This window comes from Streptococcus cameli, assembly GCF_053207365.1.
Genome location: NZ_JBRUIM010000001.1, coordinates 401561 through 459231, shown reverse-complemented (window position 1 = coordinate 459231; position 57671 = coordinate 401561). Strand labels below are relative to the sequence as shown.

Annotated in this window: 60 protein-coding genes (1 of these 60 cut by a window edge); 9 read left to right on the top strand and 51 right to left on the bottom strand. The window is 42.7% G+C overall.

The features are described 5' to 3' along the window. Nucleotides 1-31: 31 nt before the first annotated feature. From ACVR1I_RS02355 to ACVR1I_RS02330, 6 genes are all read right to left on the bottom strand, one after another. The gene (locus tag ACVR1I_RS02355) at nucleotides 32-1507 is read right to left on the bottom strand and encodes an ABC transporter substrate-binding protein (protein ID WP_447442442.1); all 1476 of its coding nucleotides are present in this window, start codon (nucleotides 1505-1507) and stop codon (nucleotides 32-34) included. A 137-nt stretch (nucleotides 1508-1644) separates the two neighbouring features. Then, nucleotides 1645-2562, bottom strand: a complete 918-nt coding sequence (locus ACVR1I_RS02350; protein WP_447442441.1) for a carbohydrate ABC transporter permease — start codon at nucleotides 2560-2562, stop codon at nucleotides 1645-1647. A 9-nt stretch (nucleotides 2563-2571) separates the two neighbouring features. Next, nucleotides 2572-3498, bottom strand: coding sequence for an ABC transporter permease (locus tag ACVR1I_RS02345; RefSeq protein ID WP_447442440.1), 927 nt, complete (start codon nucleotides 3496-3498; stop codon nucleotides 2572-2574). A gap of 169 nt (nucleotides 3499-3667) precedes the next feature. Next, nucleotides 3668-4525, bottom strand: coding sequence for an ROK family protein (locus tag ACVR1I_RS02340; RefSeq protein WP_447442439.1), 858 nt, complete (start codon nucleotides 4523-4525; stop codon nucleotides 3668-3670). Between the two features lie 3 nt (nucleotides 4526-4528). Beyond that, nucleotides 4529-7168: an alpha-mannosidase gene (locus ACVR1I_RS02335; protein ID WP_447442438.1), complete on the bottom strand. Its 2640-nt coding sequence runs from the start codon at nucleotides 7166-7168 to the stop codon at nucleotides 4529-4531. After that, a complete protein-coding gene (locus ACVR1I_RS02330; protein WP_447442437.1) occupies nucleotides 7169-8455 on the bottom strand; it encodes a glycoside hydrolase family 125 protein in 1287 nt (428 codons plus the stop codon). A 148-nt stretch (nucleotides 8456-8603) separates the two neighbouring features. On the opposite strand from ACVR1I_RS02330, the gene ACVR1I_RS02325 reads away from it, so the two are divergent. Genes ACVR1I_RS02325 through ACVR1I_RS02315 form a run of 3 tightly spaced genes read left to right on the top strand, consistent with a single transcriptional unit; the run spans nucleotide 8604 to nucleotide 13267 of the window. Next, entirely contained in the window at nucleotides 8604-10781 is a 2178-nt protein-coding gene (locus tag ACVR1I_RS02325; RefSeq protein WP_447442995.1) for a GH92 family glycosyl hydrolase, read from the top strand. A gap of 12 nt (nucleotides 10782-10793) precedes the next feature. After that, on the top strand, nucleotides 10794-12170 hold the full coding sequence (gene gmuD, locus ACVR1I_RS02320; protein ID WP_447442436.1) for a 6-phospho-beta-glucosidase GmuD: 1377 nt from the start codon (nucleotides 10794-10796) through the stop codon (nucleotides 12168-12170). 11 nt (nucleotides 12171-12181) lie between these two features. Continuing rightward, nucleotides 12182-13267 carry a DUF871 domain-containing protein gene (locus tag ACVR1I_RS02315; RefSeq protein ID WP_447442435.1) on the top strand — a complete coding sequence of 362 codons (1086 nt, stop codon included), beginning with the start codon at nucleotides 12182-12184 and terminating at the stop codon, nucleotides 13265-13267. 84 nt (nucleotides 13268-13351) lie between these two features. Here ACVR1I_RS02315 and ACVR1I_RS02310 read toward each other — a convergent pair whose 3' ends face one another. Continuing rightward, entirely contained in the window at nucleotides 13352-13819 is a 468-nt protein-coding gene (locus ACVR1I_RS02310) for a deoxycytidylate deaminase (protein WP_447442994.1), read from the bottom strand. Nucleotides 13820-13986: 167 nt separating this feature from the next. Between ACVR1I_RS02310 and ypfJ the strand changes: the two genes are divergently transcribed. Beyond that, complete coding sequence (ypfJ, locus tag ACVR1I_RS02305; protein WP_447442434.1) at nucleotides 13987-14901, top strand: KPN_02809 family neutral zinc metallopeptidase; 915 nt, start codon at nucleotides 13987-13989, stop codon at nucleotides 14899-14901. A gap of 39 nt (nucleotides 14902-14940) precedes the next feature. Here ypfJ and ACVR1I_RS02300 read toward each other — a convergent pair whose 3' ends face one another. Then, complete coding sequence (locus ACVR1I_RS02300; protein ID WP_447442433.1) at nucleotides 14941-15972, bottom strand: M42 family metallopeptidase; 1032 nt, start codon at nucleotides 15970-15972, stop codon at nucleotides 14941-14943. A gap of 73 nt (nucleotides 15973-16045) precedes the next feature. On the opposite strand from ACVR1I_RS02300, the gene birA reads away from it, so the two are divergent. After that, nucleotides 16046-16981, top strand: coding sequence for a bifunctional biotin--[acetyl-CoA-carboxylase] ligase/biotin operon repressor BirA (birA, locus tag ACVR1I_RS02295; protein WP_447442432.1), 936 nt, complete (start codon nucleotides 16046-16048; stop codon nucleotides 16979-16981). On the opposite strand, the gene ACVR1I_RS02290 is transcribed toward birA, so the two are convergent. The 9 genes from ACVR1I_RS02290 to udk all read right to left on the bottom strand — a co-directional run bounded on the left by ACVR1I_RS02290 (nucleotide 16962) and on the right by udk (nucleotide 25183). Then, a complete protein-coding gene (locus ACVR1I_RS02290) occupies nucleotides 16962-17156 on the bottom strand; it encodes a DUF3272 family protein (protein ID WP_447442431.1) in 195 nt (64 codons plus the stop codon). The two genes, birA and ACVR1I_RS02290, sit on opposite strands and share 20 nt — an antisense overlap. Nucleotides 17157-17213: 57 nt before the next feature. After that, complete coding sequence (gene dnaX / locus ACVR1I_RS02285) at nucleotides 17214-18881, bottom strand: DNA polymerase III subunit gamma/tau (RefSeq protein WP_447442430.1); 1668 nt, start codon at nucleotides 18879-18881, stop codon at nucleotides 17214-17216. Continuing rightward, on the bottom strand, nucleotides 18881-19378 hold the full coding sequence (gene msrC, locus ACVR1I_RS02280; protein WP_447442429.1) for a free L-methionine (R)-S-oxide reductase MsrC: 498 nt from the start codon (nucleotides 19376-19378) through the stop codon (nucleotides 18881-18883). The genes dnaX and msrC overlap by 1 nt, the downstream gene beginning before the upstream one ends. A 64-nt stretch (nucleotides 19379-19442) precedes the next feature. Then, nucleotides 19443-20045, bottom strand: coding sequence for a 3-isopropylmalate dehydratase small subunit (gene leuD / locus ACVR1I_RS02275; RefSeq protein ID WP_447442428.1), 603 nt, complete (start codon nucleotides 20043-20045; stop codon nucleotides 19443-19445). 10 nt (nucleotides 20046-20055) lie between these two features. Then, the gene (gene leuC, locus ACVR1I_RS02270) at nucleotides 20056-21438 is read right to left on the bottom strand and encodes a 3-isopropylmalate dehydratase large subunit (protein WP_447442427.1); all 1383 of its coding nucleotides are present in this window, start codon (nucleotides 21436-21438) and stop codon (nucleotides 20056-20058) included. Further along, nucleotides 21435-21710 (bottom strand): DUF1294 domain-containing protein, encoded by a 276-nt coding sequence (locus ACVR1I_RS02265; protein ID WP_447442426.1) that lies wholly within the window; start codon nucleotides 21708-21710, stop codon nucleotides 21435-21437. Before ACVR1I_RS02265 ends, leuC begins: the two co-directional genes overlap by 4 nt. Then, nucleotides 21707-22744, bottom strand: coding sequence for a 3-isopropylmalate dehydrogenase (leuB, locus tag ACVR1I_RS02260; protein ID WP_447442425.1), 1038 nt, complete (start codon nucleotides 22742-22744; stop codon nucleotides 21707-21709). The genes ACVR1I_RS02265 and leuB overlap by 4 nt, the downstream gene beginning before the upstream one ends. Nucleotides 22745-22755: 11 nt before the next feature. Continuing rightward, a complete protein-coding gene (locus tag ACVR1I_RS02255; protein WP_447442424.1) occupies nucleotides 22756-24282 on the bottom strand; it encodes a 2-isopropylmalate synthase in 1527 nt (508 codons plus the stop codon). Nucleotides 24283-24553: 271 nt separating this feature from the next. After that, entirely contained in the window at nucleotides 24554-25183 is a 630-nt protein-coding gene (gene udk, locus ACVR1I_RS02250; RefSeq protein WP_447442423.1) for a uridine kinase, read from the bottom strand. A gap of 103 nt (nucleotides 25184-25286) precedes the next feature. On the opposite strand from udk, the gene ACVR1I_RS02245 reads away from it, so the two are divergent. Further along, nucleotides 25287-26369, top strand: coding sequence for a DEAD/DEAH box helicase (locus tag ACVR1I_RS02245; protein WP_447442422.1), 1083 nt, complete (start codon nucleotides 25287-25289; stop codon nucleotides 26367-26369). A gap of 32 nt (nucleotides 26370-26401) precedes the next feature. Here ACVR1I_RS02245 and ACVR1I_RS02240 read toward each other — a convergent pair whose 3' ends face one another. From ACVR1I_RS02240 to ACVR1I_RS02230, 3 genes are all read right to left on the bottom strand, one after another. Next, complete coding sequence (locus ACVR1I_RS02240) at nucleotides 26402-27793, bottom strand: polysaccharide deacetylase family protein (protein WP_447442421.1); 1392 nt, start codon at nucleotides 27791-27793, stop codon at nucleotides 26402-26404. 107 nt (nucleotides 27794-27900) lie between these two features. Further along, nucleotides 27901-28284 carry a lactoylglutathione lyase gene (gloA, locus tag ACVR1I_RS02235; protein ID WP_447442420.1) on the bottom strand — a complete coding sequence of 128 codons (384 nt, stop codon included), beginning with the start codon at nucleotides 28282-28284 and terminating at the stop codon, nucleotides 27901-27903. A gap of 131 nt (nucleotides 28285-28415) precedes the next feature. After that, a complete protein-coding gene (locus tag ACVR1I_RS02230; RefSeq protein WP_447442419.1) occupies nucleotides 28416-29111 on the bottom strand; it encodes a phosphoglycerate mutase in 696 nt (231 codons plus the stop codon). Nucleotides 29112-29331: 220 nt separating this feature from the next. Here ACVR1I_RS02230 and ACVR1I_RS02225 point away from each other — a divergent pair, with 220 nt between their 5' ends. From ACVR1I_RS02225 to ACVR1I_RS02215, 3 genes are read left to right on the top strand one after another with little or no spacing between them, the layout of a single operon-like run. Next, complete coding sequence (locus tag ACVR1I_RS02225) at nucleotides 29332-30516, top strand: acetyl-CoA C-acetyltransferase (protein ID WP_447442418.1); 1185 nt, start codon at nucleotides 29332-29334, stop codon at nucleotides 30514-30516. Between the two features lie 3 nt (nucleotides 30517-30519). Then, nucleotides 30520-31680: a hydroxymethylglutaryl-CoA synthase gene (locus ACVR1I_RS02220; RefSeq protein ID WP_447442417.1), complete on the top strand. Its 1161-nt coding sequence runs from the start codon at nucleotides 30520-30522 to the stop codon at nucleotides 31678-31680. 60 nt (nucleotides 31681-31740) lie between these two features. Next, nucleotides 31741-33018, top strand: coding sequence for a hydroxymethylglutaryl-CoA reductase, degradative (locus ACVR1I_RS02215; RefSeq protein WP_447442416.1), 1278 nt, complete (start codon nucleotides 31741-31743; stop codon nucleotides 33016-33018). Here the strand turns inward: ACVR1I_RS02215 and ACVR1I_RS02210 are convergent. The 31 genes from ACVR1I_RS02210 to era form a co-directional block, all read right to left on the bottom strand. After that, nucleotides 33015-33494 carry a GNAT family N-acetyltransferase gene (locus ACVR1I_RS02210; RefSeq protein ID WP_447442415.1) on the bottom strand — a complete coding sequence of 160 codons (480 nt, stop codon included), beginning with the start codon at nucleotides 33492-33494 and terminating at the stop codon, nucleotides 33015-33017. The two genes, ACVR1I_RS02215 and ACVR1I_RS02210, sit on opposite strands and share 4 nt — an antisense overlap. Nucleotides 33495-33708: 214 nt before the next feature. Continuing rightward, nucleotides 33709-34008, bottom strand: a complete 300-nt coding sequence (locus tag ACVR1I_RS02205; protein ID WP_447442414.1) for a DUF202 domain-containing protein — start codon at nucleotides 34006-34008, stop codon at nucleotides 33709-33711. A gap of 11 nt (nucleotides 34009-34019) precedes the next feature. Further along, nucleotides 34020-34856 (bottom strand): PTS system mannose/fructose/sorbose family transporter subunit IID, encoded by an 837-nt coding sequence (locus ACVR1I_RS02200; protein ID WP_447442413.1) that lies wholly within the window; start codon nucleotides 34854-34856, stop codon nucleotides 34020-34022. A 1-nt stretch (nucleotide 34857) separates the two neighbouring features. Next, entirely contained in the window at nucleotides 34858-35706 is an 849-nt protein-coding gene (locus ACVR1I_RS02195) for a PTS mannose/fructose/sorbose/N-acetylgalactosamine transporter subunit IIC (protein WP_447442412.1), read from the bottom strand. Nucleotides 35707-35728: 22 nt separating this feature from the next. Further along, nucleotides 35729-36223, bottom strand: coding sequence for a PTS sugar transporter subunit IIB (locus ACVR1I_RS02190; protein WP_447442411.1), 495 nt, complete (start codon nucleotides 36221-36223; stop codon nucleotides 35729-35731). Nucleotides 36224-36235: 12 nt separating this feature from the next. After that, nucleotides 36236-36673: a PTS sugar transporter subunit IIA gene (locus tag ACVR1I_RS02185; protein ID WP_447442410.1), complete on the bottom strand. Its 438-nt coding sequence runs from the start codon at nucleotides 36671-36673 to the stop codon at nucleotides 36236-36238. Between the two features lie 129 nt (nucleotides 36674-36802). Beyond that, the gene (locus ACVR1I_RS02180) at nucleotides 36803-38086 is read right to left on the bottom strand and encodes an ABC transporter substrate-binding protein (protein ID WP_447442409.1); all 1284 of its coding nucleotides are present in this window, start codon (nucleotides 38084-38086) and stop codon (nucleotides 36803-36805) included. A 19-nt stretch (nucleotides 38087-38105) separates the two neighbouring features. Continuing rightward, nucleotides 38106-38780 (bottom strand): response regulator transcription factor, encoded by a 675-nt coding sequence (locus ACVR1I_RS02175; RefSeq protein WP_447442408.1) that lies wholly within the window; start codon nucleotides 38778-38780, stop codon nucleotides 38106-38108. Continuing rightward, on the bottom strand, nucleotides 38773-40092 hold the full coding sequence (locus tag ACVR1I_RS02170; RefSeq protein WP_447442407.1) for a sensor histidine kinase: 1320 nt from the start codon (nucleotides 40090-40092) through the stop codon (nucleotides 38773-38775). The genes ACVR1I_RS02175 and ACVR1I_RS02170 overlap by 8 nt, the downstream gene beginning before the upstream one ends. Continuing rightward, nucleotides 40092-41054 carry a substrate-binding domain-containing protein gene (locus tag ACVR1I_RS02165; RefSeq protein ID WP_447442406.1) on the bottom strand — a complete coding sequence of 321 codons (963 nt, stop codon included), beginning with the start codon at nucleotides 41052-41054 and terminating at the stop codon, nucleotides 40092-40094. Before ACVR1I_RS02165 ends, ACVR1I_RS02170 begins: the two co-directional genes overlap by 1 nt. Further along, nucleotides 41044-41853: a Cof-type HAD-IIB family hydrolase gene (locus tag ACVR1I_RS02160; RefSeq protein ID WP_447442405.1), complete on the bottom strand. Its 810-nt coding sequence runs from the start codon at nucleotides 41851-41853 to the stop codon at nucleotides 41044-41046. The genes ACVR1I_RS02165 and ACVR1I_RS02160 overlap by 11 nt, the downstream gene beginning before the upstream one ends. Nucleotides 41854-41994: 141 nt before the next feature. Then, nucleotides 41995-42618 (bottom strand): DUF4230 domain-containing protein, encoded by a 624-nt coding sequence (locus tag ACVR1I_RS02155; protein ID WP_447442404.1) that lies wholly within the window; start codon nucleotides 42616-42618, stop codon nucleotides 41995-41997. 198 nt (nucleotides 42619-42816) lie between these two features. After that, entirely contained in the window at nucleotides 42817-43680 is an 864-nt protein-coding gene (tehB, locus tag ACVR1I_RS02150; protein WP_447442403.1) for an SAM-dependent methyltransferase TehB, read from the bottom strand. A gap of 10 nt (nucleotides 43681-43690) precedes the next feature. Beyond that, on the bottom strand, nucleotides 43691-44158 hold the full coding sequence (smpB, locus tag ACVR1I_RS02145) for an SsrA-binding protein SmpB (RefSeq protein WP_447442402.1): 468 nt from the start codon (nucleotides 44156-44158) through the stop codon (nucleotides 43691-43693). Next, on the bottom strand, nucleotides 44121-46442 hold the full coding sequence (gene rnr, locus ACVR1I_RS02140; protein ID WP_447442401.1) for a ribonuclease R: 2322 nt from the start codon (nucleotides 46440-46442) through the stop codon (nucleotides 44121-44123). Before rnr ends, smpB begins: the two co-directional genes overlap by 38 nt. A gap of 66 nt (nucleotides 46443-46508) precedes the next feature. Continuing rightward, nucleotides 46509-46742, bottom strand: a complete 234-nt coding sequence (gene secG / locus ACVR1I_RS02135) for a preprotein translocase subunit SecG (protein WP_447442400.1) — start codon at nucleotides 46740-46742, stop codon at nucleotides 46509-46511. Nucleotides 46743-46788: 46 nt separating this feature from the next. After that, entirely contained in the window at nucleotides 46789-46938 is a 150-nt protein-coding gene (gene rpmG / locus ACVR1I_RS02130) for a 50S ribosomal protein L33 (protein ID WP_082326175.1), read from the bottom strand. Then, entirely contained in the window at nucleotides 46935-48173 is a 1239-nt protein-coding gene (locus tag ACVR1I_RS02125; protein ID WP_447442399.1) for a multidrug efflux MFS transporter, read from the bottom strand. The genes rpmG and ACVR1I_RS02125 overlap by 4 nt, the downstream gene beginning before the upstream one ends. A 47-nt stretch (nucleotides 48174-48220) precedes the next feature. Continuing rightward, nucleotides 48221-48805, bottom strand: a complete 585-nt coding sequence (gene coaE, locus ACVR1I_RS02120; RefSeq protein ID WP_447442398.1) for a dephospho-CoA kinase — start codon at nucleotides 48803-48805, stop codon at nucleotides 48221-48223. Then, nucleotides 48802-49623: a DNA-formamidopyrimidine glycosylase gene (mutM, locus tag ACVR1I_RS02115; RefSeq protein WP_447442397.1), complete on the bottom strand. Its 822-nt coding sequence runs from the start codon at nucleotides 49621-49623 to the stop codon at nucleotides 48802-48804. Before mutM ends, coaE begins: the two co-directional genes overlap by 4 nt. A 23-nt stretch (nucleotides 49624-49646) precedes the next feature. After that, nucleotides 49647-50081, bottom strand: coding sequence for a GNAT family N-acetyltransferase (locus tag ACVR1I_RS02110; protein WP_447442396.1), 435 nt, complete (start codon nucleotides 50079-50081; stop codon nucleotides 49647-49649). 8 nt (nucleotides 50082-50089) lie between these two features. After that, nucleotides 50090-50563: an 8-oxo-dGTP diphosphatase gene (locus ACVR1I_RS02105; RefSeq protein WP_447442395.1), complete on the bottom strand. Its 474-nt coding sequence runs from the start codon at nucleotides 50561-50563 to the stop codon at nucleotides 50090-50092. Between the two features lie 136 nt (nucleotides 50564-50699). Beyond that, nucleotides 50700-50855 carry a hypothetical protein gene (locus ACVR1I_RS02100; protein ID WP_447442394.1) on the bottom strand — a complete coding sequence of 52 codons (156 nt, stop codon included), beginning with the start codon at nucleotides 50853-50855 and terminating at the stop codon, nucleotides 50700-50702. 163 nt (nucleotides 50856-51018) lie between these two features. Then, nucleotides 51019-51654 (bottom strand): recombinase zinc ribbon domain-containing protein, encoded by a 636-nt coding sequence (locus ACVR1I_RS02095; RefSeq protein ID WP_447442393.1) that lies wholly within the window; start codon nucleotides 51652-51654, stop codon nucleotides 51019-51021. A gap of 243 nt (nucleotides 51655-51897) precedes the next feature. Beyond that, the gene (locus tag ACVR1I_RS02090) at nucleotides 51898-53289 is read right to left on the bottom strand and encodes an ATP-binding cassette domain-containing protein (protein ID WP_447442392.1); all 1392 of its coding nucleotides are present in this window, start codon (nucleotides 53287-53289) and stop codon (nucleotides 51898-51900) included. Nucleotides 53290-53457: 168 nt separating this feature from the next. Then, entirely contained in the window at nucleotides 53458-53913 is a 456-nt protein-coding gene (locus tag ACVR1I_RS02085; RefSeq protein ID WP_447442391.1) for a hypothetical protein, read from the bottom strand. Nucleotides 53914-53970: 57 nt separating this feature from the next. Further along, nucleotides 53971-54135 (bottom strand): hypothetical protein, encoded by a 165-nt coding sequence (locus tag ACVR1I_RS02080; protein ID WP_447442390.1) that lies wholly within the window; start codon nucleotides 54133-54135, stop codon nucleotides 53971-53973. Between the two features lie 29 nt (nucleotides 54136-54164). After that, complete coding sequence (locus ACVR1I_RS02075; RefSeq protein ID WP_447442389.1) at nucleotides 54165-54641, bottom strand: NUDIX hydrolase; 477 nt, start codon at nucleotides 54639-54641, stop codon at nucleotides 54165-54167. Between the two features lie 112 nt (nucleotides 54642-54753). Beyond that, nucleotides 54754-56364, bottom strand: coding sequence for a glycoside hydrolase family 13 protein (locus ACVR1I_RS02070; protein WP_447442388.1), 1611 nt, complete (start codon nucleotides 56362-56364; stop codon nucleotides 54754-54756). 109 nt (nucleotides 56365-56473) lie between these two features. Beyond that, nucleotides 56474-57481, bottom strand: coding sequence for a LacI family DNA-binding transcriptional regulator (locus ACVR1I_RS02065; protein ID WP_447442387.1), 1008 nt, complete (start codon nucleotides 57479-57481; stop codon nucleotides 56474-56476). A 110-nt stretch (nucleotides 57482-57591) separates the two neighbouring features. Beyond that, nucleotides 57592-57671 carry the end of a GTPase Era gene (gene era, locus ACVR1I_RS02060; RefSeq protein ID WP_447442386.1) on the bottom strand. Its footprint extends 817 nt past the window's final position, so the window shows 80 of its 897 coding nt (coding positions 818-897); its start codon lies beyond the right edge, outside the window; its stop codon occupies nucleotides 57592-57594.

The following is a 57671-nucleotide window of genomic DNA, read 5'->3' as shown; positions in this document are numbered from 1 at the left end:
TCTTGTTCAACTAGACTATACTGGCCATTCATTATTTTTGTTCTGCTAAGAATGCATCGTATTGTTTTTGCATTTCTTCCATTACTTTCTTGTATGCACCTTCTGAATTCAAACGATTCATCAATTCTGGAATCGCTACATCAGGATCAACAGTTCCAGTATGGATACTTGCATTGTATTGGTTCATAATATTTTGAATGCTTGTGATTTCTGATTTAACAGGTTGAGTGTTAAAGCTAAATCCAAGAGCTGGTGATTCCACTGCACTTTCTAAAACAGCTTTTGATTGTGCAACGTCTGCGTCACTTACCTTGTCTGTAATATAAAGCAATTGGGCATTACCTGTATTCCAAGCAGACATACGAGTATCGCCTGCATAACCATCTAACAACTTAATGCGGTTGTCATCACTTGGATCTTTCTCCCAGTTTACGCCTTCTGGACCAAAAACAAGACCATTTAGTAATTCTTTATTTGTATTGATCAAGGTCAAGATTTCCATGGCTTTTTCTTTGTTTTTCGATGTATTTGAAATAACAAAGTTTGCTGCCTGAGTAGAACCACTTGTCTTATAAGCTTTTGTCAAAGGACGGGAAACAATCGGATAGCCTGCAACAGTTGTTAAAAGGCTGTCACCAAAGTCAGCTGGGCCTTGGGTTTCTTTACGAACAAACCAGTTTTGAGTTGCCAAGTCAAAGTTTGTATCACTTGTTGCTGCATCTGCTGGAATATAGCCAGCCTTGTAATACTTGTGAACAGTTCTCAAGTGCTCTTTATAGTGGTCTACTTCAAATTGGTTAACAATCTTAGTATGGTCTCCATCTAAATCAACAACAAATGGTAGTAAATCTCCTAGAATATAATCAAAGTTATCTGATACTTTTGTCCCTTTTGTGTAAGCCATTGGAGAAATACTTGGTTCTTTTTCCTTGATAACTGCCAATAATGGCTCGAGATCTTCATACGTATTCACTTTTGAAATGTCCAAGTTGTGTTTTTCAACCAATTCTTTATTGAAAGAGAACATTTGCTGATGGGCCACATTCCCAATAACAGGAACGGCATATAATTTTCCATCAACTATATTTCCTTTAATATAGGCTGGGTCTAAAACATCATACAACTCTTTACCTGTTGTTTTTAGTAACTCTGTCAGGTCAGCATAAGTTCCTTTTTGGGCATTTAAGACATAATTATGGGCAAAGGCGATGTCATAATTTTCACCTGATGAATTGATAATGGCCATCTTATCGCCATATTCTCCCCAACCAATGTACTTGATTTCAAGATGTGCACCCGTTTCTTTTTCAATAATTTTATTGGCATTTTCCATCAAGGTATCAAAGTTTTTTGGCGCTTCCCCAATTTGATACATCAAGATATTGGTTTTTCCATCTTTGGTATTGGTGCTTTCTTTTTTATTGCCTGTTAAATTGCCACAAGCTGCCAAAGCGATTACAGATGTGATTGCCATAGTAGATAGCAGGGCTTTTTTCCAAAATTTCATTTTTAGTAAACTCCTTTTTTAACTGTTTTTTGTGTTGAAATAAAAGCTATTTTTCTTTGAAGCAAACCTCCTATTTTAAATCCAATTGACAAGTCCAGTACAAACTGACTAAACTGAGCATTGTAGGTGCACTATTCTTATTCCTTGACACCTCCTATCGTTAAACCTTTTACGAAATAACGTTGGAAAAATGGATAGAGGCAAGCAATCGGTAGGGTTGATACAACTACAATCGCCATACGGGTTGCCTCTTTCGGAATACTACCAGCAGCTGCTGAAACATGAGCTCCTGCTGCAGCATTGGTTGTCATATACTCAATACTGGATTGAATTTTCATCAGTAAATATTGCAAAGGAACAAGGTTATCACTCTGAATATAAAGCAAAGCATTATACCAATCGTTCCAAAAGGCGAGTGCTGTAAAGAGACTGATGGTTGCAATTCCTGGCAAGGTCAGCGGCAAGCAAATTTGAAAGAAAATTCGCAACTCACTCGCCCCATCCATACGAGCCGATTCCAAGATCGACTCTGAAATGGTCTTTTTGAAGAAGGAACGCATCACCATGATATTAAAGGGGCTTAGTAACATTGGTAAAATCAAGGCTGCAACCGTATCTTTCAATTGAAGAAAACTGGTCATCACAATGTATACAGGAATCACACCAGCACTAAAGAGCATGGTTGCAAGTGCCATCATGGTAAAGAAACGACGGTATTTAAAATTGTTTCTTGAAATGGCATAGGCATAAAGAGTTGTAAAAAGTACATTGAGACTGGTTCCCACAATCGTAATAAAGAATGTGATAAACAAAGCTTGTAAGATTTGATCTTTTAACTGATACAAGTACTCATATCCTGCAATGCTCCATTTTTCAGGCCATAAAGAATAGCCATTAAAAGCCAGTACCGTCTCATCTGTAAAGGAGATGACAATCACAAAAATAAACGGAAGGATACACGATATAGCAAAAATTCCTAGTAAGATACTAAACAAGGCATTTGTTTTTTTGTCAAAAGAATGCACCTTAACCGATTCAATTTTTTTCTTTTTCATATTCAACCTCTAGAACAATGCAGATTCTTTATCAATTTTACGGGCTAGTAAATTTGCAGTTACTACTAGAATACAACCAACAACAGATTGGTACAAACCTGCTGCCGCAGCCATCCCAATATCTCCCGTTCCTGATATCCCGTTGTAGACATAGGTATCTAGAACTTGGGTCACGTTATACAGTGTTCCTGAATTTTTTGGAATTTGGTAGAAGAGTCCAAAGTCCGCTCGGAAGATATTTCCGACTGCCAAAATGGTCAACACTGTCACCAATGGCGCTAACTGAGGCAAGGTAACATAGCGAATTTTTTGCCACTTTGTCGCCCCGTCAACGGTGGCTGCTTCATAGAAAGTTGGATCAATTCCCATGATACTAGCATAATAAATAATACTGTTGTAACCAAGCCCCTTCCAAATTCCTAAGAAAATGAGAATGAAGGGCCAGTAGCTCGGTGCGTTGTACCAGTTGATGGGTTCTAGTCCAAAATTGACAAGTGTATTGTTAATCAGTCCCTTGTCTGGACTTAAAAAAGCATAAACAAAGAAACTAATGATAACCCAGGATAAAAAGTAAGGAAATAGGGTCGTTGTTTGGTAGATTTTTACCAGACGAGCTGAACGCATTTCACTAAAAATAATGGCGATTCCGACTGCAAAAATTAAGCCAATGATGATAAAGCCAATGTTGTACAAAAGAGTATTTCTAGTAATGATATAAGCATCCGAAGATTGAAAGAGAAATTTGAAATTGTCAAAGCCAACCCATTCACTGGTTAAAATACTATCAATAAATCCATTTCCTGAAATACGATAGTCTTGAAAGGCGACGACATTCCCCAATACAGGAATATAGAAGAACAAAATAAACCAACAAGCTCCTGGTAGGATCATGAGCAAGAATATGGCATTTTTTTTCAAATCTTTTAAAAATTTCATATTTCTCTTTCCTTTCTCTTTTACACTTTTTAGTATACTCATTTCAGATAACTCTGTGAATGGCCTCTTTATAGAAAAAATTCTACAAATTATAGATAGCGGTTACAAAATGCAAGATTGACCATCAAAAAGACACCTACGACTTCACGCAAGTGTCTCTTACTATATCTCATTGAAGGGTATTCATATAAGCGCCCATCAGGTTGGCATCTTGGTGATAGGTACAAGCACGGACAGTAGGAACAACTGGAAACCCCTCGTAGGCTTCAGACATTTCCATCATTTTTTCTTCTACCAATTGAAGAAAAGTGTCGTTTTGACTAATGCCACCACCAATGTAGATGACCTCTGGATCTAAAGTATAATACAGATTCATGAGACCGAGTGAAAAATTAGTCACCATGCGATGAACAGCTTCTTGGCAAATGATATCTCCTTTTTCTGCTGCTGCGAAAATAAGACGGCCATTCCAGTCTTTCTCAGTATCCTCATGGTGTTCTTTCACATAGCGAACCAAGCTTCCTGTTGACGCCAGTTGGGACCAATTTTCAACTGGCTCTTGCCAATTGTGCACCATACAACCAAATTCGCCTGCGTAGGCTTTTTTCCCTCTATGAAGACGGCGATTGAGAATGACCGCTCCACCAATGCCTGTTCCACAAACAACACAGAAGAAATCTTGGCTTACCTCATCTGCTGCCAGTTGGCTAAGGCCTGCGCAATTGGCATCATTTTCCATAAAAACAGGAACTTGGTAAGAAGCCAGCAACTCATACCAAGACACGTCATGGATATAAGGCACTGCACTGATTCCACCAATGATGCCGGTATCTGGATTGACCGCACCAGGAAAACTAATGGAGATCGCCTCCACCGGATGACCTGTCAAACAACTATCCATCCAAGCAAGCAAGTCCTCCAAACTTTCTGGGGTTGGTATCTGGGTCTGGTGGCGAACAAGCTTGTCTGCTCCAATCAAGCCACTTTTGACCCCTGTTCCCCCAATATCAAAACACATGACTGCCATCAGCTAGCTCCTTTCTGTCACAATTTCTGTGCGAATTTCTTGTCCTGAAACAAGAGAGGCTAAGTCTCCAATCGGATGTTCTAAAAGATTGACGCCACTGGCCTTGTGACTTAGCTCAACCGATTCGGTCGATAAATGATAGTACCGCAATAGGATGTCATCACTTTCTTCAGCCACTTTTAGAGAAGTAATACAGAAGCGATTATCAGAGAGGATCGGGTGCTCAAGCGCATGTCCTTTGACTGGTTTTGTTCCTGTTTGCTGCTTAATTTGCACCGTTAATAGATCTGTTTGAAAAGCCTGTGCTCGGTGAATCGCTGCATATTTATCACGAGGCGATTGCAGTTCTACGGCATATTCCACAGAAATGTCTCGCAAGCACTGGGCTTGTGGTGTTGGGAAATAGCCCCAGTCCCCCAACTCACCTACTGCCCTAAGGAGCGTAAGCGCGATGACTTGACTGTTTAAGATTTCGTATTCGTGAAGTCCTTTGCTGGATACCAGCATCAACTTTTCCTTGTCCTGCATCGAAACAAAGGTCCGATGGCGGAGGGGATAGCTAGGATTTTCCCATGACGGATGTGGCTGATTGGAGCGCGTCACAACTTCATAGATGCTATCTGCTTCATGGCAATCGCTCTGAATTCCAAAGTCAAACAAAACACGAATCCGATGGTCTAAAGCCTCATTTTTAAAGCGGGTTTTAAACTGAACTTGTGGAGAATGGGCATAAAGAAGCATATCCGTTTCTAAGAAAACGTCCACAGTCTCTTTCGAACGCTGTGCCGTCCGATGGCGAAACTCAATGATTTTTTCCTGTTCTTCCAGCAATTGATCGTCCATAGCCCTTGGAATCTGCAAGCGGTGAAGGAGGGTAGCCCTACTGAGCAGTGGCTGACTGTGATCCCATTTGACAGAGACCAATTCAGATAGAATCGGCTCTTCGCCTTTTGGTGCCATATAGATATATTCGTTGCCCACGTCCCCTGTATCTTCAAACCGTAAGAAATCGGTGAAGGATTGGCCACTAGCCTTATCAAGCCAGACGAGTTCTTGCTGTTTATTCACTGAGATAGCCAGGAAGTCATTCTCAAAGCCTGCTGGAACAGACTCCGTACTGACGGTTTGTCCCTCCTTGACCTGATAGGTCTGCCAAGAAAAAGCAGGAAGATCTTCAAGAACCAGAGAGATCCGAATTTTCCGAGTAAAGGTGGCCGAACGGAACCGATCTTTTGGTAGCTCATAGGCAAAGGAGACCCCCAAATCTTCAATAGTCGCTGCCAGCTCTTCACCTTGACTGGTCATCACGACATAAGAAGGCAGGGAAATGGCGCTCATATCCTGGTAATGTTTTTCCAGTTGCCCATCTCGGAAATCCCGTTTGTCCACTACCAAGTCCACTTCTACTAGCTGGCTTTTGGCTTCCGGACTAGTATTAAAGACCGTAAAGAGCAAGCCGTCCAAATCCTGGCTATCTACTTGACTAGCCCAACGTTCTAAACTGCGTTGGCAGAGGAAGTTTCCAACCTGTTGGACCTTGGCAAAACGAGTCTCCATTTCTGCATGAACAGGGTCTATACTGCAACCGCAAATGCTATCATGCGGGGCATTTTCCAACAGCAACTTCCAAGCATAACGCAATTCATCTCGTGGGACCTCGTCTTGGGTCATAACAACCAGAGGCTCCACAACTTTCTCCAGCAAATGACTGGCTTTATCGTTTTCTTGTTTGAGATAAATCCGTGAAGAGGCCGTATTCGTCAAGGTATACCAACCATCGGTTTCCTGGCTAATCAGCTCTCCTCTAACGGTACTGAGATCCTCAGGCAATTCGGCCTTTAAGGCCTGCACATAGTCTTCAAAATTGCTATGGACAAATTCAATATCAGGGTACAATTCTCTTGCAACAGCCAAGGCTTGAGACAAATCTTTCTGAACAGGCTGATGGTCACACCCATTCATCAAGAGGTACTGAGAAGTGGATGCATACTGGCGGACTTCTCCGAGTTTCTTTTCCCAAAAAGATTTTGCTGTCGCTTTATCAACTGGAATTTCATTGCCGTTACTATACCAGTTGGCAAATAGAATTCCCAGAATCTGGGTCCCATCCGCCCCCTCCCAGTACATCTCAGAATAGGTGGAATTAAAATGATCATCTTCTAACACCTGATTGTCAAAACCAACAGGCTTAACCCCGCGGCCAAAAAATGCCACATCAATTCCGGCCTGTTTCAGCAACTGTGGTGCCTGCCCCATATTGCCAAAAGTATCTGGGAAATAGCCAATTTTAGGCATTTTCCCCCATTTTTTACCTTCCAAGTGCCCGATAAGGGTGTTTCGCATATTGGCTTCACTGGTAATCAGGTAATCATCTTGCAAGATATAAAAGGGGCCAATAATCAAACGTCCTTCTTCAATGTAGCGAAGCAAGCGTTCCTTCTCTTGCGGGCGAATCGCCAAATAATCTTCTAGAACAATAAGTTGCCCGTCTAAGTGAAAACTCTTAAAGTCTGGATCTGTTTCGAAGAGCTCAAACAAATCATCAAAGAGCTCCACCAGCCGCAAGCGGTGTTCTTCCAAAGGGAGGTACCACTCACGATCCCAGTGGCTGTGGGAAATAATATGAACGGTTTCTTTTTTCATTTAATTCTCCTCGTTCAAGTCGTAATAATCCAAGACCAATTCACAAAACATCATATTGGCCCATGAAAACCATTCTCTGGAATAGAGGCTTGGGTCGTCCACATGGAAGCTCTCATGCATGACACCTGTTCCGCCATCACAAGCTACCATCAAGTCCAGTAGGGCCTTTTTTTCTTCCTTGTCTCGTGTGGTCAAACCTTGGATAGAAAGGGCGATTGGCCAGATATACCGATAAAAAGTATGGCTACTACCCAGCCCTTTGGCATGTTCTCCCTCATAGTAATACGGATTCTCAGGGCTTAAAATGGTTTTACGGGTTGCCTGATAAACTGGATCTTCAATCGCACAATAGCCCAAATAAGGGGCGGCTAAGAGGCTTGGGACATTAGGGTCGTCCATAATCGAGGCATTTCCAAAACCATCCACCTCATAGGCAAAAATCGTTTCACCATCCGCATTTTTGGTCAAGCCAAACTGCTGGATTCCTTGGTCAATCTCTTCTTTCAACCGCAGGGCATCTACTTGTAAGTTCTGCCATTTTTCCAGCTGCAAACTGTCAATGATCTCTGCCAAATAGCCTAGCACCACCACCGCAAACATATTGGAGGGGATTAGATAAGAATATTGACATGCATCATCACTTGGTCGAAAACCAGACCACGTCATACCTGTATGAGCACAATCTGGTCCTTTGCCACCATTGGTCAAGGTGTCTTCCAAACGATCGGTATCACGTTCAAAGACGTAAGGCGACTGGCTATGGTCCTGCTCTAGAGTCCATAGGTCAACAATGGTTCTAGCAGCCTTGAAAAATGTCTCATCCAAGTGGCCAGTCTCACCTGTTTTCTTCCAGAGCAGGTAGGCTAATTGCAACGGGTAACAGAGCGAATCAATCTCGTATTTCCGCTCCCAAATCCACCCCGTTAAATCGGTGTGGTCTGTTTGGTGGCCCTTTCCATTATCTGCTTCGTTAAATGCATTGGCATAAGGATCATGAAGAACAAACAACATCTGGCGTTCAATTAAGCCCATAATGGTTTGTCTCAATACCAAATCTTCTTTTGCTAGGAGCAGGTAGGGTTTGACTTGGGCTGTCGAATCCCGCAGCCACATGGCCGGAATATCCCCTGTTAAAACAAAGGTCGTTCCGTCCTCCAAGCGTTTCATCGTCTTGTCCAAGGTATCTGTATAGCAGGTTTCAAAAACCTTTCCCCAACTCGGATGGTCCTTGGTTTTTTCACTGATTTCTTGTAACCAAGCATGTGTTTTTTCAGGTGTATATAGCATAAAAACTCCTTTTTTGCAGTCTTCTAGTTTTTCCTACTGTTAGTGTAAAAAACTTCCCTGTCAAATCCTATACACAAATTAAATTCCTTCTTACACAAATCTAGCCTCTCCTTTTTTTCCTGCATTTTTTAGCCATTTTTTCACTATAATAAGGGTAGATTTATTTGATAAAAAGGAGTTCCGTATGGTCTATTCTCTTGTTGACAGCATTGATACCCGCTATGGCACCTATAATTCACACGCCTTTTCAAATGGCAATTGCCTGCCCTTGACAGGTCACCCTTTTGGCATGAACTATTTTGCCCTCCAAACAACAGACCAAAATGGTAGCTGGTGGTTTAACCCTTACGAGCCTGTTTACCAAGGCATTCGCCTGACCCATCAACCAAGTCCTTGGTTAGGCGATTTTTCCAGTCTTTTATTGACGCCAGTAACTGGAAAGATTAGTAGGAGCAGCCTCTTTCACCGCCAATCCAGCTACGACAATCAAAAAGCCATTTTTAGGCCAGATTTGCTAGAAGTATACTCGCACCGCTACCAATTGACCAGTCGCTTAGTGCCAAGTCTGTATGGGGCAGCATTGCAACTGCAAGCACAGAACAAGGAGGAGCTGGGCCTTGTCTTTTTCAGTCCCGGACAGTCCAGCTACCGACTGCTTGACAAAAAGACACTGTCTGTTACGCTCTATCATGCCAGCGAAACCCAGTCAGACAAGTTCTGTATGCATGTGCAGCTCAGCTTCGACCAAGACATCACAGCCATGCTTCAGCTTGACGAGGACAAAGAGCTTTCTATTGCAGATACGATCAGTGGACAAGATGTGCATCTTCGCCTTAATTTTGCAGCCGCAGCCCTAGAAGTCAGACTAGCCACTTCCTTTATCAGTCCCGAACAAGCCAGTCTTAACCTTAGTCGACTCGGAAACTTCACCACAATCCAGACTGAAACCAGAGCAAGATGGAATCATCTCTTGGAACGCATTGAGATTCCTGGAGAAGATGCTCCAAAAGAACGCAAACTCTTTTACCACTGCCTCTATCGCTGCCTGCTCTTTCCACAAACCTTCTATGAGGTAGACAAGGAAGGCAAAAACTGGCATTTTGATACCCAGACTGGTCAAGCACAACTCGGAAAATTCTTCACCAACAATGGCTACTGGGATACCTTTAGAAGTACTGTCCCTCTCCTATCTCTCCTCTACCCTGAGTACCTAGAAGACTTCTTAGAGGGCATATTGCAGCATTACAAGGATACTGGCTATCTACCAAAATGGCTATCCCCTGATGAGCGGGGCATCATGCCAGGAACCTTGGTCGATGGTGTCATCGCAGACGCTGCTAGTAAGGGGTTGGCCATAGAGATTCTACCTGAGTTACTAGAGGCCATGATTACAACCAGCCAACAGATTGACGAAACAGGACGCTATGGTAGACACGGTAGCCAAGAATACCGTGAATTTGGCTATCTTTCGCTTGACCATCATGAAAGCGTCAGCCATAGCCTTGACTATGCATATAGCGATTGGGCCATCGGCCAAGTCGCCCACTTTCTTGGACAAGAAAAAACGGCCCAGCAATACTGGACATTTAGCCGTTCTTACCAAGAACTATTTGACCCAAGCGTTGGTGTTATGCGGGCCAAGGACCGTGAGGGGAATTTTAGAGAGGAATTTGTCAGGGAAGCTTGGGGCAGAGACTACGCCGAATGCTCCAGTATCCAAGCAACCCTATCCGTCTTTCATGATATTGACGGCCTCGTCGACTGCATGGGGGGACAGGAAGTATTTACGGATTACCTGCTCCAACTCTGCCAAGAAAACCCAGCCTTTTCACCAAACAACTATGGCTACGAAATCCATGAAATGAGCGAAATGGCCCACCAGCGATTTGGGCAATTGGCCATCTCCAATCAACCAAGTTTTCATATTCCGTATCTCTTCCACTGGAGCAAGACCCCGCACTATGCTGGTTTTCTTGTCAAACAACTGCGGCAACAGGCTTTTGATACTGATTTTCAGGCCTTTCCTGGAGATGAGGACAATGGCAGCATGGGAGCTTGGTACATCTTCTCTTGCCTTGGCTTCTATCCTGTTTGTCCAGGAAAAGCCAGCTACCAACTGGGGCTCCCACAGTTTGACAGAGTCATTCTCCACTTGCCAAACGACAAGGACTTGACCATTGATTGCCAGCACAACCATGAGCATTTCTATTTTGTCCGCACTGCTCAATTAGACCAACAAGCTATTACAGAACTCCATCATAAAGACTTGCTTACTGCTAAGCAGCTCAGCTTTGAACTCAGTTTGCTGCCACCTACACAAGCTTAAGAAAGGATACATATGTTTCAATTTCCAGCAGGCTTCCTTTGGGGAAGCTCTACATCAGGACCTCAAACAGAGGGACGCATTCCAGGCGATGGCAAAGGGGATTCCACTTGGGATTATTGGTTTTCCCAGTCCCCTGAAAAATTTCACTGCCAAATCGGGCCAGAACTGACCTCTACTTTTTACCAACATTATAAAAACGATTTGGATTTACTGGTCGAGACAGGCCACACTGCTTTTCGGACATCCATCCAGTGGTCCAGAGTCATTCCAGACGGTGATGGTGCTGTCAATCCACTCGCCCTTGATTTCTACCGTAAGGTCTTTCAAGGTATAAAAGGCAGAGGAATCCACCTCCTTGTCAACCTCTATCACTTTGATTTGCCAATGGCTTTAGAAGAAAAAGGAGGCTGGGTTAACCGCTCAACAGTTGCTGCTTATGAACGCTATGCTCGTATTTGTTTCGAAGCTTTTGGAGACTTGGTCGACCGCTGGATTACCTTCAATGAACCGATTGTCCCCGTAGAATGTGGCTATTTTTACCAGTACCATTACCCTGCTACTGTTGACCCAAAGGCAGGTACCCAAGTGGCCTACCATACCCAACTGGCCAGCAGCCTAGCTGTCAAAGCCTGCCATGAATTGATTCCAGATAGTCAGATAGGCATTGTCCTCAATCTTACTCCTGCCTATCCTCGGAGTCAACACCCAGCTGACCTCAAAGCCGCTTTTATTGCAGAGCTTTTTCAGGCTCGCTCCTTCCTGGATCCTTCGGTCAAAGGGGAGTATCCAGCAGAGCTCATCGACTTGATCAAAGAACAAGGTCTCCTTCCTCTCTATTCAGAACAAGACCTGCAAATCATCAAAGAGCATACCGTTGATTACCTCGGCGTCAACTACTACCAACCCCTTCGCGTTGCAGCTCCAAAACACCTCCCGCACCCAGATTCTCCATTTTTCCCAACCCATTATTACGACCATTATGAACTGCCCGGTCGGAAGATGAATCCACACCGTGGCTGGGAAATCTACGAACCCGGTATCTATGATATTGCCCAAAATATCAAAGAAAATTATGGCAATATCGAATGGATTTTAACCGAAAATGGAATGGGCGTTGAGGGCGAAGAGGCCTTTCGAGAAGACGGCCAAATCAAAGACGATTACCGCATCGAGTTTATCAAAGACCACTTGACGCATTTGCATCGCGCTATCTCAGAAGGTGCCAATTGCAAGGGCTATTTGCTGTGGACCTTTATTGATTGCTGGTCTTGGCTCAATAGTTACAAAAACCGCTATGGTTTGGTGGAACTGGACTTAACAGACCAATCCCGCCATATCAAAAAATCTGGCCATTGGTTTAAAAAACTAAGTCAAAACAATGGTTTTTAAAGGAGAACAAGATGGCAAAACTTGGATTTTCCCTCTATCCTGAACACTATTCACTGGAGACAATACAGGCCTATATTCAACAATTCCAGCCCTATCATTGCCAGAAAGTCTTTCTCAGTCTCTTGCAATTAGATCCGTCAGACAAGGACCTGTTGGACCACTATGCCAAGGTTGTCCAGTACTGCCAACAAGTTGGTTTAGACGTTTTTGCGGATATGAGCCCCCAATTAATTGCCCAGCTTGGCTGGCAAGACAGCCTCATTGAAGCCGTTCACCGTTTTGGTTTAAAAGGTCTCCGACTAGACGAATCCTACGAAGCAGACGAGTTGGTTGAGCTGACGCAAAATAGCTTGGGAATCAAAATTGAGATCAACATGAGCACAGAGTCCTCACTCTTGGAAACTATCATTGAAAAAGGAGCCAATCTAGCCAACCTAACGGCCTGTCATAATTTTTATCCCCATGCCTTCACAGGATTAGGAATCGATTACTTCCTCAAAATGAGTGCCCTTTATAAAAAACATGGTATTGAAACAGCTGCTTTTATTCATGCGAAAACGGCAGATACTGGCCCCTGGCCATTATCTGAAGGATTGTGTACACTGGAGCACCACCGAAACCAGCCGCTCAATACGCAGTACAAGTGGTTGTCGGCGACTGGTTTAATTGACCATATCCTCATCGCCAATCAGCTCGTTTCTCCTGAAGAGTTAGCCACCATCCAACAAGATGATGACATCGTTTTTGAAATTGAAGTGACAGAAGACATTTCAGCAGTCGAACGCTCCATCCTCTCTGAACAACATCGTTACCGCGGTGACCACTCCGACTATTTGGTCCGCTCTACGGACCACCGCTCCCGTTACAATCAGGCCACAATTTCTCCTATCGAGCAAGACAAGCAGGTCAAACGAGGCCATATTCTCATCGACAACCAGCTCTATACACGCTATTGTGGCGAGTTACAGATTGCCCTAAAGGATTTTCGCATCACTGAAAAAACCAATCAGCTTGCGACCATTTGTGACGATGACTTACCATTACTGGATTTGCTCAAGCCCTGGCAGGCATTTCGTTTCCATATTCGCACCAAATAAAACCCCATCAAAAGGCGATGACTCCTGCCTTTGATGGGGTTCTTTTTCTTATGATAAAGCTAAGTGGATAGCCATCCTAATCGTTTAAATAAACTCAGCATCCAAAATGGCTTGCTTGACTTTTTCCATTGGTAAATGGCTTAGTTCACAGCCCTTTTCCTGATAAAGGTATTTGGCATAATCATCTATCCGATACTCATTGATGTAAACCACGCGCTTGCAGCCCACCTGCAATAACTGCTTGGAACAATTGAGACAAGGAAAATGGGTTACGTAGGCCGTAAAACCTTTTGGAATACCACGTTCTGCTCCTTGTAAAATGGCATTGACTTCAGCATGTAGCGTGCGAACACAGTGCCCTTCCACCATCAAACATTCATGATCCAGGCAGTGTTCTGTTCCTGAGACCGATCCATTATAGCCAGTCGCAATCACCTTGTTGTCCTTGACCAACACAGCCCCAACCTTGGCCCTCTTACACGTCGCCCGATTGGCAATCAAAAGAGCCTGTGCCGCAAAGTATTCATCCCATGCCAAACGATTCTCTGTCATCATCATTCCTCCAGCTTTTTTTCTATTATACTATTTCATAGCCAATAAACAAAGCAAACAAAAACATTTTTCAAAATAATTTTGAGAATTCTCCTTATCCGAATTCCTTTTCTTTTTGCCTTATTTCCTATATAATAAAGCTAAGAATAGAAAGTTGAGATAAGCAAATGAAAATTGACGATTTAAAACAAAGTCAGCGTGTAGAGGATCGAAGAGGGCAATCCAACGGCTCTTTCGGCGGCTACTCTGGTGGTGGTAATTCAGGTTTGATTGGACTCCTCATGCAGCTCCTATTTTCTTCTGGAAAAGGACGCTTGATTATTATTGCAATCATTGCCATTACCCTCATTACCGGTGGCGGGAGTGGGATTGGTGATTTACTAGGAATGAGTAGTTCAAATCCAACCAGTCACCAAACTTCGCAAACACCTTCTACTGTTTCTGATGAAGAAGCTGTCTTCCTTAGCAAGGTCTTCCAGTCAACAGAGGAATTCTGGACCCAAGAATTTAAAAAAGAAGGACTCACCTACAATCCACCAACCTTGGTCATTTATGATGGCAAAACACAGACAGGAGGGTGTGGGGTTGGCTCTGCCCATGCCGGTCCCTTCTACTGTTCAGCAGACAATAAGGTCTACATTGATTTGACCTTCTACCACGAACTAGCCAATACCTATGGAGCCAAGGGAGATTTTGCCATGGCCTATGTCATTGCTCATGAAGTCGGCCACCACGTCCAAAATGAATTGGGAACCATGGATGCCTACCGCAAAAAACACCAAACCCTCTCTAAAAAAGAGGCCAATGCCTTAAACGTCCGCTTGGAGCTCCAAGCAGACTACTATGCTGGCGCCTGGGCCCATTATGTAGAAGGACAAGGGTTATTAGAAATTGGTGATATTGAAGAAGCCATGAATGCTGCCCATGCAGTTGGTGATGATACTCTCCAAGAAGCCGCAAATGGTACCAGTGTTCCAGAAAGCTTTACACATGGTACATCGGAACAACGCCAAAGATGGTTCCACCGTGGCTACCAATACGGAGATCTCAAGCATGGCGACACCTTCTCAGGAGATATTTAAAGAAGAGAAAAAGAATAGGATTTCCTATTCTTTTTTAGTTTATAACATCTCCGCTTTCAAATAAACATCGACCATCTTCTCTGTTGCAACAACTGAGTCGATATGGGTCCGTTCATATGAATGACTGGACTCAATCCCCGCTCCTAGAAGGGCATGACGAACATCTGCACCAGCCCGCATTGCCGCAGAAGCATCTGATCCATAATAAGGGTAAATATCTAATTTGTAAGGAATCTGGTTGGATTCAGCCAAGGCAACTAACTGCTGACGCAATTCATAATGATAAGGTCCGGAGCCATCCTTGACACAGATGGACACCGTGTATTCATCCGTCTGCTGGTCGTCTCCCATAGCTCCCATATCAACGGCTAGGTATTCAACCACCTCTGCAGGAATGCTGGAGTTGGCCCCATAGCCAATTTCTTCATTGTTAGAAAAATAGAAATGGGTTGTATAGGGCAGTTCAATCTTCTCTTCCTGATAGGTTTTTAAGAGGTTGAGCAAAATCGCAGCAGAAACCTTGTCGTCCAAGTGGCGGCTCTTGATAAAGCCAGCATCCGTTACAACGGTGCGGGGATCAAAGGAAATGAAATCTCCGACTTCAATGCCCAAGGTCCGCGTTTCCTCAGCTGAATTTACCTTTTCGTCCAAACGAATTTCCATATTGGTTTGATTGCGCTCTGCTGTGTTAGCGTCTCGATAGACGTGGACAGATGTTTGGTGCATAAGGATAGTGCCAGTGTAGGTTTTGCCATTTTTTGCCACATGGATCAAGCAGTTTTCACCCTCGATGGACGGGTAGCCAAAGCCACCAACCAAATCCATCTTGATACGACCAGATGGCTTAATCGCGCGAACGATCGCCCCCAACGTATCTAAATGGGCAGTGACCATGCGGTGCTGACTATCATCTGCTCCTTTTACCGACACCAAGACTCCACCCTTGGGTGTTTTGTGGGCTGCATAGCCAAAAGACTCGACTTCCGTTTTGATGTACTCCATGATTTGGCTGGTAAATCCCGTTGGAGACGGGGTATTGGTCAGTTTTACAATATAATCTAATGTGGTCATCGTCACAATTCTCTCCTTATGAAATATAAACTATTTTACCATATTTTAGGCCAGATTTTGCTATAATAGTTGTATGAAAACCTATGAAAAAATTTACCATATCCTATTAAAGGAGACGGAACCCATTAGTGGAGAGGAATTAGCAAGACGGTTGGACCTGTCTCGGACCTCTATCTGGAAGGCGATTCAAACCCTTGAAAAGAAAGGCTTGACCATTACTTCCAACCGCCATACAGGCTATCAACTCATTGATGGAGATCTCTTGCTCCCAAATGACATCAGCACTGCCATCGGCATCCCTGTTCACTACAATATGGATAGCGTCTCTACCCAACTAGATGCCAAGGTCGGTATGGACACCAATCACCCCAGCCCTGCCCTCTATTTAGCACCTAGCCAGACAGGAGCAAAAGGCCGCTACGGTCGTCCCTTTTTTGCGGCAGAACAGGGTGGAATTTACATGAGCCTACGTCTCTCACCCCATGTGCCATTTTCTAATTTCAAGCCCTATACTATCTTGGTTGCAGCAGCTATCGTGAAGACCATACAAGAAAAGACAGGAATCCCTGTCCAAATCAAATGGGTCAACGACATCTACTTAAATGGCAAAAAAGTTGCAGGTGTCTTAACAGAAGCCATTTCTTCTATGGAAGCCCATACCGTCACAGATGTCATTATCGGAGTGGGAATCAATTTCCATCTGGAATCTTTTCCAAAACACCTCCAAGGAAAAGCAGGGAATCTATTTGAAACACAGCCTAGTCTCAGCCGTCAAGAATTGATTGAAGCCATCTGGCAGACCTTCTTTGGGACATCTGATGAAGAATTGATGGCTGTTTACAAAGAAAACTCACTGGTCCTCGGTCAGGAAGTGAGTTTTGTCAGACAAGAACAAACCTATACGGGTATTGCCAAAAAGATTACAGATGCTGGCCACTTGGTCGTTGACTTAGAAGATGGCACCACAAAGGTCCTCTTCAGTGGCGAAATTAGCCTTTCTTCTTGGTAGCTGCTTCCATAATACGGATAAATAATGTAATTTTATAGGCAAAACGCAGATTGCGGGCTACGATCGCTCCGTACAAAAAAGCCCAAAAATACTGGCCTGCCATAAAGGATTCATTCATCCAAAAGGTTGCAAGACAGGTCATGGTCGCCAGTAATAAAAAATCAAAGAATCTCATAGCAATAGTATAGCAAAAAAACAGCCTTTTGGCTGTTTTTTAAGTAGGTTTAGTGTCTTAATCTTCTAAAATCGTTGCATCTTCAACTAAAAATTGAAAGGCTTCTGGAATCACATCTTCTTCCACTTCTTCCACGATTTCTTCTTTTTGTCCACGCGCCTTAGCTGAAAATTCAGCACGGATTTGTGTCCAATCTTCTTGGGCAATGGCTAAAATCTGTGGAGAAAAACCGGCTGCCTGGCTCAATATATTGCCAAACATGGTGTTGAGATTATCCCGTTTCATGGTTTGCTGGGCATTAAAACTGGATTCAAAGGCCAAAATCGCATGGTGCTCATTGGCCGCAACTGGCTGAGAACCAGATAGAAGAGCCTTGTCTGCACCCGCTAAACTTTCAATGACTTCACCCCAAGCATTTTGAAGACGGGTCAAGTTTTCCCGGGCTAAACTCGGATTTTCTATGGCTTCCTGCAAAATGAGGTGAACCTTATTAGTATCAACACGGTATTTCTTAGCCTGTCCTTGTGGTTTTTTAGCAGTGACAGGTGCCGATACTGGTTGTTGTTGGAGATGACTGACTTGGTTTTGTAGCTCTGCCACTTGTTGACGCAGTTGTTGCAATTCCGTTTCTAAATAAGCTGGAATCGGTCCGCTAGCACCAGTTGGCCTGTCTCCTAATTTTACCGTCATCATTTCCGCATAGATTTTCGGTTGTGGACTGGATTTGATTTGTTGCAAACCAGTTGTGACTTCTTCAATCATTGCAAAGAGGTGGTCTTTTGAAAAGGCCAAATTTTCCTCAAATACAGAACTGGTATGGGTATTTTCACCACCTGTTTGTACTAGAAGCAAATCTCGTAGGTAATAGAGCAAATCTGTCGCAAACCGGGTCATACTCTTGCCGTTGTCAAAGATGGTCTGCAGTTGGTGCAGTGCGGTAGCCCCATCCGATTGGCGAATCGCTGCAACATAATCATCCAAGGCCCGCAAGCTAATAGAGCCCGTGATTTCTTCGGCGATGTCGATGCTAATTTGCTGGTTGCGACTGAGGCTAATTGCCTGGTCTAGAATCGAGAGAGCATCCCGCATTCCCCCTTCTGCTCGTCTGGCAATCATCGAAAGAGCTTCTTCTTCAAACGCAATGCCTTCTTTGTCCAAAATCCCAACTAAATGACGCTGAATGTCTACGGTTTTGATGGCTTTGAATTCAAAGCGCTGAACCCGAGACAAAATCGTAGCTGGAATCTTGTGCAATTCGGTTGTCGCTAGAATAAAGACAACATGTTCTGTCGGCTCCTCTAGGGTCTTTAAAAGGGCGTTAAAGGCCCCCATGGACAGCATATGGACCTCATCGATGATGTAGACCTTGTACCTAGCCAAGCTCGGTGCATAAGTGGATTTGTCGCGAATATCACGAATTTCATCGACACCGTTGTTGGAGGCCGCATCAATTTCAATCACATCCTCAAGGCTACCCTCTGTGATAGACTGGCAAATCGCGCAATCATTACAAGGCTCACCATTCACTTGATTGGGGCAGTTCATGGCCTTGGCAAAAATCTTAGCTGCTGATGTTTTTCCTGTTCCACGCGGTCCAGAAAACAGATAGGCATGGCTAATTTTATTGGTCTCAATCGCCTGACGAAGCGTGGTTGCCACCACTTCTTGTCCCACCATTTCCGCAAAGGTTTGGCTACGGTATTTCCGATAAAGGGCTTGATACATTAGTCGTTCACTCCAAACATGGCAAAATTCCAATCCGTTTTTTCAATCAAGAGAGACACAAATTTCTCCAGATAGACCTGATCGAGGTCATCATAGTCCCCTTTTTGAGATGAATCCAAATCCAGAACACCCAACAAGTGACCATTTTTCACCATAGGAACCACAATTTCAGACATGGCAGCTGCATCGCAGGAAATATAATTGGCATGCTGGGTCACGTCGTCTACAATCACGGTTTCTTGTTTCTCTGCCGACTCGCCACAAACGCCTTTTCCAAGAGCGATATGGACGCAGGAAACACCACCCTGAAAAGGCCCTAAAATCAACTCTTTTCCATCATACAGGTAGAAACCTGTAAAGACTGAACGAGGAAGGGTCTGGTTTAGTAGGGCCGAGGCATTGGAAAGATTGGCCAAGGCATTGGTTTCACCTTCTAAAAGGGCCTCCAACTGTGCCAAGAGCAATTCGTATTGAGATTGTTTTTCTTCTTTTAACATGTTCTTATTATAGCACAATTTTTCGTAAAAAAAGAAAGGCAAGTAGCCTTTCTTTTCTATTTGCTTATTTCTCATCCTCACGCCAATAAGCTGGACGATTTTTTTCATAGATAGCAATCAACTCTTCGTATTGCAGGGTAATTCCAATGTCATCCAAGCCATTCAACAACTTGTGCTTCCATTCCTTATCAATCTCAAAAGAAAAGGTACCTACTGAAGAAATAATCTTTTGCCGGGGCAAATCAATGGTGATTTCCTCAACCGGTGACAACTGAGCTAGCTTTTTCCGAACCTCTTTTGGCTGAACGATAGGCAGCATGCCATTATTGAGCTCATTGTTGTAATGGATATCCCCAAAAGAGCCTGCAATTACCACCTTAAATCCATAGTCTGCCAAGGCCCAGGCAGCATGCTCACGAGAGGAACCCGCTCCAAAATTATCCCCTGTGACCAATATCGTTGCCTTGCGGTAATCTGGCTGATTAAAAATAAAGTCTGGATTTTCAGTGTAGAGATGATCCTGGTAACGCCATGCGTACATCAAGTACTTGCCAAAACCTTTTTTGTCAATGAGTTTTAAAAATTGTTTGGGCAAAATCTGATCGGTATCAATGTTGTCATTCATCAAGGGAACCGTCGTGCCTTTGTAGACTGTAAATTTTTCCATACGGGCCTCCTTAAAGTGTATCCATGAGCTCTCGAACATCTACAAATCGCCCATGCACCGCTGCGGCTGCAGCCATAGCTGGGCTACAAAGATGGGTCTTGGCCCCAAATCCTTGTCGGTCTTCAAAGTTCCGATTGCTAGTAGAGGCACAGTGAACACCATCTGGTACCTTGTCCTCATTCATCCCCAAACACATGGAGCAACCCGGATCTCGCCATTCAAAACCGGCTTCAAGAAAAATCTTGTCCAGCCCCAACTCTTCTGCCGCTCGTTTGACCGGACGAGACCCTGGCACCACAATCGCTGTTACCTGCTCTGCAATTTTTTTACCTTCGACAAAACGAGCCGCCAACTGCAAGTCACTGAGACGGGCATTGGTACAAGAACCAATAAAGACATAACCGATTTCGATATCGGCTGCGGTTTGTCCTGGCATCAAACCCATATATCCATAGGCCCGCTCGTCGTTCATATCATCGATTTCTGGAAAGGCTTGGCCATAAGCAACGCCCATTGACGGATTGGTTCCCCATGTGACCATGGGCGCCAAGTCCGAAACATCCAAGACAATTTCCTTGTCATAGACCGCATCCTCATCCGATACCAAGGTTTTCCAATCCGCTACTGCAGCTTCAAAATCATTGGGGCGACATGCTTTATTAGCCAAATAGTCAAAGGTCTTTTGATCCGGATTCATCATGCCAATCTTGGAACCAAACTCGATAGACATGTTGCAGATGGTCATGCGTTCTTCAATGGAAAGGGCATCAACAGCCTCCCCACGAAATTCTGCCGCATAACCGACACCAAGAGCTACACCATACTGGGCAATCAAGGCTAAAATATAATCCTTAGCAAAGACGCCTTTTTGCGGCTGACCAACAAAGCGGATTAAGAGTTTCTTAGGCTTGACCTGCCAAATGGTCTGGGTCGCAAAGACATGTTCCACTTCTGAAGTTCCAATCCCAAAGCCAATCGCCCCAAAAGCCCCATGGGTAGCTGTGTGGCTATCTCCGCAGACAATCAACTTGCCCGGCTGGGTCCGCCCGGTCTCTGGTCCCACCATATGAACGATTCCTTGGTTTTCTGAACCGTGAGCTGCATGGTCAATCCCAAATTCAACAACATTGTCCGCTAATTTGTCCATCTGGGCCTTTGAAATCACATCTCGAATATCATAAATATTAACCGTCGGTACATTGTGGTCAAAAGTCCCGAAGGTTAAGTCTGGTCTTCTTACTTTTCGGCCGGCTTCTCTCAAGCCTTCAAACGCTTGGGGACTGGTTACTTCATGGATATAGTGTTGGTCCACATAGAGCAATTGTGGCTGACCCTCTGTCCCTGTAATCACATGGCGCTGCCAAATTTTGTCAAAAATTGATTGTCCGCTCATCCAAACTCCTTCCATATCCAGTATAAGAGCACCACATTTAGGATACTAAACAACCACCAAGCTACTTGAAAATACCATTTTTTTGTTTTATGATGGAAAAATTGGCCACCACATAAGGCTCCTACTCCTCCAAAAACGGTTAGAAGTAGTAGTGTTTTCTCTGAAATCCGGTAATAGCCTTTGCGGGCCTTCCCCTTGTCTAATCCATAGATAAAAAAAACGATTCCATTATAGGCCACCCATAGTAGACTGGCAGTTTGTACGATTGTCATATGTATTGTGCGATAGCTTCTGTCATCTGACTGGTCGAAGCTTCTCCTCCTAAATCTTTAGTGCGAATACCGTCTTGCAATGCTTTTTCGACAGCTTCTTCAATCATCTTAGCCCCATCTTCTTGGGCAAAAGACTCTCGTAGCATCATGGCAATGGATAGAACCATACTAATCGGATTGGCAATGCCTTTTCCAGCAATATCTGGAGCAGACCCATGAATTGGTTCGTATAGGCTTGCCCCAGTTAGGGAGTGTGAGGCAGATGGCATGACCCCTAAACTGCCTGGTAAGACACTGGCTTCATCGGACAAGATATCTCCAAATAGATTTTCCGTTACCAAGATATCAAATTCTCTTGGATGAGTAATCAGTCGCATGGCCGCACTATCGACCAATTGATGTTCCAAGGTAACATCTGGAAAATCCAAGGCTACCTCTTCTGCAACCTGACGCCACAGTTTTGAAGTGGCCAAGACATTTTGTTTGTCAATACTGGTCACTTTTTTTCGTCTATGACGAGCCAATTCAAAGGATTTTTCAATAATGCGACGGATTTCTTCTCGTTCGTAACGATTGATATCTCTTGCCCAGTCCGAAGCCAGTTGGTGCTCTCCGAAGTAAATGCCTCCTGTCAATTCTCTCACAAGAACAAAATCAACTCCAGTGATATGCTCTTCTTTTAAAGGCGAAAGATCAGCCAAAGCAGGAAAAAGTTTCACTGGGCGAATATTGGCATAAAGGCCCAATTCCTTGCGCAAAGCGAGCAAACCTTCTTCTGGGCGAATCTTAGCTTGGTCATACTGGGGACCGCCAATGGCGGCCAGAAGGATGGCATCGGCTTCTTTGGCAGCGGTTAGCGTTTCACTTGGTAAGGGATAACCACAAGCATCAATCCCTGCTCCGCCAAAGGCTTTTCTATCCAACTCATAAGAAAAACCAATTGTTGACGAAACTTTCTTCAGGATGCTCAAACCCGCTTCCATGATTTCAGGTCCGATGCCATCTCCTGCTAAAACAAGTATCTTATGCGTCATGCTCACTCCTTTTATACTTTGCGTTCATTTTCTTTTTGGACCATAATATTGGCATTGATATAGGCAATGGCGGCCGCTTTTAAGACGTCAAAATCAATCCCACTGGCATTGAAAATCGTATCGGTCTCCGTGTTCTCAATGGTGACATTCACAACAGCCTGGGCATCAATCCCTTCGGTTACAGCATCTATATTAAAGGTGTCTAGACGAACAGACTGCTTGAAGAATGTATCAATCGCATTGAAAATGGCCTCTACTGAGCCTTTCCCATCAGCTATTAAATCAATGCTTTCCCCCTCTTGATTGGACATGGCAACTGTTGCCGTAATGCTATCATCTTCATGAGTTACCAACTTCAAATCTGCAAAATGGAAGCCCTCGACATTTTCGATGGTCACACCCGCTACCAAGGCACGGATATCCGCATCTGTAATTTTCTGCTTCTTATCTGCCAAATCCTTAAATTTTGCAAACAAGGTATCCACTTCACTGACTTCAAAATTCAATTCCAATTCTTTTAATTTTTCAACAAAGGCATGGCGGCCAGACAACTTTCCAAGTGGCAGGGAGTTAGAAGCCACACCCACCAATTCAGGGGTGATGATTTCGTAGGTTAATGGATTTTTCAAGACCCCATCTTGGTGGATACCCGATTCGTGGGAAAAGGCATTGCCTCCTACAATGGCCTTGTTTTTTGGAATGGACAAGCCTGAAAAACGAGACACCAATTCCGAAGTATTCACAGTTTCCTTTAAGACAATTGGACTGTCTACTTCATAAAATTCATCTCGAATCGACAAGGCAACCGCTACTTCCTCAAGGGCTGCATTACCAGCCCGCTCACCAATTCCATTGATGGTGCCTTCGACACGCCCTGCACCATGTTTAATGGCTGCAAGAGTATTGGCCACCGCCATCCCCAAGTCATTGTGGCAGTGTGGACTAAAGCGAATTTCCCGATCAGATTTCACGCCTTCAATCAAGTAGGAAAAAATATGTCCGTATTCTTGCGGCGTTGTAAATCCGACAGTATCCGGAATATTGATGTAGGTCGCCCCTGCATCCACTGCTGTCTGAACAACCTCTAAAAGAAAGTCCAATTCTGTCCGAGTCGCATCTTCAGGAGAAAATTCTACAATCTCAAATTTTGACCGTGCATAAGAAACATATTCACGAATGGCCTCCAAAATCTCTTCTTTAGACTTATTCAACTTAAACTCACGGTGAATCGGGCTAGTCGCAATAAAAACATGAATTTGAGGAAATTGAGCCTCTTTCAAGGCCTCATAGCAGGCATCAATGTCCGACTTAACTAGCCGGGCCAAGCCCGTTACCGCCGGTTTCTTAACAGCCTGTGAAATGGCCTGAACAGCCGCAAAGGAATCTGGACTTGCCGCAGGAAAACCTGCTTCAATGGCGGATATTCCCCATTTTTCCAATTGTTTGGCGATGGCAATCTTTTCCTTAATCGAAAAATGAATGCCTGGAGTTTGTTCCCCATCTCGTAAACTGGTATCTAAAAATTCAACTGTTCGCATGACTTCTCCCTCATTCCTAAAAAATAAAACACCTCGTTAACCAGCGAGATGTTTCTTTCCCGCTTGGTAAGCCAAACAGGACTAATGCTTGGGCATTAGTCCTCCTGTCGCAACAATAAGATGATGTGAACCGTCTTGGTCATTTGGCTGTTCTCCTTGAGATAGAATGGTATTAGTTTATCCTATTTCTAGATAATTGTCAAGAATTTTCTTTATTGTTTTAATTGTCTGATAATTATTTGTCTAAAAAATAGGCTCTCGCCTATTTCTCTTAACTTCGTGCTCGTAAGATACTGTCCACCTTGGTATTGATCAAGTCGATCGCCACGACATTAGACACCCCTTCAGGAATCACAATATCTGCATAGCGTTTCGTAGGCTCGATAAATTGGTGGTACATGGGTTTGACAACAGTCGTATATTGCTCGATAATACTATCCAAGCTCCGTCCCCGCTCTTCCATGTCCCGTTTGATGCGACGGATAATCCGAATATCGTCATCGGTATCGACAAAGAGTTTAATATCCATCAAATCCCGCAATCGCTTGTCCTCTAGGACCAATATTCCTTCGACGATAAAGACATCTTGAGGCTCTTGACGGTAGGTTTTATCACTGCGCGTATGCTGCGTGTAATCATAAATCGGAATCTCAACTGCCCGACCGGCAACAAGCTCTGACAAATGGTAAATCATCAAATCCGTATCAAAGGCTAGAGGGTGATCATAATTGGTCAAAATCCGCTCTTCAAAAGTCAAGTGAGACTGATTCTTATAATAAGAATCATGCTCAATCATGGAAATACGGGCATCAGGAAAACTATCTAAGATGGCACGCGATACACTCGTTTTACCACCACCTGATCCACCAGTAACGCCAATAATAATCGGTTTCTTCGTCATAACATCTCCTCGTTTTTACTTTTTTTATTTTAACATGAATCATGGTATAATGGAAGAAATATAATTTCACTGTTTTAGCAAAACAAAACGCAAAGGAAACACCATGTACAAACACTTCCCAGCCCAGTGGCAACAACTGATACAAGAATTGGATTTTTCAGAACCAACTCCTATTCAATCGCAAACCTTTGATCCTATCCAAGAAGGACAATCCCTTTTGGCAATTAGTCCAACAGGAACAGGAAAAACACTAGCCTATCTATGGCCAAGTCTGCTTCGCTTACAACTAAAAAAAGCACAACAACTACTGATTCTTGCTCCTAACACAGAACTGGCTGGACAAATTTTTGACGTTTGCAAAACTTGGGCAGAACCATTAGAGCTAACTGCGCAACTCTTTCTCTCTGGTTCCAGTCAAAAACGCCAAATTGAACGCCTCAAAAAAGGACCTGAAATCCTTATTGGCACGCCTGGCCGTATCTTTGAACTCATTAAATTAAAAAAAATCAAGATGATGAATGTCAACAGCATTGTCTTGGATGAATTCGATGAATTGTTCAGTGATTCCCAATACCACTTTGTGGATAAAATCTTACACTATGCGCCACGTGACCACCAACTGGTATATATGAGCGCAACCAACAAGTTTGATGCTGCAAAAATCCCTACGGATGTTCAAACCATCGATTTAAGCCAACAAAGGCTGGACAATATTCAGCACTTTTACATGATGGTGGACAAACGCAATAAGATTGATTTGTTGCGAAAATTCTCCAATATCCCTGATTTCAGAGCCCTTTCCTTTTTCAACAGTTTATCTGACTTGGGAGCTGCAGAAGATAAGTTGACCTTCCACCATGCAAACGTTGTATCCCTTGCTTCTGATGTCAATGTCAAATTCCGAAAAGTGATTCTGGAACGTTTCAAAAATCAAGAAATCGCCTTGCTCCTTGCAACAGACCTGGTCGCACGTGGGATTGATATTGAAGACTTGGAATGCGTCTTAAACGTGGACCTGCCTCGCGATAAAGAAGCTTATACGCACCGAGCTGGACGAACAGGACGAATGGGCAAAGATGGAGTCGTCATCACCCTGATCTCTCACCCCAATGATTTAAAAACTCTTAAGAAATACGCTTCTGTCAGCGAACTTGTCTTGAAAAACCAAGAATTTTATAAAGTATAAAAGGATTGAAACCTTGTTTCAATCCTTTTTGCTTATTGGGCAGGTTCATTCCGGTTACGATCGTAATAAACATGTTGGGGATTCAATTCATCCCCCAAAAGGTCTGTAATCGTTCCAAATGTATAACCTTGTGACACTAAAAATTCCATCACTGCCGGCAAGGCGTCTGCCGTTGGTTGGTGAATATCGTGCATCAAAATAATGCTACCTGGGTAGGTCGATGATTGGACAATGTTCAAAATAGCTTGTGGATTTCGACTTTGCCAATCCAAGGTATCAACTGACCAGTGAATGGCCGGTAGCCCCATCGTGTTCATAACAGTTTGGTTAAAAGCACCATATGGTGGGCGATTAGTGACAGGCGTCTGTCCAGTAGCCTGTTTAATCACATCTTGAGTCTGGTTTACTTCTTGCTGAATTTGCTCTGGCGACAGCGTTGTCAAATCTGGATGGCTCCATGTATAGTTTGCCAACTCATGACCTTCTGCCACCATCCGTTTTAAGATTTCTTCATTTCCTGGTACATTTTGTCCTAGAATAAAGAAAGTCGCTTTGGCATCATATTTTTTCAGGGTATCTAGAATTTGGAGAGTCGTTGCTGGATTTGGACCGTCATCAAATGTGAGGGCAATCATTTTCTCCTTGGCTTTTTTCTCCTTGTATTCTTCGTAAGCCTTGGCATCTGTTTCAGATAAATACTTGCCATTGATAACATCGTACAGTCCCTCAACAGGTACTGCTAAATTGGCAAGACCAAATGTCTCCTCAGTAAGTTCAAACTGAATCTGACTATTGGCATAGGTAAAGGCCAGAGTAGCTACGTCCACTTGTCCAAAAGCAGCTTCAATCTCTGCCAAACGGACTGGATCCGTTGCTTTTGCTTCCAATTCTGTCTTTAATTGCTGGCTTAAAATCGCCTTGGTTTTCTCGGCGTTTTTAAAGAGACTATGAAAGTCAAAAGGCTGATTTTCCTCCGTTAGTAAGAAAGAAGCAAGCTCCCCCTTACTCTTTTGGTCAATAGACAGTAAGTCAACTTGGTAGACTTCTTTTTTTATGGTTGTTTGGCGTACTGTGCTATATGGAGTTTCCGAATCCGTAGCTGTGATAAAAAAGACTTCTTTTATCTTGCCACTTGGAGATGCGGTTCCGACTTCTGCTTTGATAACTTCTTGAATAGCTTCTTCAACAAGCGCAATCTTTTCCCCTTTTTCATCTGTTGGAAAATGCACCACAATATGGGTATCTCCAATATTCCCTTCTTGAAGGGCAAAAAAGGTATCGGGAGCTAATTCTGTTTGTTTTGTGGCCAAAAAGTCAGATAAGCGACGGTCTTGCCAAGTTGTAAATAAAAAATAGCTGGCTACCACAATCAGGGCAACCAATACAAGATTCAATATAATCAACAGATTCTTTTTCACAGTCATTCTCTCTTCTAAATATCGTTACATCTATGCTAATCTATTTCATACAATCTGTCAATCAAATCTAGTAAAATCACTAAAAAAAGAGGAAAACTCCTCTTTTCATGTTCTTAGTCTGCGCGAATCACTTCGACACGGTACCCATCTGGATCTGTGACAAAGTAGTAATGTCCTGGATTTCCTGGTAAACCAGATAAATCTGTCGTTTTGTAACCTAAAGCCTTGTGTTTTGCATTGTCTCCTTCTAAATCAGAAGAGGAAAGGGCTAAGTGAGAAAAACCATCTCCCACTACATATGGACCATGATCATAGTTGTAGGTCAATTCAATCTCAAATTCGTCCCCTGGCAAAGCCATATAAACCAAGGTAAACTTGTGTTCAGGATAATCCTTGCGACGGGTTACTTTAAAACCAAATGCTTCTTCATAAAAACGTTGAGAAGCTTCCAAATTTTCAACACGTAAACAAGCGTGTAACATTTTGATACTAGCCATGATACTCTCCTTTATATATGCTAAATACTTGTTTCATTATAACATAGACCTGATAAAATTGCTATTCATCAATTTCAGTCTAGACCATTGATCAATAAAAAAGCGATTGATGACTCAATCGCTCATTTTAATTATTCACCACCAAGGTAGTACTCAGCAGTAACATTTAATTTTTCGTCAAATTCAAAGACAAGTGGTGGGAAGTTTGGAATTTCAACATCCATAATCTCGTCATCTGACAAACCTTTAATGTGTTTTACAAGGGCACGAATAGAGTTACCATGAGCACCTACAAAGACATTTTTTCCTGATTTAAGAGCTGGAGCAATCTTATCTTCCCAATATGGAAGAGCACGCTCAAGCGTTACTTTCAAGTTTTCTGCATCTGGAATAACAGCACCGTCAAGCAAAGCATAGCGACGATCCGTATGAGCTGAGTGCTCATCATCTTTAGCCATATCTGGAGGCAATACATCGTATGAACGACGCCAGATGTGTACTTGCTCATCACCAAATTGTTCAGCTGCTTCAGCCTTGTTTTTACCAGTGAGGCCACCGTAGTGACGCTCGTTCAAACGCCAAGATTTTTCAACTGGTACCCACAATTGGTCAGCTGATTCAAGCGCCAAGTTAGTTGTTTTAATCGCACGTTTCAAAACAGAAGTGAAGGCCAAGTCAAACTCGATACCTGCTTCTTTAATCAATTTACCTGCATCGATTGCTTGTTGTGTTCCTTTTTCAGACAAATCAACGTCTGCCCAACCTGTAAAGAGGTTAGCCTTGTTCCATTCTGACTCACCGTGGCGAGCAAAAACTAATTTTACCATTTATGATTCTCCTTTTATTTTTGACAATGTCAAATGGTTTACATTTCTATTTTACAAAAATATTCCTAAAAAAGCTAGCCCTTCCATATTCTGTGTGCGTTTTCATTCTCGTATTTGGTCAAAATACACCTACAGACCGATACTATTTTTTTGTTTTTCCTGTAAAAATGGTATAATGGTAAGGTTGAATTACAGACAAAAAACAGAAGGGATATTGGTGATGAAAAGAGTCGCAATTGTTTCTGCCTATCGTTCTGCTATTGGTAGTTTCGGTGGTCGTTTAAAGGATATTTCGATAGCAGACCTAGGTGCGCAAGTCCTATCGGCCTCTCTCAGTAAAACCGCTATCTCCCCCTCATTGGTGGAAGAAGTCATCGTTGGGAATGTATTAGGCGCTGGACACGGTCAAAATATTGCACGGCAAATTGCACTGAAAGCCGGCCTGCCTAATACCACTTCTGCTTTTGTGGTTAATAAGGTGTGTGGCTCAGGATTAAAAGCGGTGCAATTAGCTGCTCAAGCGATTCTGTTAGGAGAACAAGAGATTATTGCAGCTGGTGGTATTGAAATCATGAGTCAAGCTCCCTATCTCTCAAAAGACAGTCGTTTTGGTAACAAATTAGGCACTATTTCCATGGAAGATAGCATCCTAAGAGATGGTTTAACAGATGCTTTTAGTCAAGAGCATATGGGAATAACCGCTGAGAATGTCGCTGCAAAATACCAGATTTCCCGTTCCCAACAAGATGCATTTGCCCTTGAAAGCCAAGAAAAAGCGCTCGCTGCAGTGGCAACAGGAAGATTTCAGGAAGAAATTGTCCCAGTCCTCACCAAGAATGGCCGTAAAGAACTTCTTTTTGACACAGATGAGTACCCTCGCCAAACAGATCTAGAAACGTTAGGCAACCTACGTCCCGCCTTTCAAAAAGATGGAACCGTGACAGCTGGAAACGCTTCTGGTATTAACGATGGTTGTGCTTTTATCATCCTCATGTCAGAAGAAAAAGCTAGGGAATTAAACCTTACTCCGCTTGCCTACATTGAAGCAATGGCCACTAGTGGATTAGATCCGAATTATATGGGACTTGGCCCTATTGCAGCTAGTCAAAAGGCGCTTTCAAAAATAGGAGCAACTATCTCAGACATTGACCTCTTTGAAATCAATGAAGCCTTTGCTGCCCAAGCCATACCTGTACTGGCAGAGTTAGGTATTGATACAGAAAAAGTCAATGTTAACGGAGGAGCAATTGCCCTCGGACACCCTATTGGAGCCAGCGGTACACGGATTCTTGTAACTCTGGTCCATGAATTAACAAAAAGAAATGCTCAACTGGGACTCTGCTCCCTCTGTATCGGAGGAGGACAAGGCATCAGCATGATCATTTCCAATGCACAAAAAGGATAAATTATGAACATCGGAATCGATAAAATCGGCTTTGCTGCCCCAAATTATATCTTGGATTTGGAGGATTTAGCACAAGCCCGCTCTATTGACCCCAATAAATTTAAACTGGGTCTACTCCAACACCAAATGGCTGTCGCACCAGCAACCCAAGACATTGTGACTTTAGGCGCTCAAGCAGCCCAAGCTATTTTGACAGATAAAGACAAAGAAGCCATCGACATGGTGATTCTTGGTACAGAAACCAGCATTGACCAAAGTAAAGCGGCTGCAGTCTTCATTCATGGGTTGTTAGATATTCAGCCTTTTGCCCGCTCTATTGAAATCAAAGAGGCTTGTTACGGTGCTACGGCAGGGCTCAGTCTAGCCAAAAGCCATATCGCACAATTTCCAGATTCAAAAGTCTTGGTCATTGCCAGTGACATCGCCAAATATGGTAAAGAATCTGCTGGGGAAGCCACACAAGGTGCTGGAGCCGTTGCCATGTTGGTAACAGCTGATCCTGCTATCATGGTCCTTAACAATGACAATGTCTGCCAAACACGAGACATCATGGACTTCTGGCGTCCCAATCAGGACAAGTACCCTCGAGTTGATGGCAAGTTCTCAACAGAACAATACACGGACTGCTTAACAACCACTTTTGAGTATTACCAGAAAAAAAATGGTAAGCAATTAGATGATTTTGCAGCCATGTGTCTTCACATTCCTTTTGCCAAACAAGGACTAAAAGGGCTTCAAGCCATTAGCCAAGAACAGACAGACACTTACGAACGCTTGAGCCAACGCTTTGGCGAAGCCATTATCTACAATCAAGTGGTTGGAAATATCTATACTGGATCCATTTTCCTGTCTTTCTTATCTCTTTTAGAAAATAGCCAGGCATTGACCGCAGGTGATGAGATTCTCTTTTATAGCTACGGCAGCGGGGCTGTCTGCGAAATCTTTAGCGGCCGTTTAGTAGCTGGTTATGAAAGCCACTTACAAACAGATCGCATGGAAACACTGAACAAGCGAATCCGTCTGACCATCGAAGAATACGAAAACATGTTCTTCCAAGAAATAATCGTTGATACCAACGGTTCTGCCCTTAACATGGAGCAAGATCCTGCCCCATTTGCTCTCATTGACATTCAAGACCACAAACGTATCTACCGCAAAAACTAGCCAAAAAGCCAGTTGGCAAGTCCAACTGGCCTTTTCTTGTCTTTCAAAAAAGGAGAGGCCATGTCTCATTTTTCAGGATTTTACAAAAAAACGCGTACCGAACGGATCGATACACTTTCAGAAATTCGCAACCTGTCAGCTGATAGCCTCAGCATTCTAAAGAATGACCAGAACTTACCCGAACCCATTGCAGGAAAAATGGCTGAAAACCATCTAGGAACCTTTGCTCTGCCTTTTTCTGTCGTCCCTGAGTTTTGGCTGAATGGAAAAGAATACAGCCTGCCAATGGTAACGGAAGAACCCTCTGTTGTAGCTGCTTGTTCTTTTGCAGCAAAAATCATTGGCAAAGCAGGTGGTTTTACTTCTTCTATCACGGAACGCCTCATGATTGGGCAAGTTGCTCTCTACGATATCGTAAATCCAGAGGCGGCAATATCCATTATTCTTGAAAATGAGGAGACGATTGTCACTCTAGCCAATCAGGCCCACCCTTCGATTGTCAAACGTGGTGGTGGAGCTAGACACATAAAAGTTGAACAAAAAGAGGACTTTGTCATCGTCTACCTTCACGCTGATGTAAGAGAGGCTATGGGAGCCAATATCCTTAACAATATGTTAGAGGGGATTAAAACCTATCTCGAAGACCTGAGTCAAGGAAAAGCTCTGATGGCCATTCTGTCCAACTATGCTACTGACTCATTGGTAACTGCACAGTGTTCCATTCCTGTATCCCATTTATCTACAGACCCAACTCAAGCCCTTGAAACAGCCAAAAGAGTGGCACTGGCTAGTCAATTGGCACAAGTCGACGTCTACCGTGCGGCAACCCATAACAAGGGCATCTTTAACGGGATTGATGCTCTGGTTGTTGCAACGGGTAACGATTGGCGGGCAGTTGAAGCAGGAGCTCATGCCCATGCTGCTCGTAGCGGTCAATACCGTGGGCTGTCGATTTGGAAATATGATAAGGCAGAGCAGGTTTTAACGGGAGAAATTACCCTTCCACTTCCAATTGCAACTGTTGGAGGCTCCATTGGCCTCAATCCTAAGGTAGGCGTCGCCTTTGACATTCTTGGTTATCCAAATGCCCAAACTCTTGCTGCTTTGATTGCAGCTACTGGACTGTGTCAAAACTTTGCAGCGCTTCGGGCCCTGGTCACAACAGGTATTCAGGCTGGCCACATGAAACTCCATGCCAAATCGCTTGCCCTCTTGGCGGGGGCTCAGGAGAATGAAATTGACACCATCGCCAGTCAGCTCCGACAAGCCCAACATACCAACCTTGAAACAGCCAAGCAATTGCTGACAGCCTTACGAAACGAAAAAAAAGAGGACTAGTCCTCTTTTTCTGTTAATACCATTTCAAAACGGGTCTTTTGTGGAACCAAGTTTTGCCGCTCATAAAAGCGTTTGGTTGCCTGATTATCATCCCAAACATCTAAGGTCAGGTTGTGGCACTTAATTTCTTTGGCATAGTCAACCGCAAAATCCATGAGTTGCTGGCCAATCTGTTGGCCTCTCGCTGTATTGGACACACATAAATCATCAATAAATAAGGTCTTAATTGGCTCTAGGACAGCAGCTTTCAACTGTTGAATTTGGCAAAATAGATGCCCTAAAACCTCTCCATCTTTTTCGTAAACAAAGACCGGTTTAGCCGGGTCCGCAATAATGGCTTCCAATTCTTCTTGTGAAAACTTCTGTCCTTCTTTTTTAAAGATATCAGGCCTCACTTCATGGTGCACCAACAAAATATCCTGCAACAAGTTGTTTAAGGCTGGAATATCTGTCTTGCTTGCTTTTCGTATCGTCATCTTTTCTCTCCTATCCTTTTTCACTATTTTAGCAGAATCAAGCTAAAAAGTCAGAAATCAGTCCTAGGACCGATGTGATTTTCTCAAAATCCTTTATACTATAAGTGTATCCTAAAATTTTTCATAAATCTCCTGAAAGACCAGTCCTAGAAATGGGACTGGTTTTTCTTTTTCTAATAGAAAATAGAGTGACTGCAGTCACTCTATTTTTGTTTTACGATTCGTGTTTGGTTACAGAAACTTTCCGTTGGAAATCATCGATCACCAGTTGCAGATTCTTTCTACCTTTGTAGATAGCATAACCTATTAAAAGCATGATTAAGAAGGAAATGACTCCAATGAATAGGCTAATGATTGTTACAAGCCTATTGTCACTAGCAAAATAGTACCAGATGACCAAACAGATGCCCACAAGACAGAGGGCTAGACTAAACCATCTTTGCAAATTCTCCAACATGCGTTTTTGAAAGTCAATTTCTTGTTTATATCCTTGAACCAACTCATCTTGTTTCATTCTGTTTCTCCTTAATATTGCAATCCTGGGTTAAAGAAGCCTGTCAAGACACCGATGAGGGCAATAACCACCAAGATCAACATCACTTTGATTGGGGAAAGGTTTTTCTTAGCCATCAACCACCAGCAAAAGACGATGAAGACGGCTGTCAAGAGGCCTGGGAACACACCATCCAATTGGTCTTGTAAAACAAGATAAGGTTCACCAGCATCATTGGTCAATTGGAAAGCCGTTTTAACAGGTACCCATGTTGCAGCTACTGCACCGATAACCATACCACCGATAATCGATACTGATTTACGAATAGCTTGTCCTTGGGGTCCTACTAAGAACTCAACAGCCTTATCACCCAATTCATAACCTTTGAAGTAGGCAAATTTCATTCCAAAGTAAGCAAAGAGATTCCACACCAAAATATAGAATACAGCACCAACCGGTGAACCACCATTTGATAAACCAAGGGCAATACCAAGAATAATTGGAATCAATGTTCCGACGATCAATGAGTCACCGATACCGGCAACAGGTCCCATCAAACCAGCACGAAGACCATTGATGGTTTCATCATCCACTTGGTTTGCTCCGTTTGCACGCGCTTCTTCCAAACCAGCTGTAATCCCGACAACAAGGGCACCCAATTGTGGCTCTGTATTAAAGAAGGCCGTATAGGTATGCATGGAACGTGCTTGGTCATCTTTGTTGTCGTACAGTTCTTCAACGATTGGAAGCATCGATGCCAAGTAACCAAAGGTTTGCATGTGCTCTTGTGAGAAGCAGGTCAAGTTCCCATAGTACCAATGGTGAAATGACTTACTCAATGTTTTCTTCGTTAATTTTTTAACACTCATCCTAAATATCCTCCTCTTCGTCCTCATCAAATGCAACAGCACCTGCTGATTGAACTCTTACGTTTTTCGCCATTTGAATTTCATAGAACAAGACCGCAAAGATCAATGAAATCACAGCACATGATACCAAGTTCAAGCCCATTGAAGCAGCCAAAGTAAAGCCGACAAAGAATGGGATAAAGTCTGTAACTTTTTCAACAATTTGCTTCAAGAGGATGGCAATACCGACACATGGAAGAAGAGAACCAACTGTAAACAAGGTCTTCATTGGAATACCATCCATTGGAAGAGCTTCTTTCAAGGCTGTAACGGCATCTGCCCCCAATTTACACATGATGAGTGTTGGCAAGAAAGAGAAGACGATATGCGATACCCATGGGTAAACAAAATCAACAGAATAAATCTTACGGAAATTTCCTTTTTCAATAGCTTTCCAACCGATGTGTTGCCAGATCAAGTTCATTGTTGCTGTACCGTAGAACAACACTGTTCCGACAGTACCAACCAAGGTACCCATTGATTTTGCCAAGTTCGCAGCGTCTGCAGATGATGGATCCAATCCTTGTGAGTGAATCGCCACCATCGCAAGCGGAATACCGATATAAGATACGGCACGAACGTCAGCAGAAACGGTTCCACCAGGTGTTACTAAGGCAATGTACACCAACTGCATCGCCACACCACAGATAATACCCGTTTGGATATCACCCAAAATCAAACCTGAAACCAAACCACCGACAAGAGGACGACCAAGGGTATAGTTACCAATGGATGTCCCCCCAAGACCTGGCATGGAAGAAAGACAGGCAAACAAACCAAGTAGGGCTGCTTGTAACCATGAAATTGTCATAATAAATCTCCTTTATTGTAGTTTAATAACCAAATTTTCCTTTAAAGTCATCCCAGTAACCGATAGACACATCTGGCAACAATTGGAATTTGACCTTGTAGCCTGCTGCTTGAATGGCTTCCAGCGCTGCTGCTTCTTCAGGGGTGATGGATTGGTTGTTCCCCAACTTAACAGCACCTGGACGATCATTAGCTGGACCAACAATGATTTCTTTGACATCATCTGGAACAAAACCATGGTCGACCAATAATTCTTTCATATCAATTGGATTTTTCGTAATCACAAAGTAGCGCGTATCTGAATCCGTTACTTTTTTTGATTTTTCAACAAAGGCTTCCTTGGTCCATACAAAAGTTTTCTTATCGGAAGCACCTTTGTAGGCTTGGATCAGAACCTTGTTAGAAGCTGCTGCATCGTTAACAGCAATTAAGCCATCACACGGGTGTTCCTTTGCCCAACGGGTTACGGTTTGACCGTGGATCATGCGGTCATCAATTCGTACAAATGATACTGACATTTCTTTCTCCTTTTAAATATCGTCTTCTTCATCGTCTACGTCGTCTGATGCAACAACAAACTCTTGCAAGGCTGCTCCTGCTTCTCCTAAAACAGTCGAAACAAAGTCTGGCCCCTCCAACACATCTTTCATCACAATCGCGTTGACCGCCATTGGCAGATTCATTCCACCTAAAATGGTTGCGGTATCCAATAAGCCTTTTTCAGCTAAGATACTACAAGCTGTTGTCAAAGGGCTTCCTCCCACAATATCTGCTAGAACAACAACTTTATCATCAGCTGTTAATGCTTCAATGGCTGTCCGAAAATCGACTGCGAAATCATCAACTGATTTGCCATTTTCTAAGCCGACAGCAATGACCTGATCGATTTTATCTTCTGCAAACATGGCCAAAGATGTTTTTAATCCGGCTGCCAAGCCACCATGGCTGACTAAAATTAAATACGTCATCTCGCTTCCTCCTTGCTATTTATTTTAGAATAGAAAGCGGATTCATCCAACTGCCGTTTGTCACAGAAACATCCTGATAAATGTCACATCTCATATGACAAATGTCACAAAAAAGGAGTAAAACTGTGTTTACTCCATATCGTTTTCTAATTGTTTTTGAATCTCCACTAAATCACTATCAATGGATTTTCGATTCATGGCATCCAGTAACAGGTAATCTGCTTTTTCCAATATCGATTGGTAATGCTTAAACCGAACTTCCACAACGGCTGTTGCCATCATCTGATCCAGGGTAGATACCGATAAGGAATTCTCACCAAAATCATCTGCCCTTAGCATATCCTTTGTTTCCTGACTATTCATAACAGCTCTTAAAACCGATATTCCTTGCGAATCATTAAAAACTTTTTGTTGAATTTGTTGATCTGTCGTCAGGGTTTTTAAAAACTGTTTGGCTAATCTTGCATGCCGTGTCTTTGAGGACACTCCAAATAAAGACGTTTGCACTTGGGTCGCATTCATCGTCCCTATAACAGCTGGCATAGGAACACAGGTCCAAGCAAAGTTCGAATACTTGGCAACGTGGTAGGGATAGGGTTTGTAAGTCCGGTATTGGGCCAAACTCATGGGGTAAAAAGCAACCTTACCTTGGTCAAAATCCTCTGATGAAACCTGGTAGCGATCACTAAGATTGTCCAATTTTGTTACAAAATTAAGAGCTTGCCGCATCTCATCGCTAGTAATGGTCAGACTCTCATTTGTCCGATCATAGATTTGTCCACCATGAGCGGCTAATCCCTGTTGCCAAGTATAATCCGTAATCCCAAATTGATCAACACGTCCATCACCATCCGTATCCTTGGTCACTTCTTTAGCAATCTGGTAAAAATCATTCAGGGTCCAATTGGCATCTGGGAGTTCAATCCCTTCCTTTTCTAACAAATCCTTATTGACACACATCATAATCGGGTTACTTTCAAATGGCAGGGCATATTGCTTCCCTCCATATTGTCCAGCATGCAATGCAACTGGATAAAATTGGTCTGCCTCAATCTGTTTTGCTTGAAAAGAAGATAAATCTGTCAAAGCACCTGTTGAAGCTAAGAGACTGAAATCCTCTTCTGGTACCAGAAATAAATCCGGTTGTTGCCCTTGCACCACTTGATCAGATAGCCAATTAGAATAATCTTCCTTAGGAATACCACTTTCGTAGACGATGTCAACTCCTGGATGCTGGGATTCAAACAAGGCAATGGCCTCATCAATAGCCGTGTTGTCCCGACTATTAGGAACATCCCAACTAGAGCCTGAATACAGTCCCAATCGCAAGACCACTGGCCGTGTTTGTTTCCAAGCAATAAAACCAGTTAAAAGTATAAATAGAAATAAAATCTTGCCTTGCCAGCTATTCATTTTACTGCTTTTTAGCCGTTTAATCATCTGTTAAATCCCTCATGGTCACACCAGACTGAACCGCCCAAATGGCTAATTGGGTGCGGTCTCGTAAGTTCAACTTGGACAAAATAGTAGAGAGGTAATTGCGGACAGTCCCCTCAGACAAGAATAACTTGGCTGCTATTTCTTTATTGGATAGGCCAAGGCCAACTTGTTGGATAATCCGCCATTCATTTTGGCTCATTTCTTCCACATGCTCTTCTTCGACTACCACTGTCATATTGGTGTTAGCCATTTTTGAAAAGATTTTAAAAACCTTGGTCGCAATATCTGGATTGATCATGGCGCCGCCATTATGAACAGTTTGAATAGCCTGGTGCAATTCTTCCATCGAAACCCCTTTTAAAAGGTAGCCCGATGCTCCATATTTTAGGGCTGAAAAGATAAATTCATCGTCATCAAAGGTCGTTAGCACAATAATTTTAATATCTGGGTATTGTTCTTTGACCAACTTGGTACAGAGCACCCCATCCATTTTGGGCATGCGGATATCCATTAAAATAACATCTGGTTTTTGGTGGGGAAGAAAGTCAATCACTTCTCGCCCATCTCCTAATAGCCCAATCACTTCAATGTCTTTATTGGCTGACAAGATAATGTTTAAGGACTCGCGTATCAACTCTTGATCGTCCACAATCAGTACTTTAATCATAATCTTCTCCTATTCCTTTTGGTATTTCAATCCAGGTAAAAAATCCATTTCGATTTTCAAACCGGATATGACCTCCAATAACAGCCATTCTCTCCCTCATTTGTTTGAGACCGTAGCCATATTCCAAGTGTTCAAAACCGATGCCGTCGTCCTGTATGGTAATGGTATAATTGTCCCCGTTAATCAAGTCAATATCAACTTGGTTAGCATGACCGTGTCGGAGTGAATTGGTAATCGATTCTTGGATAACACGGAAAATAGCATTCTCCTTCATGCTGTCCAAATCCACTCGGTCCCATCCATAGCGGAGATTGATGGTTAAATGCGAAACGGACTCGTATTCTTTGACCATTTTAAAAAGCGCTTCTTTAAGACTACCGTCTTCTAAAGCTCCTGGTCTGAGCTTGTTGAGGGATCCTCGAACATCTCGAATTCCTTCACGCACAACTATCGACATGGTTTGCAGTTGCTCTTTGGCCCGTGGAGGATCAATATCCACCAGTACCTTTACAGCATCAATCCCTGCTGAAATGCCCGTCAGGGCATGGCCTAAGGTATCATGGATTTCCCTTGCAATCCGCTTTCTTTCTCTATCCTCGACAATCTTTTCGGTCAAGGCTACGTAACTATTGAGTTCGGTATTAACCTTTGATACCATTCGCAATTCTTCTTCGATATTGCTGCGCTCCGTAATCGAATACATGATGTAAAACAAGAGAGAAATGATAAAAATCACGATATTCAGAGACACTAAGAAATTTTTAAAAAATAAAATAGCAACCCTAGTTCCTTGTGGGTAAAAACTAATAAAAGTATCCAGAGAGGGCAATTTCACAAATAAGGATAAGATATCATAATTTGAGAGAAGCAAGACTGTAAAACTAAAGATAATCAAGGCAATCCAGTAACGTTTTCCCCTTGAACTTTTAAATTCTCTAGAACTATAAAACAAGTCTGCAAAAACCAGTAAAATCAAGCCATTATAAGAAAATTGGAGTGCAATAATCACTGCAAACATGAGCAAAATTTCCAACATCGAGAAAACATCAAAAATAGAAGATTTCTGCTCCTCTCGGTGATCTCTAAAATAAATCATCAAGAGCAACAAAATATATATTCCAATAGAAGTCATATAAACAACCATCGGTGACGTTGGAATATGGTCAACCTTTTCTAACAAGGCATGGCTGTATCCCTTTGAAACAATGTACTGGGTCGCAAAGATATACACAATACTATTATACAAAATAGCAATGAGACTAATCACCATTAGGGCCAGTTTCCCATACACAATGCTTTTGGTCTTATTCATCATTGCCACCCCGTTACATCATACAAATGAATATTCTCTGGAGTCAATAAGGTCACTGGAATAATATAGGTTGGATTGACTGCCTGCTTCTCTGCCAGGCGGTAGATTAAGTCAACCGTTTTTTGACCCATTTTTAAAGGAGACTGGGCCACTGTTGCCCCTACATCAGTTGTTGTCGCTAATAAGTTCTTCATATCAGGCGATCCGTCAATCCCGTAAATCAGTACCTGATTGGCATACGATTTGTCCTTAATCGCCGCAAGAGCTCCGATCGCACTCCGATCATTTAAGGCCATAACAACATCAAAATCACCGCCATTTTCAAGGACCTCTGTTACTTCAGGCATCCCAACTTCTGTTTGTCCCAGTGTATCTTTTCGCGCTATGACTTGATACTCTTTGTGGCCTTTGATGGTATCCTCAAAACCTGCAATTCGGTCAGTTGCAGAAACCGTTTCAGGGTGTTCCAACAGGAGAATAGAGGCTTCTGAAAGAGTAGCCATCATTTGTTTCGCCAGAAGAACCCCTGCTTCATAATTGTCTGATACTACGGTACTATCTGCTAAGTAAGGATCTTTCAGGGGAGTATCCAGAGCAATGATTTTAATCCCATTTTTCTTTGCTCGTCTTAAGGAAGACAAAATCGCTTTGCTATCACTACGAATGGGTGTAATCACGATCACATCTACCTTTTGTTCCACAAAATAATCAATTTGCTGGCTCTGCTTGTTTTCGTCTAACTCAGGATCTCGAACATACAAAATATCCTGTCGCTCTCCAAATGTTTTTTTGATTTCTGCATTTAAAATCTTATAGAAATCATTGTTCATGGTCATATAGCTAATGCCTACTTTAACCTGATTTGGACCTTGATTCACTGCATTTGTGACCACGACATGGAACAAACAAATCAAGGCCAGCAAAATGACTCCGAGTCCTAAAGCTGTTTTTTTATAATTCATCTTGTCCAATACCCAATTGTTTTAACGCTACTGCAATCCCATCGTGGTCATTATCTGCGGTCACAAAGGAAAATTCTTCCTGAATGTCTTGTGGGGCGTTGCCCATCACCACTGCTTGACCGACCACGCGCAGCATTTCCAAATCATTGAAATTATCTCCAAAAGCGACCGTCTCAGAAAGAGGAATTTCCAATTGCTGCGACAACGTCACAACAGCTTGCCCCTTCTCAATTCCCTTGGGCATAATTTCTAGGAGAAAGGCATGGGATTGAACAATGGAAAAATCAGGAAAAACAGCTGGTAGTTTAGAAACTAAGTGGCTGATGGTTTCAGCCTCTCCCATCAACAAAACCTTATGGGCTTGGTCCATTTCTTGTTGGAGTTGCTCCAGCGAAAACCGTTCTGCTTTTACCCCAACAATTTCTTCTTCTCGATCCACCCATTTACTTGGTGTAGCCTGGGCCAACCATCGCTCAAAACTGTAGACATTCCAAGCAACTGCTGGATAGTGGTTTTCAATGTAGCTTCCCAACTCAATCGCATCGGAAACAGGTAATGTTTTGGAATCCAGTACTGTTCCATTTTCATCTTGGATTAAGCCACCATTATAAGAAATAATTGGACATGTAATCCCAATATTCTCCACAATGAGCTGAATCGCTTTTGGCATCCGAGCAGAAACGGGTACGAAAACCACTCCTTGTCCTACAGCTTCTCGAATGGCTTCCTTGGTCAAGGAGCTAACTTGGTGATCTGAATTCAGCAAGGTCCCATCAATATCACTACAGATCAAACGCATCTCTCTTCCTCCAGGGGTACTTTTCTTCTAGTATACCATTTTTTAAAAATCCATTGACCGCTTTCAAGAAGCTTCTTCACATTTAGAGAATTTCATGACATTTGTCACATCAAAAAAAGAGTGACCAAGGTCACTCTCTTCTTAGTTTGCAAAAACAACTTCAATCTGTATCTCAGGATCAATGGCTTTGAATAAGTTCTGATAGTAATCTGTGGCAGATTCTTTCAAATAGCTCGTATATTGACTTAAATACTTCTCTTGTTTTTTCTTAGATAAGGCTTGTGTTGCCAATTTACCAGTATCCACATCTTTAGTCGTCATACTCAATAGATCGCCCTCTTTATCGTATAATTGATAGGGATTTTCTTTATCTAAATCAATACCAATGACAGAAAACTGTGGTACTTTGATAGTATACGATTTTTCTCCATTTTCAGATATGGTAACTGGTTCTTGTATCCCTAATTTAGCCTCATAATTTAAAATAATGATTGCTTTTTTCTCTGAGAATGGCAATTTGAAATCTGTCCAAGGAATCTTGGAATTATTTTTTTGTGTTTCAACATGTTGAATGCCGACATTCAAGAAAACATGTTCATCTGTTTTTTCCAAATATTTCGTTACTTGAGACGATTCTGTAACAGAATCTTGGCCAAAAATCCCTTTTGTATAACCATAGGCAAAACTTGCCAAAACAGTAATTCCTATTGCGAGCACTAGCCATAAATAAATCTTTAATTTAAAAAATTTCTTTATGGATTTCATTATTCTTCTCCATTTTTTCTAAATCTATTATATATATATATTGTCAAGTCCTAATTTGAATAGATAGCCTATTCATTTCCTCCTTTCCCTATTATAGGAGTTGTAATTTTTACAGAACATGCTAGTCAAGATTTTCGCAATTTGATGATGAGAGGCTACAACAAAAACCAAGAAGAAATCCTCTTGGTTTTTTGTCTTTTATTTCTTTTTCGCCAGCATGGTAGCAAAGCGCATCTTCAAGCGGTTGCCGTTTTGGTCACGCTTATGGAGCTCGCCAAAGTTCTCATTGTATTTGATCAGCTCCCAGTCCTTGTAGTAGTCTTTTAACTCTCCTGCTTTAAAGGTGAAGTTAAAAGGCATGGGACAAGGGGCATCTGCTGTATCCATGGCAGCCACGATCAGATTGTAGCCTCCTACAGTTGTCTGCTCCTGCATATTGCGGATAATGTCAGGCACTCGGTCTTTGTCCAAAAACATAAAGACAACGGTGGAAATAATCCAATCATAGGCTTGACTAAGCTGGGCTGTCTGAATGTCATAAAGACCATATTGGACGTCTAAATCTTCAGCGTCCGCTACATCTGCTAGGATTTCGAGACTGGCTCTGTTTTGATCCACAGCTGTTACGTCAAACCCTTTTTGTGCTAGATACAAACTATTTCGGCCTTGTCCACAGCCCAAGTCTAAGACCTTACAAGGCTCACCGATGGTTTCAAGGGCTTCAATGACTTCCGAGTGGGTACGAGTATAATTGTACTTTTTAGCAAAATAATCCTCTGGTTGGCAGAAAAATTCTACGAAAAACTCGGTATCTTCTGTCAACAGGGTCACCCTATGCCATGCCTGCGGCTCAACCATGGGAATATCAGATGCCGCATCATAGACGATGGTTTCAGTAATCTGATTGTTATCCGAAATCGCTTCAAATTGCAACTGGCCACACAAGACCTTTATTTTCCCCCAGGTTCCCACCTTGGTATTGTGTTTATGGGTAATTTCTGTTGGAACAGTCTCTTTGTTCCAAATTGGCATACGTTTGTAGGCAATGAGTTCTTGCACCATATTCTTCTCCTTAGCGACTGTTGATGGCTTTCATAGTCCGTCTCAAATCACGGTCTTGTTCCCGTCGTTTGATCGACTCCCTTTTATCGTAATCGTGCTTCCCTTTTGCAAGGCCAATCAAGACCTTGGCAAAACCGTCCTTGATATAGACTTTTAGGGGCACCAAGGTCATGCCTGTTCCCTTGACTTCACCTTCTAACTGGGCAATTTGCTTTTTACGCAGCAAGAGCTTTCTGGTTCGTGTAGGATCTGCATTCCAGATATTGCCCTCTTCATAAGGGGCTATGTGGACATTGACCAACCAGGCTTCGCCTTTCTTAATTTGGGCAAAACCATCCTTCAAGTTGATTCTAGCCGCTCGGACCGATTTAATCTCGGTGCCTGTGAGGACAATACCTGCCTCAATCGTATCTACAATCGTGTAATCATGACGTGCTTTTTTATTTTGTGCGACGACTTGTCCTTCGCCCTTTGCCATGTTTTCCTCCTTTTTTGGCTACGTCCTTGAAAAATTTCTTTTTCTTATCGGATTTTCCAGTGGATTTTTTCTTATCAACCATTTGTGCAGCTCCTGGTTTGCGGCTGCGACTTGGTCGTTTTTTCTTATCTTTTGGTGCTTTTTCAATTAGGTCCATATCTGACGAAACATGGGCAAAATCAATTTCACCGGTCATCTTATCCGCCTTGGTCAAACGAATCCGAATTGGCTGTCCCACACGGAAGACCAAACCAGATTTTTCCCCATGAAGACTGAGCGTCCGCTCATTGAAATGGAAGAACTCTGGTAAATTGGTGATATGAATCAATCCCTCAACCGTGTTGGCCAATTCCACAAAGAGACCAAATTTGACAACGCTTGAAACCACACCATCGAATTCTTCGCCAACATGTTCCTGCATGAATTCGGCTTTCTTCATGGCCTCAACTTCCCGTTCTGCATCGATGGCTCTGCGTTCCAAACTAGACGTTTGTTTGGCAATATCTGGGATAACCGATTCAAAATGAGAAATGGTCTCCTCTGTCAGCTGGCTGTATTCTCTGACCATGCGGTGGACCAATAAGTCTGGATAACGACGTATTGGACTCGTGAAGTGGGTATAGTAGGTTGCTCCCAAGCCATAATGGCCATGGTTGTGCTCGGAATAGCGAGCCTGCTGCATGGAACGCAACAACATCATGCTCAAGACATCCGCAAAGGGTTCGTCTTTGACACGCGCCATCAATTCCTGCAAGGCTTCTGGTTGGATCGAGCTAGCTGTTCCGTAAATCGGAAGGCCAAAAGTGCTGGCATAATCGATGAATTTTTGTAACTTCTCTGATTTTGGCTCCTCGTGGATCCGGTAAATGAAGGGCAATTCTTTTTTGGCAAAGTATTCCGCAACAGTCTCGTTAGCCGCCAACATAAAGGACTCAATCATCCGCTCTGCAATACCGCGTTGGCGCAAGACGATGTCCACTGGTAGACCTTCTTTATTGACAATAATTTTGGCTTCGCTGGTGTCAAAATTCAGGGCACCACGGTCAATCCGCATTTGCTCTAAGATACTGTGAAGCTCCGCCATGAGAGCGACGCTCGGAGCGATTTCTTTAAAGGTTGCTAACTTTTCTTCGTCCCCCGCCAGCATATCATTGACATCTGAGTAAGTCATACGAAAAGTTGTTTTGATAACGGTTTGGCCGATAAAGGACTTGACAACCCGGCCATTTTTGTCAATCTCCATAATGGCCGATTGGGTCAGTCGGTTGACATTGGGATTGAGAGAGCAAATCCCGTTTGACAAGCGTTCAGGCAACATCGGTACCACACGGTCTGTCACATAGACAGATGTTCCACGATTGAGTGCTTCACGGTCAAGGGCACTGCCTTCTCGGACATAGTAGGAAACATCCGCAATATGCACCCCTAGTTCAATATGGCCATTGTCCAAACGTTTGATATGAACCGCGTCATCCAAGTCCTTGGCATCTGCTCCATCAATAGTAAAGGTGATTTCTTCTCGAAGATCCAAGCGCCCTTCCATATCGGCTGCAGTTGGCTCTTCTGGTACCCGATTTGCTTCTGCCAGAACATCCTCTGGAAATTCAGAGACGATGTCCATAGACTCCAAGACCTCTAACACATCGATACCCGCATCGTCCTTGTGGCCAATGACTTCCCGCAAGCTAGCGATAAAATAATCGTGTTTTTTACAGGGGTATTTTTCAATGTCTACCTTGATGATTTCAGTTCCATCTACGACCAATGGAGACTTCTTGACATAAATGCGTTGGCTGATTTTTTGGTTTTTGGACTTGATGTAGCCGGCATACTTGGGTTTTTCATCGTCTAAAATGAGGAGACCAACTGCTGTTTTCAAGGAACGTTCCAAGACATCGATAACCTTGACTTCAGCGGCTGTTCCGTTTAGTGGATCCCCCACTTTTTTCACGATGACTTCAACAGTATCTCCCTCAATGGCATAACCGACATCATTGCGACCGACAAAAAGGTCATCTTCTTCTTCAGCTACGGTGACAAAACCAAAGCCATTTTTATGGGCTCTGAAGACTCCCTTAATGGTAAGGGCTTTGTGGCTTTTCTTAACAGGAAGGCCGATTTTTCCATTCTTGGTAAAAACCAATTCTTTTTTGCTCTCCATTGTGGAGATGACTTTCACCAATGAGACAAAATCTTTGGCCTTGCTGCGGCCCATTGCCTCTGCTAACTGGTCCATGGTTTGAGGGCCAGTTTCTTCTAATAATTCTTTTATTTCGTTTTTCATGTTTTCCTTCTATATTTCTGTATTTGCTGACAAAAAAAGGGGACCGTAACCAGTCCCAGCTTTCTGTTATTTACTTGAGATAATCACTAAACCAAGTGCAATCAGCATCCACAAGAAAACCAGGATGGCTGTCAAACGTTGCATCACCGCTTCAAATCCACGAGCTTTTGAACGTTCAAAAAGTGCTGCTTGACCAGTGTCAAAGACATTACTTGATTGGTTTTTGGCTGGTTGCATAAAGATAATTGCAACAATGATAACAGATAAAACTAAGAGAATGGTTAATAGTGCTTGATACATTTTTCTTTCACTTCCTTTGGTAACTCAAAACAGTATACCATATTTTTTATTTGGTTTCAATATGTAGGGTTACTTTTCTTTCCTTGGGGCAGTATTTTAAGACCTCTATTTTCTGTGGATGGGTCTTACTATTCTTACTGGTTAGGTAATTTTTACTACCACACTCCGAACATTGCAGATTGATTTTGACTCTCACGCGATTTCTTTCACCTTCAAATACTTTCTAAAATTGATGATGGACCAAATGAGGTTGGCAAAGACCAGCGCCGCAGTCACATAAAACACCCACCGATAGCCATAATAAGCGGCTATACTTGATCCCAACATGGGACCTAAGACACTACCTAGATAGGTAAAGGTTTGGTTGTAGGAAAAGATGCGGGCCAATCCTTCTTTAGGGGTAATCTTGGTCAACAAGGAATTGACCGATGGCAAGAGGGCACCCGTTCCAAATCCATAAAAGAAACGTAGGATCCCGAGTTGCAGAGGGATCTTTGCTTGGGCACAGAGCCAGTACATGATAAAGCTATAAAACAAAGCCATGATCAACAAACGGTGATTGCCAATCCGATCCCCAATTTTTCCTAAAAAACCAGAACTAGCAATTGAAGAAATTCCCATAGCAGACGTAATCAACCCCGCCACAAACATCAGATTGCTGGTCTGGCCAAGGTGACGGATATAAAGGGTTAAAATGGGAATAATGGATTGGGCAGACAATTGAATCATCATACTGGTAATAAAGAGTCCTAAGAGAATTTGGCGGTCTTTTATCTGTGACCAAATCGCAGTCATCGGAACTTCCTGACCTGCTTCTACTGGGACAAAGTCTTCCTTGACCAAGAAAATGGTCAACAAGGTCAAAACAAAGAGCAAGGCAGCGACAATTAAAAAGACATTGCGCATGCCAAACAAATCTGCTAAGTAACCACCTAATAGCGGCCCCATCAGATTACCAGCCACCAAGCCTGTCGATAAGGTCCCCAAGGCATATCCAGCCTTGTGATGGGGCACCTGACTGGCAACAAGGGCCGTTGAGTTGGCAATATAGCCCGCAAAAATACCTGTTAAAATCCGTAACACCAAGAGCCAGGTAACGTTTGGTACAAAGGCAAGGCCACCCATAGTAAAGAGCATGCAAGCCGCCGCTCGAACCATCATTGGCTTATTGCCATATCGGTCTGCCAGGTTTCCCCAGACAGGAGACATGACAGCTGCTGCTAGAGCAGTACAGGAAATAGCCAATCCAGAATAAAATTCAATTTGATTTCCCTTAGCCCCTAATTCTTCGATATAAAGTGACATAAAAGGCATAACAAGGGAAAAACTAGCTCCTGTCAAAAAATTTCCCAACCAGGCAACGCGCAAGTTTTGTTCCCAATTTATTTCTTGTTTGATAAGATCATCTTCTTTCTGAAATACTCTGACCATTATACCATAAATTCAGAAAAGCCAAGGGTACCAACCCTTGACTAGGCTTATTTTTTCAGTAGTTTATCTATTTGCTGGTAAAGACATTCCCTTGTTCCTGTATTATCGAGCACAATGTCCGCCTTGTTTTTTTTCTCTTCCAGGGATGCTTGCTTGGAAATCCGCAATCGAGCCTCTTCCTTACTTAATTGATTGCGCTTCATCAGGCGGTTCAACTGGGTTTCTGGGGAGATATAAACCAACCAAACCGCATCAAACCAATCCTCAAACTCCAATTCAAAAAGGAGAGGGATATCCATGAAAAAGACCTCTTCTGTTTTCGCTGTTTTCTCCTTACGCTCCAGCAATTCCTGCCGGATAATCCCGTTTTGAAGCTGAGCAGATGTGGCCATGTTTTCAGGACTGGAAAAAATTAAGTCTGACAAGACCGGACGATTAAGTTCCCCGTCTTCTTGCAAAATAGACGTTCCTAACCATTCTACCAAGGCTTGATAAAGGCGACCGCCCTTTGCTTGTAATTCATGGACCACTTGGTCTGCATCGATCACCACATAGCCCTTTTCTCTTAGATAGGCCGTTACGGTTGTTTTGCCAGAGGCGATCCCACCTGTTACTCCAATGATTTGACTCATGCTTTTTGACACCGTGGGCAGAAATGACTCCCCCGTCCTCCTACTTTGATTTTTTGAATGGCGCGACCACAACGTGCACAAGGCTGGTCAGTCTTGCCATAGACCATAAGAAAATCCTGCATAGTCCCATCCTCACCCAAGGCATTGCGGTAGGTCCTTATGGTCGATCCCCGCTTTTCAATACCCAACTGCAAAATCCGTATCGTCTCATCGTGCAGGCGTTTGATTTGCGCTTTCTTAAGGGTACTAGCTACTCGCTCTGGATGGACCTTGGCTGCCCACAAAACCTCATCGACATAGATATTGCCCAGACCAGCTACCAGACTTTGCTCTAGGAGGTAGGGCTTGATTTTCTTTTGGGAAGATAGCAGAGCTGTCTCAAACGGTCTCAGCTTAAAAGCCTGCTCGGTTGGTTCGGGACCGATTTTCTTTTGAACAAAGAAAGCCTCTTCGTCTGACTTAGCAATCAATTCCAAGGTCCCAAATTTGCGGACATCTTGATAGACCAAGGTTTCCCCAGTATCCAACTGAAATAAGGCATGGAAATGCTTGTTGTCTGGGACCATATCCTCAAACAGCAAGTACTTGCCTTCCATCCGTAAGTGGGAAATCATGAGGCACTCGTCCAGCTCAAAAATCAGGTACTTGCCCCGCCGTCTGATGGCTTGAATGGTTTGGCCAGCTACTGTCAATACAAAAGCTTCGGGCTCAGGCGACACCATGCGGGGCACGCGCACCTCTGCTGCCACGATTTTCTTTCCAACTACAAGACGCTCCAAACCGCGTCGAACGGTTTCTACTTCTGGTAATTCTGGCATAGGATTCCTTTCTTTTTAATCATTCAACAATCTAAAATATAGTTCACCGTCCGGCTCACTTCTTGAAACCCCAAGGCCTGATGGACCTCTTGACTAATGGTGTTTGAGACATCACAATTAGAGGCGAGTTGTGTCAAGCCTTGCTCCTTGGTCCATTTCCGAGCAAATTCGACTAATTCCCCAGCGATTCCTCGCCTTTGACTAACTTCTAAAACACCGATACCTTCCAAATAAGCTACAGGTTTTTGAGTCGCTCCCTCGACGTAGTCCTGCCTGATAGACAGACTGATAAAGGCGACTGCTCTATCCTTTTCCCAATAGAGAAACTCATATAGAAATTCCCCAGAATGAAACTGCTCTATCAATTCTGACGAACTAGTCTGCCAGATTGTAGCGGCTAATTCAGCCCAGATTTCAATATCCTGTTCTCTGACTAGCACTATCTGCTCTTGCTTCATGCTCTCTCCTAGAAAAAAATCCGTTGCAAGATGTCATTTTCATCACGTACATAGAAGAGCTCTGAAGCCTCTTCCTTAAAGTAAAAGTCTAAGATATCCCCCATCGAATCCGCTAGCTCTACCTTACCAGATGCAATGTCTTCTTGGCTGACCCAGACGATTTCTCCTTCTTCAGACGACTGAATCTCCCCTGTAAACTCAGCAGTCCGATAGAGAAAGACCAGGTAGCGAATGCCGTCTCCACGGGTATGAAAATGCTTGACGCCGACTAACTTGGGGTTGGATATGGTCAAGCCTGTCTCCTCAAAGATTTCTCGCACCACCGAGGCGTGAAGGCTTTCCTTTTCCTCGACGTGTCCGCCAGGCAAAGCAGCCCCATCCCAAGCGTAACGCTCTGGGCTTCTGATCTGCATGACAAATTGGCCTTGGTCATTTTCGACTAGACACATATTGGTTAAAATCACTTGTGAATCGCGGGACATAAGTTCTCCTCTTTACCTTCTATTCTATGACATTCCTAGGGATACATACCTATCGGGGGCTCGCTTTTTTCATATTCTCTATTATACCAAAAAAAGCCATCAAATGATGACTTTCAAAAGTTCCTTATCATTCCCCTTACCACCGTGGCTCTGCTTCAAAGGTCCACTGGCGACGCCAAGAGTGGGTTTCGCCAGGGGCTATCGTAATGGTTTGAATGATTTCAGGACTGACAATATGATCCGTCGCCCATAAGAGCAGGCTAGTTGGCTCGACAGTGTCTACGCCCGTCACACTTGCCTTAGCCCCCTTGTGAAGGAGTGTCCAAGTAAAGGTGCCCTTGGCTGAATGTCCTTCGGTTGATAGGACACTATTTATTTACTTGATTTCTGACTAATTATATCACAAAACAACCTATCAAGAAAGAGACTTGATACGATTCAAGTCTCCTCTTCAACTATCTATAGATAACTGTAAAAAATCCGAGGCAGTCAACGACTACTTTTTCAATGTGAGTGCAAACAATTTCTTTGGTTAACTTATCCTTAGTCAACAACTGAACTTTATTAGCTTCGTTCAGCTGTTCTTCTAAATTATTAACAGATTCGTCGATGTCCATTTTCTTTGTAATGTATTCTTTCCTGGTCACCAGGTTATCCTTGTAATCTTGGTAACAGGATAGTTTTTGTTTCTTCAACCGTTCAATTTCTCTAAGCAATCTAGTCTTAGAAGCAATTTGACGGGGATTAACCACTTCTTGTCCAAGCTTCTCCTTGATTGATTGTTCAATCCTATCTACTCGGCAGGACTTCATTTTTTCTCCTTGTCCTTTACAATAGCGACAGGAAAAATATTGGTAACCTTGATGATTGTAATGTCCAATTAAAGAATGGTCACAATGGTCACAATGGTCGCAACGAATCAGGCCTGTCAAAATACTAGGAATTTTAGGAGGCTGAGAGTGTTTTTTCTGAATAACCTTCTTAGTTTTTAATCGAGCAACTTGTTCAAATAGTTCTGCCGAAATAATCGCTTCGTGATTATTCTCAATTCGCTCCCACTCTGATTCTGGTAGAGAAGGATAGCTATTCAAAATGCTAGGAATAAAAGTAGACGTCTGTCAAAAGGGAAAGAAGAATCACGAATTTATAGTTTTCTACTATATATAACTAAACCATTTAAAACGACAGTATAACAATGTTTTGAATATGCTCTGTGAATTAAAAAAGATTGAAGAAAGTAATCTAAAATAGACTTTTTCTTCAATCCAGAATTGAGTATTCTTAACTGGTTTTATCTAACTCCGTATGCAAGTTACCAATATTTTTCAACTTTCTCACTGAGAACATATCTCCAATGAATCGACTGTAATTTGTTTGTCACACACTGACTCTCTAAGCCTCTTATCATGTGTAACTAGAATAAATGTTCCATCATAACGCTTCAAAAAATTCTCCAAGGCTACCGTAGCTACAATATCTAAGTAGTTATTAGGCTCATCAAGGAGTAAAAGATTATAATTTCCTAATAATATTTTAGCTAAGTTCGACTTGACTTTCTGACCACCGCTTAGATGGCCATATGTTCGTTTCATTTCATCATTTCTAAAACCTAAACTAGCTAATGTATCGAATACAATTTGATTATCTTGTTCGGACTCCTGTAATAATGTTTTTAGCAACTCGGCTTCCTCATCAAATAGGTTTAAAGATTGTTTAAAATATCCGATAGATAGATTATCACATATGTAATCCTCCCTAGAGATAAAGTCTTTAATTGAACAGAGTAGTTCAAGAAATTGAGTTTTACCTGCTCCATTTTTTCCCTCTAAAGAAATTTTATCCCCTGCCTTGACACTAAAGTTTTTTATCTTTAAAGCAATATTATTAGAATTCTTGTAACTACTGTCCCCTATTCTAATTAGCGATTTTCCCTTCTTCATTGATAACGTTTCAGGGACCCTAATTGTCAATTGCTTACGTCTTTGTGGCTGAGTGGTAACATCTTCCCTTAATAAGCGACTCTCCATACTCTTAGCACTTTTTGCTAGCGATTTAGCCTTACCTTCATAGTCACCAACATACGATCGCATCTTCCATTCGGATTGTGACACGCTTTTCTTTTTCTTTAATAATTTATCTGCTTTCTCTTTCTTTTCCCTCAAAGCTTTCTCAAGTTGTTTTTTCTTTTTGATATCCTGTTTATATTGAGCTAGCTGCTTTTCTATTTTATGTTCTTCCCAAATTTGAAACTCTGAATAAGTTCCATAAAAATTCTGCAATTTTCCATTTTCCACAAAAATTATTCGGTCAGCTGTTCGATCAAGAAACTCTCTATCATGTGAAATCATCAGAACTGTTTTATTTATAAAGCTAACCATATTAGTTAACCATTCAATATTCTCTGCATCAAGATTGGTTGTAGGTTCATCAAGAAGAATTAATTCATCATCAGAAAATAGGATATTTTCCAACTGTAATCTCTCCTGTTGTCCGCCACTTAAATTATTAAAATCCAATAATTGTTCTAAATATCCAATTGATGTCGCTATTTTTATATTAGAGCACTCTTGAGTGAATAACTGAGAAAAAAATGTCGTCTTACCTATTCCATTCTCACCAATAAAACCAATTTTTTCTCCTTCTGTAATTTTAAAATCAGGAACCTCAAACAAAATTCCTTTTTCATTTTGGACGGTTAGATTGTTGACTTGTAAAATAGTTTTCATTACCTTCATCCCCTCATTTCAATTGTTCGTCTCTTAAAATGGTCTTTTGAATCATTATTACAAAAATAATTATTAACACTCCCGAAATTAAGAATGTTGAAACAAAAGAGAAATAATCAAATAAAATACCATAGATAACTGTTCCCAATGGAATAGAGATTTGAATCACTATATCCAATATAGAAAAAATCCTACCTTGTTAAAGGCAATGGCCTTACCGTCTGCCACAAAGTTATTGTGGTCATAACCACCAAAGCCTTCAAGGCCTTCATAACCAAGATCAGGCATATCTGACAATTCCAAGCGGTAGTCCGGTGAAATGGCCATACCATCAATACTAAGGAAATTGTGGCAATATTCTTCTGTCGTGATGGTCTTATCCCCCACATTGGTCAAGCTCGCCTCAAGAATCAGTGTGTTGTCCTCGATGCGAATCGTCTTGGTGCTTTCTGCCGCAATCCCTTGACAGGGAACCGCTGCTGTCTGAAAGGTCACACTCGTGGCTGTCGCTTCATAGGTGACGGGGTATGGGGTGACTTCTTGGTATTTGTAGGCAAATTGGTAACCCAGCTCTGCGTCCTGCTTAATGAGCCCAACACCCAGTTTGGGAAAATATTCCCCCACAGCGACACCAGTAGCAAAATCGCCGCTAAACTCACAACACAGGCCCCTGCCACCCGACTACAAATGCCGCAGGTTCATGGGTTCATTGGCCCCAAAATGGGTATCCCCATCTAGCGTCACATCAGAAATGAAGCCTGCGCGATCAAAACGTAAGGTATCATTTGGGCGCTCACCAGGCTCTGCAATCTCAACCCGCAAACGCTCATTACTTAAAAGGATCATAAAGACCTCCTTAAAAAAATAATAACAACTTAATTTCCCAAGGCATAGCTATCCGCAAAATACTCTGAAATCATGAGCCGATGCTTGTCAAAAACTGGTTCCAAGTGAACAATCTCTTCTTGGGAGAAAAACCGTACTTCTAGCGTTTCAGCATTGTGAAAACCTACAATGTCATAGGCTTCAGTCGCTTCAACTTCGTAGAGAATAACAACCGTCTGAGCCACATCGCCATTGGGATACGAGGACACGTCCTTGGTGTAAACATTGAGCAGACGCTTAGCCTTGACGCGAATACCTGTCTCTTCGTAAAATTCCCGTTCACAGGCGTAAACCGAACTCTCACCGAGCTCCATGGCACCTCCCGGAAGTCCCCAGGAACCTTTATCACTGCGTCTTTGAAGTAATAGCTTGCCATCTCGATCTGCTAAGACACCGCCTGCAAAATTGAGCAAAATCTTGTCATGCCCGACCTTTGAACGGATGTAAGAAATATAATCTTCAGTCATCATAACTCCTTCACTTAGAATTATTATATCATATTTAAAGATAGGCAGGGACTTAAAATCGAAAAACCCAATTGGCCACGAAGGAGTAACTGGGCTGTTAATAGCCTTCAACTTAATTCTTCAGTTTCACACAAAAGGCATCCCATGGTTGCAACTTCTTGTCAGTTATTGCTTTTGCCTCATCTGTATTGCTAATCACTGTTTCAGCCGCAGCAACAACCACATCGAATTCTTGGACCTGAACGGAGAAGTTCATGACTACTAAGTAGGTTGCATCTGGTGCTATGCGTTTATAGGCTACCACCTTATCTGCTGTATCCACCAGTTCAAAGTCTGCATCTACCAACCAATCCTGCTCTTTACGAAGGGCCACTAGTTTTTGGTAGGTATAAAAGATGGAATCCGGATCAGCCAGAGCCGCCTCTACGTTAATGGTCTTGTAACTTGGATTGCTTTGCAGCCACGGTGTTCCTGTTGTAAAGCCACCGTGCTCGGTCGCATCCCACTGCATCGGTGTTCTGGCATTGTCTCGGCCAATCATTCGAATGCTGTCCATGACTGCTGCCATGGTTTTGCCGTTCTCAAGGGCTTCCTTGGCGTAGTTAAGGGATTCAATATCCTGTACATCGGACAAGTCCTTGAATGGGTAATTGATCATGCCAATCTCATCACCTTGATAGATATAGGGTGTTCCCCGCATCAAATGAAGTACAATGGCTAGAGCTTTGGCTGATTTGACACGGTATTCCCCGCTATCGCCCCAGTTGGAGAGGGCTCTTGGCAAATCGTGGTTGTCCCAGAAAAGCGAATTCCAGCCTTGACCCAATCCCAATTCCGTCTGCCATTTCGCAAAGATCTCTTTGAGTTTTGGAACGTCCAATTCTTCCTCAAATTCCCATTTTGGAGCATCGGGTTTGTGTTGCAAGCCAATGTGTTCAAATTGGAAGACCATGGACAATTCTTGGTTGTCAGGATTGGAGTATTGCTTGGCAATATCCGGTGTCGCTCCCCATGTTTCCCCAACTGTTAACAAATCGTGATTGCCAAAGGTCGCTTGATTCATTTCCTTCAAATAATCATGCAGTTTTGGACCGTTACCTGTGATTTCTTGATCCGGCAATTTCCCAATCAAATCAATAACGTCCATACGGAAACCACCGATTCCCTTGTCAATCCAGAAATTCATCATGTCGTAGACTTTTTGACGCACTTCTTCATTTTCCCAGTTCAAATCGGGTTGTTTTTTACTAAAGAGATGGAGGTAATACTGACCAGAAGCCTCATCGTATTCCCAGGCAGAGCCACTAAAGGCAGAGGTCAAGTTATTGGGTTGGTCCCGCCAGATATAATAATCACGTTTTGGACTATTGGGCACATCCCGGGCTTCTACAAACCAGGCATGCTCATCAGAAGTATGGTTGACAACCAAGTCCATGACAATCTTGATACCACGCGCATTGGCCTCGTTGAGTAATTCTTCCATGTCTGCCATGTTACCAAAGATGTCCGCAATATCTTCGTAATCTGAAATATCATAGCCGTTGTCGTCCATCGGAGACTGGTATACAGGAGACAGCCAGATAGCTGTGATCCCCAGTTTCTCCAGATAATCCAGTTTGCTGGTAATCCCTTTTAAATCACCAATCCCATCTCCATTACTATCCATGTAGGATTTTGGATAAATCTGGTAAATCGTCGCTTTGTGCCACCAATGTTTTTGCATGTTTTATCTCCTTTTTGTATTCAAAATATTAGTTTCAAAATGATCTCTTTTAAATCACTTCAAAATAGTTTCTCATTTAGTTAAACGTTTACGTAACCCTTAAAAAAATTTATTTTTCTTTTTTCTTAATGGATTCCCTTTTAATAATTTCAAAAGGAATCAAGCGGGATACCATAACCTTATCTGATTCGATGGATTCAATAATCGCCTGACAACCTTCTTGCCCCATTTCATAAAAGGGTTGGGCTACTGTCGTCAATGGGGGTGTCGCCATACTGGCAATGCCGGAATCATCGTAACCCATAATAGACAAATCTTCCGGAATCCGAATGTGGTGTTTGTAACAAACCGATAAAGCACCCATGGCAACCTCGTCACTGGCACAGGCAATGGCTGTCACATTAGACTGGATGGTTAACAATTCCTCCATAGCCTGTTGACCTGATTCAAAACTGAAGTCCCCTGCTTGAAAATCACCGACTTCTTCGACCAAGGCGTGGTTATGAAGAGCGTCTCGATAGCCTTTTATCCGCGGTTGGCCAGCAATGCGGTCAATGGGACTAGCCCCAATATAGGCAATGCGAGTATGGCCTTCTGAAATGAGGTAATCAACTGCTGCATAGGAGGCCGCATAATCATCGACCTTCAAATGGGGTAAACCGGATTCAGGAGCTTCTGTAGCAATCAAGAGAACTGGAATCCCTAATTGCAATAAGTTTTGCGCATTCTCCTTTTCTATCGGCATTGAAAAGATAATCACTCCATCTACTCGACGTTCTGCCATGAGCTGGATACTTTCCAGAGCCCGATCGCCATCGATACCCGCATGGGTGATGATAACACTGTAGTTGTTTTGGTAGGCTTGGTCCTCAATCCCCTTGACAATCTTTTCATAGAAAGAGGTTGTCACATGTGGCAGTATAATCCCAATCGTTTTGGAGTTTTTTTGGACCAAACTTCTGGCATTTTCATTTTTATGGTAGTGAAGGGCCTTGGCTACAGATAAAACTTTTTCTTCGACAGCACTGCTGTAACCACCTAGATTGTTTAAGACACGGGAAACCGTTGCCGTCGATACGCCCGTTTCGCGTGCGATATCCTTTATTGTTGCAACCATATTCTCCTCCTTTACTTAAACGTTTACCTTTCTCAATATACCACATTTTTCAATCAATTGTCAACCGTTTTCAAAAAAAAAGAGAGTGCTTTTTACTCTCTTTTCTCCAATTAATATTCCTTTTTATTGTAGCCAAAATCAGCTAAATCCAATTTCTTGTCTCGCCAATTTTTCTTGACCTTAACCCAGG

Bases quoted from the DNA above. Each gene is read 5' to 3' on its own strand.
- ACVR1I_RS02185 (WP_447442410.1), bottom strand. From the start codon at position 36,673: ATGACGTATTTAATTTTAGTCAGCCATGGTGGCTTGGCAGCCGGATTA.
- tehB (WP_447442403.1), bottom strand. From the start codon at position 43,680: ATGGTGCAAGAACTCATTGCCTACAAACGTATGCCAATTTGGAACAAA.
- udk (WP_447442423.1), bottom strand. From the start codon at position 25,183: ATGACGAAGAAACCGATTATTATTGGCGTTACTGGTGGATCAGGTGGT.
- ACVR1I_RS02240 (WP_447442421.1), bottom strand. From the start codon at position 27,793: ATGACTGTGAAAAAGAATCTGTTGATTATATTGAATCTTGTATTGGTT.
- ACVR1I_RS02335 (WP_447442438.1), bottom strand. From the start codon at position 7,168: ATGAAAAAAGAAACCGTTCATATTATTTCCCACAGCCACTGGGATCGT.
- birA (WP_447442432.1), top strand. From the start codon at position 16,046: ATGAAAACCTATGAAAAAATTTACCATATCCTATTAAAGGAGACGGAA.
- secG (WP_447442400.1), bottom strand. From the start codon at position 46,742: ATGTATCAAGCACTATTAACCATTCTCTTAGTTTTATCTGTTATCATT.
- ACVR1I_RS02160 (WP_447442405.1), bottom strand. From the start codon at position 41,853: ATGCGTTTGATCTGTAGTGATATTGATGGGACCTTGCTGAATTCAGAT.
- leuB (WP_447442425.1), bottom strand. From the start codon at position 22,744: ATGACGCATAAGATACTTGTTTTAGCAGGAGATGGCATCGGACCTGAA.
- ypfJ (WP_447442434.1), top strand. From the start codon at position 13,987: ATGAAAATTGACGATTTAAAACAAAGTCAGCGTGTAGAGGATCGAAGA.
- ACVR1I_RS02075 (WP_447442389.1), bottom strand. From the start codon at position 54,641: ATGACTGAAGATTATATTTCTTACATCCGTTCAAAGGTCGGGCATGAC.
- ACVR1I_RS02110 (WP_447442396.1), bottom strand. From the start codon at position 50,081: ATGAAGCAAGAGCAGATAGTGCTAGTCAGAGAACAGGATATTGAAATC.
- ACVR1I_RS02345 (WP_447442440.1), bottom strand. From the start codon at position 3,498: ATGAAATTTTTAAAAGATTTGAAAAAAAATGCCATATTCTTGCTCATG.
- ACVR1I_RS02125 (WP_447442399.1), bottom strand. From the start codon at position 48,173: ATGGTCAGAGTATTTCAGAAAGAAGATGATCTTATCAAACAAGAAATA.
- ACVR1I_RS02290 (WP_447442431.1), bottom strand. From the start codon at position 17,156: ATGAGATTCTTTGATTTTTTATTACTGGCGACCATGACCTGTCTTGCA.
- ACVR1I_RS02180 (WP_447442409.1), bottom strand. From the start codon at position 38,086: ATGAATAGCTGGCAAGGCAAGATTTTATTTCTATTTATACTTTTAACT.
- ACVR1I_RS02070 (WP_447442388.1), bottom strand. From the start codon at position 56,364: ATGCAAAAACATTGGTGGCACAAAGCGACGATTTACCAGATTTATCCA.
- leuD (WP_447442428.1), bottom strand. From the start codon at position 20,045: ATGGAAAAATTTACAGTCTACAAAGGCACGACGGTTCCCTTGATGAAT.
- ACVR1I_RS02080 (WP_447442390.1), bottom strand. From the start codon at position 54,135: ATGATCCTTTTAAGTAATGAGCGTTTGCGGGTTGAGATTGCAGAGCCT.
- mutM (WP_447442397.1), bottom strand. From the start codon at position 49,623: ATGCCAGAATTACCAGAAGTAGAAACCGTTCGACGCGGTTTGGAGCGT.
- ACVR1I_RS02215 (WP_447442416.1), top strand. From the start codon at position 31,741: ATGTCTCATTTTTCAGGATTTTACAAAAAAACGCGTACCGAACGGATC.
- ACVR1I_RS02105 (WP_447442395.1), bottom strand. From the start codon at position 50,563: ATGTCCCGCGATTCACAAGTGATTTTAACCAATATGTGTCTAGTCGAA.
- ACVR1I_RS02065 (WP_447442387.1), bottom strand. From the start codon at position 57,481: ATGGTTGCAACAATAAAGGATATCGCACGCGAAACGGGCGTATCGACG.
- ACVR1I_RS02355 (WP_447442442.1), bottom strand. From the start codon at position 1,507: ATGAAATTTTGGAAAAAAGCCCTGCTATCTACTATGGCAATCACATCT.
- ACVR1I_RS02350 (WP_447442441.1), bottom strand. From the start codon at position 2,562: ATGAAAAAGAAAAAAATTGAATCGGTTAAGGTGCATTCTTTTGACAAA.
- ACVR1I_RS02330 (WP_447442437.1), bottom strand. From the start codon at position 8,455: ATGCTATATACACCTGAAAAAACACATGCTTGGTTACAAGAAATCAGT.
- leuC (WP_447442427.1), bottom strand. From the start codon at position 21,438: ATGAGCGGACAATCAATTTTTGACAAAATTTGGCAGCGCCATGTGATT.
- ACVR1I_RS02245 (WP_447442422.1), top strand. From the start codon at position 25,287: ATGTACAAACACTTCCCAGCCCAGTGGCAACAACTGATACAAGAATTG.
- coaE (WP_447442398.1), bottom strand. From the start codon at position 48,805: ATGAGTCAAATCATTGGAGTAACAGGTGGGATCGCCTCTGGCAAAACA.
- ACVR1I_RS02340 (WP_447442439.1), bottom strand. From the start codon at position 4,525: ATGGCAGTCATGTGTTTTGATATTGGGGGAACAGGGGTCAAAAGTGGC.
- dnaX (WP_447442430.1), bottom strand. From the start codon at position 18,881: ATGTATCAAGCCCTTTATCGGAAATACCGTAGCCAAACCTTTGCGGAA.
- ACVR1I_RS02210 (WP_447442415.1), bottom strand. From the start codon at position 33,494: ATGACGATACGAAAAGCAAGCAAGACAGATATTCCAGCCTTAAACAAC.
- ACVR1I_RS02225 (WP_447442418.1), top strand. From the start codon at position 29,332: ATGAAAAGAGTCGCAATTGTTTCTGCCTATCGTTCTGCTATTGGTAGT.
- ACVR1I_RS02220 (WP_447442417.1), top strand. From the start codon at position 30,520: ATGAACATCGGAATCGATAAAATCGGCTTTGCTGCCCCAAATTATATC.
- ACVR1I_RS02200 (WP_447442413.1), bottom strand. From the start codon at position 34,856: ATGAGTGTTAAAAAATTAACGAAGAAAACATTGAGTAAGTCATTTCAC.
- ACVR1I_RS02205 (WP_447442414.1), bottom strand. From the start codon at position 34,008: ATGAAACAAGATGAGTTGGTTCAAGGATATAAACAAGAAATTGACTTT.
- gmuD (WP_447442436.1), top strand. From the start codon at position 10,794: ATGTTTCAATTTCCAGCAGGCTTCCTTTGGGGAAGCTCTACATCAGGA.
- ACVR1I_RS02315 (WP_447442435.1), top strand. From the start codon at position 12,182: ATGGCAAAACTTGGATTTTCCCTCTATCCTGAACACTATTCACTGGAG.
- ACVR1I_RS02255 (WP_447442424.1), bottom strand. From the start codon at position 24,282: ATGCGAACAGTTGAATTTTTAGATACCAGTTTACGAGATGGGGAACAA.
- ACVR1I_RS02090 (WP_447442392.1), bottom strand. From the start codon at position 53,289: ATGAAAACTATTTTACAAGTCAACAATCTAACCGTCCAAAATGAAAAA.
- ACVR1I_RS02175 (WP_447442408.1), bottom strand. From the start codon at position 38,780: ATGATTAAAGTACTGATTGTGGACGATCAAGAGTTGATACGCGAGTCC.
- ACVR1I_RS02190 (WP_447442411.1), bottom strand. From the start codon at position 36,223: ATGTCAGTATCATTTGTACGAATTGATGACCGCATGATCCACGGTCAA.
- ACVR1I_RS02300 (WP_447442433.1), bottom strand. From the start codon at position 15,972: ATGACCACATTAGATTATATTGTAAAACTGACCAATACCCCGTCTCCA.
- ACVR1I_RS02310 (WP_447442994.1), bottom strand. From the start codon at position 13,819: ATGACAGAGAATCGTTTGGCATGGGATGAATACTTTGCGGCACAGGCT.
- msrC (WP_447442429.1), bottom strand. From the start codon at position 19,378: ATGTTAAAAGAAGAAAAACAATCTCAATACGAATTGCTCTTGGCACAG.
- gloA (WP_447442420.1), bottom strand. From the start codon at position 28,284: ATGGCTAGTATCAAAATGTTACACGCTTGTTTACGTGTTGAAAATTTG.
- rnr (WP_447442401.1), bottom strand. From the start codon at position 46,442: ATGAAAAACGAAATAAAAGAATTATTAGAAGAAACTGGCCCTCAAACC.
- ACVR1I_RS02230 (WP_447442419.1), bottom strand. From the start codon at position 29,111: ATGGTAAAATTAGTTTTTGCTCGCCACGGTGAGTCAGAATGGAACAAG.
- ACVR1I_RS02195 (WP_447442412.1), bottom strand. From the start codon at position 35,706: ATGACAATTTCATGGTTACAAGCAGCCCTACTTGGTTTGTTTGCCTGT.
- smpB (WP_447442402.1), bottom strand. From the start codon at position 44,158: ATGGCAAAGGGCGAAGGACAAGTCGTCGCACAAAATAAAAAAGCACGT.
- ACVR1I_RS02170 (WP_447442407.1), bottom strand. From the start codon at position 40,092: ATGAATAAGACCAAAAGCATTGTGTATGGGAAACTGGCCCTAATGGTG.
- ACVR1I_RS02165 (WP_447442406.1), bottom strand. From the start codon at position 41,054: ATGAATTATAAAAAAACAGCTTTAGGACTCGGAGTCATTTTGCTGGCC.
- ACVR1I_RS02265 (WP_447442426.1), bottom strand. From the start codon at position 21,710: ATGACAATCGTACAAACTGCCAGTCTACTATGGGTGGCCTATAATGGA.
- ACVR1I_RS02155 (WP_447442404.1), bottom strand. From the start codon at position 42,618: ATGAAATCCATAAAGAAATTTTTTAAATTAAAGATTTATTTATGGCTA.